At 66.6% G+C, this 55,460-nt stretch carries 58 protein-coding genes and 1 tRNA gene (1 of these 59 running past the window's edge); 25 read left to right on the top strand and 34 right to left on the bottom strand.

Annotated elements, in window-relative coordinates:
- From nrdR to K9B35_RS10315, 5 genes are all read left to right on the top strand, one after another.
- Positions 1-162, top strand: partial view of a transcriptional regulator NrdR gene (gene nrdR, locus K9B35_RS10335; protein ID WP_224921762.1) — the 3' end only. It extends 300 nt beyond the left edge of the window; the window shows 162 of its 462 coding nt (coding positions 301-462); its start codon lies beyond the left edge, outside the window; the stop codon is at positions 160-162.
- Positions 159-875: an RNA methyltransferase gene (locus K9B35_RS10330; RefSeq protein ID WP_224921761.1), complete on the top strand. Its 717-nt coding sequence runs from the start codon at positions 159-161 to the stop codon at positions 873-875. The genes nrdR and K9B35_RS10330 overlap by 4 nt, the downstream gene beginning before the upstream one ends.
- Before the next feature lie 4 nt (positions 876-879).
- Positions 880-1,164 carry a hypothetical protein gene (locus tag K9B35_RS10325; RefSeq protein WP_224921760.1) on the top strand — a complete coding sequence of 95 codons (285 nt, stop codon included), beginning with the start codon at positions 880-882 and terminating at the stop codon, positions 1,162-1,164.
- Positions 1,165-1,317: 153 nt separating this feature from the next.
- Positions 1,318-1,932, top strand: a complete 615-nt coding sequence (gene rpsD, locus K9B35_RS10320) for a 30S ribosomal protein S4 (RefSeq protein WP_224921759.1) — start codon at positions 1,318-1,320, stop codon at positions 1,930-1,932.
- Positions 1,933-2,145: 213 nt separating this feature from the next.
- Positions 2,146-2,721 (top strand): hypothetical protein, encoded by a 576-nt coding sequence (locus tag K9B35_RS10315; protein WP_224921758.1) that lies wholly within the window; start codon positions 2,146-2,148, stop codon positions 2,719-2,721.
- 46 nt (positions 2,722-2,767) lie between these two features.
- On the opposite strand, the gene K9B35_RS10310 is transcribed toward K9B35_RS10315, so the two are convergent.
- On the bottom strand, positions 2,768-4,732 hold the full coding sequence (locus K9B35_RS10310) for an alpha/beta hydrolase family protein (RefSeq protein ID WP_224921757.1): 1,965 nt from the start codon (positions 4,730-4,732) through the stop codon (positions 2,768-2,770).
- Between the two features lie 177 nt (positions 4,733-4,909).
- Here K9B35_RS10310 and K9B35_RS10305 point away from each other — a divergent pair, with 177 nt between their 5' ends.
- The 4 genes from K9B35_RS10305 to aguB are packed head-to-tail and all read left to right on the top strand — an operon-like array spanning position 4,910 to position 8,975.
- A complete protein-coding gene (locus K9B35_RS10305) occupies positions 4,910-6,568 on the top strand; it encodes a M28 family metallopeptidase (RefSeq protein ID WP_224921756.1) in 1,659 nt (552 codons plus the stop codon).
- Between the two features lie 4 nt (positions 6,569-6,572).
- The gene (locus tag K9B35_RS10300; protein ID WP_224921755.1) at positions 6,573-7,541 is read left to right on the top strand and encodes an agmatine deiminase family protein; all 969 of its coding nucleotides are present in this window, start codon (positions 6,573-6,575) and stop codon (positions 7,539-7,541) included.
- A gap of 9 nt (positions 7,542-7,550) precedes the next feature.
- Entirely contained in the window at positions 7,551-8,066 is a 516-nt protein-coding gene (locus tag K9B35_RS10295; protein WP_224921754.1) for a CbrC family protein, read from the top strand.
- 54 nt (positions 8,067-8,120) lie between these two features.
- Positions 8,121-8,975, top strand: coding sequence for an N-carbamoylputrescine amidase (aguB, locus tag K9B35_RS10290; protein WP_224921753.1), 855 nt, complete (start codon positions 8,121-8,123; stop codon positions 8,973-8,975).
- 363 nt (positions 8,976-9,338) lie between these two features.
- On the opposite strand, the gene K9B35_RS10285 is transcribed toward aguB, so the two are convergent.
- Positions 9,339-9,998, bottom strand: coding sequence for a uracil-DNA glycosylase (locus tag K9B35_RS10285; RefSeq protein ID WP_224921752.1), 660 nt, complete (start codon positions 9,996-9,998; stop codon positions 9,339-9,341).
- A gap of 22 nt (positions 9,999-10,020) precedes the next feature.
- Between K9B35_RS10285 and folK the strand changes: the two genes are divergently transcribed.
- Positions 10,021-10,488 (top strand): 2-amino-4-hydroxy-6-hydroxymethyldihydropteridine diphosphokinase, encoded by a 468-nt coding sequence (gene folK, locus K9B35_RS10280; protein ID WP_224921751.1) that lies wholly within the window; start codon positions 10,021-10,023, stop codon positions 10,486-10,488.
- A 45-nt stretch (positions 10,489-10,533) separates the two neighbouring features.
- Positions 10,534-10,609: transfer RNA gene (locus tag K9B35_RS10275), tRNA-Lys, on the top strand.
- 2 nt (positions 10,610-10,611) lie between these two features.
- On the opposite strand, the gene K9B35_RS10270 is transcribed toward K9B35_RS10275, so the two are convergent.
- The 7 genes from K9B35_RS10270 to K9B35_RS10240 form a co-directional block, all read right to left on the bottom strand.
- Positions 10,612-11,535, bottom strand: coding sequence for a hypothetical protein (locus K9B35_RS10270; protein ID WP_224921750.1), 924 nt, complete (start codon positions 11,533-11,535; stop codon positions 10,612-10,614).
- Between the two features lie 132 nt (positions 11,536-11,667).
- Complete coding sequence (locus tag K9B35_RS10265; RefSeq protein ID WP_224921749.1) at positions 11,668-12,564, bottom strand: hypothetical protein; 897 nt, start codon at positions 12,562-12,564, stop codon at positions 11,668-11,670.
- 87 nt (positions 12,565-12,651) lie between these two features.
- Positions 12,652-14,085: an NAD(P)(+) transhydrogenase (Re/Si-specific) subunit beta gene (locus K9B35_RS10260; protein WP_224921748.1), complete on the bottom strand. Its 1,434-nt coding sequence runs from the start codon at positions 14,083-14,085 to the stop codon at positions 12,652-12,654.
- Between the two features lie 4 nt (positions 14,086-14,089).
- Entirely contained in the window at positions 14,090-14,368 is a 279-nt protein-coding gene (locus tag K9B35_RS10255; RefSeq protein WP_066579070.1) for an NAD(P) transhydrogenase subunit alpha, read from the bottom strand.
- Positions 14,369-14,370: 2 nt separating this feature from the next.
- A complete protein-coding gene (locus K9B35_RS10250) occupies positions 14,371-14,694 on the bottom strand; it encodes a hypothetical protein (protein ID WP_224921747.1) in 324 nt (107 codons plus the stop codon).
- A 50-nt stretch (positions 14,695-14,744) separates the two neighbouring features.
- A complete protein-coding gene (locus tag K9B35_RS10245; protein ID WP_224921746.1) occupies positions 14,745-15,866 on the bottom strand; it encodes an NAD(P) transhydrogenase subunit alpha in 1,122 nt (373 codons plus the stop codon).
- Position 15,867: 1 nt separating this feature from the next.
- On the bottom strand, positions 15,868-15,993 hold the full coding sequence (locus tag K9B35_RS10240) for an aa3-type cytochrome c oxidase subunit IV (RefSeq protein ID WP_224921745.1): 126 nt from the start codon (positions 15,991-15,993) through the stop codon (positions 15,868-15,870).
- A 161-nt stretch (positions 15,994-16,154) separates the two neighbouring features.
- On the opposite strand from K9B35_RS10240, the gene K9B35_RS10235 reads away from it, so the two are divergent.
- Positions 16,155-17,585 (top strand): sigma-54-dependent transcriptional regulator, encoded by a 1,431-nt coding sequence (locus tag K9B35_RS10235; RefSeq protein ID WP_224921744.1) that lies wholly within the window; start codon positions 16,155-16,157, stop codon positions 17,583-17,585.
- A 4-nt stretch (positions 17,586-17,589) separates the two neighbouring features.
- On the opposite strand, the gene K9B35_RS10230 is transcribed toward K9B35_RS10235, so the two are convergent.
- Entirely contained in the window at positions 17,590-18,114 is a 525-nt protein-coding gene (locus K9B35_RS10230; protein WP_224921743.1) for a cytochrome b, read from the bottom strand.
- Between the two features lie 58 nt (positions 18,115-18,172).
- On the opposite strand from K9B35_RS10230, the gene K9B35_RS10225 reads away from it, so the two are divergent.
- Both K9B35_RS10225 and K9B35_RS10220 read left to right on the top strand, forming a co-directional pair.
- Complete coding sequence (locus tag K9B35_RS10225) at positions 18,173-18,922, top strand: SDR family NAD(P)-dependent oxidoreductase (RefSeq protein ID WP_224921742.1); 750 nt, start codon at positions 18,173-18,175, stop codon at positions 18,920-18,922.
- 38 nt (positions 18,923-18,960) lie between these two features.
- A complete protein-coding gene (locus tag K9B35_RS10220; RefSeq protein ID WP_224921741.1) occupies positions 18,961-19,503 on the top strand; it encodes a hypothetical protein in 543 nt (180 codons plus the stop codon).
- Here the strand turns inward: K9B35_RS10220 and K9B35_RS10215 are convergent.
- The gene (locus K9B35_RS10215) at positions 19,500-20,045 is read right to left on the bottom strand and encodes a DUF2306 domain-containing protein (RefSeq protein ID WP_224921740.1); all 546 of its coding nucleotides are present in this window, start codon (positions 20,043-20,045) and stop codon (positions 19,500-19,502) included. The genes K9B35_RS10220 and K9B35_RS10215 overlap by 4 nt on opposite strands.
- Before the next feature lie 163 nt (positions 20,046-20,208).
- Between K9B35_RS10215 and K9B35_RS10210 the strand changes: the two genes are divergently transcribed.
- Positions 20,209-20,991, top strand: a complete 783-nt coding sequence (locus K9B35_RS10210) for a LytTR family DNA-binding domain-containing protein (RefSeq protein WP_224921739.1) — start codon at positions 20,209-20,211, stop codon at positions 20,989-20,991.
- A gap of 6 nt (positions 20,992-20,997) precedes the next feature.
- Here the strand turns inward: K9B35_RS10210 and folP are convergent, their stop codons facing one another.
- Both folP and K9B35_RS10200 read right to left on the bottom strand, forming a co-directional pair.
- Positions 20,998-22,116 (bottom strand): dihydropteroate synthase, encoded by a 1,119-nt coding sequence (folP, locus tag K9B35_RS10205; RefSeq protein WP_224921738.1) that lies wholly within the window; start codon positions 22,114-22,116, stop codon positions 20,998-21,000.
- 96 nt (positions 22,117-22,212) lie between these two features.
- Positions 22,213-23,358 carry a site-specific DNA-methyltransferase gene (locus tag K9B35_RS10200; RefSeq protein ID WP_318245966.1) on the bottom strand — a complete coding sequence of 382 codons (1,146 nt, stop codon included), beginning with the start codon at positions 23,356-23,358 and terminating at the stop codon, positions 22,213-22,215.
- Between the two features lie 344 nt (positions 23,359-23,702).
- Between K9B35_RS10200 and K9B35_RS10195 the strand changes: the two genes are divergently transcribed.
- Positions 23,703-25,298, top strand: a complete 1,596-nt coding sequence (locus K9B35_RS10195) for an isocitrate lyase (RefSeq protein ID WP_224921737.1) — start codon at positions 23,703-23,705, stop codon at positions 25,296-25,298.
- A gap of 90 nt (positions 25,299-25,388) precedes the next feature.
- Here the strand turns inward: K9B35_RS10195 and K9B35_RS10190 are convergent, their stop codons facing one another.
- The 7 genes from K9B35_RS10190 to glmM form a co-directional block, all read right to left on the bottom strand.
- Positions 25,389-25,823: a hypothetical protein gene (locus K9B35_RS10190; protein WP_224921736.1), complete on the bottom strand. Its 435-nt coding sequence runs from the start codon at positions 25,821-25,823 to the stop codon at positions 25,389-25,391.
- Complete coding sequence (locus tag K9B35_RS10185; protein ID WP_224922228.1) at positions 25,820-26,434, bottom strand: ribonuclease HII; 615 nt, start codon at positions 26,432-26,434, stop codon at positions 25,820-25,822. Before K9B35_RS10185 ends, K9B35_RS10190 begins: the two co-directional genes overlap by 4 nt.
- Positions 26,427-27,218 carry a bifunctional hydroxymethylpyrimidine kinase/phosphomethylpyrimidine kinase gene (thiD, locus tag K9B35_RS10180; RefSeq protein ID WP_224921735.1) on the bottom strand — a complete coding sequence of 264 codons (792 nt, stop codon included), beginning with the start codon at positions 27,216-27,218 and terminating at the stop codon, positions 26,427-26,429. The genes K9B35_RS10185 and thiD overlap by 8 nt, the downstream gene beginning before the upstream one ends.
- 476 nt (positions 27,219-27,694) lie before the next feature.
- Positions 27,695-28,570: a 2-dehydropantoate 2-reductase gene (locus K9B35_RS10175; RefSeq protein WP_224921734.1), complete on the bottom strand. Its 876-nt coding sequence runs from the start codon at positions 28,568-28,570 to the stop codon at positions 27,695-27,697.
- The gene (locus tag K9B35_RS10170) at positions 28,567-28,800 is read right to left on the bottom strand and encodes a DUF1272 domain-containing protein (RefSeq protein ID WP_224921733.1); all 234 of its coding nucleotides are present in this window, start codon (positions 28,798-28,800) and stop codon (positions 28,567-28,569) included. The genes K9B35_RS10175 and K9B35_RS10170 overlap by 4 nt, the downstream gene beginning before the upstream one ends.
- 191 nt (positions 28,801-28,991) lie before the next feature.
- Positions 28,992-29,576 carry a 2OG-Fe(II) oxygenase family protein gene (locus K9B35_RS10165; RefSeq protein WP_224921732.1) on the bottom strand — a complete coding sequence of 195 codons (585 nt, stop codon included), beginning with the start codon at positions 29,574-29,576 and terminating at the stop codon, positions 28,992-28,994.
- 2 nt (positions 29,577-29,578) lie between these two features.
- The gene (glmM, locus tag K9B35_RS10160; protein WP_224921731.1) at positions 29,579-30,919 is read right to left on the bottom strand and encodes a phosphoglucosamine mutase; all 1,341 of its coding nucleotides are present in this window, start codon (positions 30,917-30,919) and stop codon (positions 29,579-29,581) included.
- Positions 30,920-31,136: 217 nt separating this feature from the next.
- Between glmM and K9B35_RS10155 the strand changes: the two genes are divergently transcribed.
- Positions 31,137-32,399: a dicarboxylate/amino acid:cation symporter gene (locus tag K9B35_RS10155; RefSeq protein ID WP_224921730.1), complete on the top strand. Its 1,263-nt coding sequence runs from the start codon at positions 31,137-31,139 to the stop codon at positions 32,397-32,399.
- A gap of 123 nt (positions 32,400-32,522) precedes the next feature.
- Here the strand turns inward: K9B35_RS10155 and gor are convergent, their stop codons facing one another.
- The 4 genes from gor to pgi form a co-directional block, all read right to left on the bottom strand.
- On the bottom strand, positions 32,523-33,869 hold the full coding sequence (gor, locus tag K9B35_RS10150; protein ID WP_224921729.1) for a glutathione-disulfide reductase: 1,347 nt from the start codon (positions 33,867-33,869) through the stop codon (positions 32,523-32,525).
- Positions 33,870-33,981: 112 nt separating this feature from the next.
- Positions 33,982-34,179, bottom strand: a complete 198-nt coding sequence (locus tag K9B35_RS10145) for a DUF4926 domain-containing protein (protein WP_224921728.1) — start codon at positions 34,177-34,179, stop codon at positions 33,982-33,984.
- A 65-nt stretch (positions 34,180-34,244) separates the two neighbouring features.
- On the bottom strand, positions 34,245-34,544 hold the full coding sequence (locus tag K9B35_RS10140; protein WP_224921727.1) for an alkylphosphonate utilization protein: 300 nt from the start codon (positions 34,542-34,544) through the stop codon (positions 34,245-34,247).
- Complete coding sequence (gene pgi, locus K9B35_RS10135) at positions 34,541-36,034, bottom strand: glucose-6-phosphate isomerase (RefSeq protein WP_224921726.1); 1,494 nt, start codon at positions 36,032-36,034, stop codon at positions 34,541-34,543. Before pgi ends, K9B35_RS10140 begins: the two co-directional genes overlap by 4 nt.
- 288 nt (positions 36,035-36,322) lie before the next feature.
- On the opposite strand from pgi, the gene lepB reads away from it, so the two are divergent.
- The 3 genes from lepB (at position 36,323) to era (ending at position 38,885) form a co-directional block, all read left to right on the top strand.
- On the top strand, positions 36,323-37,168 hold the full coding sequence (lepB, locus tag K9B35_RS10130) for a signal peptidase I (protein WP_224921725.1): 846 nt from the start codon (positions 36,323-36,325) through the stop codon (positions 37,166-37,168).
- Between the two features lie 68 nt (positions 37,169-37,236).
- On the top strand, positions 37,237-37,848 hold the full coding sequence (gene rnc, locus K9B35_RS10125) for a ribonuclease III (protein ID WP_224922227.1): 612 nt from the start codon (positions 37,237-37,239) through the stop codon (positions 37,846-37,848).
- A 140-nt stretch (positions 37,849-37,988) separates the two neighbouring features.
- The gene (gene era, locus K9B35_RS10120; RefSeq protein ID WP_412103468.1) at positions 37,989-38,885 is read left to right on the top strand and encodes a GTPase Era; all 897 of its coding nucleotides are present in this window, start codon (positions 37,989-37,991) and stop codon (positions 38,883-38,885) included.
- Here the strand turns inward: era and K9B35_RS10115 are convergent.
- From K9B35_RS10115 to K9B35_RS10105, 3 genes are all read right to left on the bottom strand, one after another.
- Positions 38,882-39,613, bottom strand: coding sequence for an NAD-dependent deacylase (locus tag K9B35_RS10115; protein WP_412103462.1), 732 nt, complete (start codon positions 39,611-39,613; stop codon positions 38,882-38,884). The two genes, era and K9B35_RS10115, sit on opposite strands and share 4 nt — an antisense overlap.
- On the bottom strand, positions 39,573-39,986 hold the full coding sequence (locus tag K9B35_RS10110; RefSeq protein ID WP_224921724.1) for a hypothetical protein: 414 nt from the start codon (positions 39,984-39,986) through the stop codon (positions 39,573-39,575). Before K9B35_RS10110 ends, K9B35_RS10115 begins: the two co-directional genes overlap by 41 nt.
- A 109-nt stretch (positions 39,987-40,095) precedes the next feature.
- Complete coding sequence (locus K9B35_RS10105; protein ID WP_224921723.1) at positions 40,096-41,094, bottom strand: ligase-associated DNA damage response exonuclease; 999 nt, start codon at positions 41,092-41,094, stop codon at positions 40,096-40,098.
- A 95-nt stretch (positions 41,095-41,189) separates the two neighbouring features.
- Between K9B35_RS10105 and K9B35_RS10100 the strand changes: the two genes are divergently transcribed.
- From K9B35_RS10100 to pdeM, 3 genes are all read left to right on the top strand, one after another.
- Positions 41,190-43,577 carry a ligase-associated DNA damage response DEXH box helicase gene (locus tag K9B35_RS10100; RefSeq protein WP_263622531.1) on the top strand — a complete coding sequence of 796 codons (2,388 nt, stop codon included), beginning with the start codon at positions 41,190-41,192 and terminating at the stop codon, positions 43,575-43,577.
- Positions 43,578-43,638: 61 nt separating this feature from the next.
- Positions 43,639-44,586 (top strand): aspartyl protease family protein, encoded by a 948-nt coding sequence (locus K9B35_RS10095; protein ID WP_224921721.1) that lies wholly within the window; start codon positions 43,639-43,641, stop codon positions 44,584-44,586.
- 30 nt (positions 44,587-44,616) lie between these two features.
- A complete protein-coding gene (gene pdeM, locus K9B35_RS10090; RefSeq protein ID WP_224921720.1) occupies positions 44,617-45,294 on the top strand; it encodes a ligase-associated DNA damage response endonuclease PdeM in 678 nt (225 codons plus the stop codon).
- A 165-nt stretch (positions 45,295-45,459) separates the two neighbouring features.
- Here pdeM and K9B35_RS10085 read toward each other — a convergent pair whose 3' ends face one another.
- The 6 genes from K9B35_RS10085 to K9B35_RS10060 all read right to left on the bottom strand — a co-directional run bounded on the left by K9B35_RS10085 (position 45,460) and on the right by K9B35_RS10060 (position 51,083).
- Positions 45,460-46,173, bottom strand: coding sequence for a head GIN domain-containing protein (locus tag K9B35_RS10085; RefSeq protein ID WP_224921719.1), 714 nt, complete (start codon positions 46,171-46,173; stop codon positions 45,460-45,462).
- Between the two features lie 39 nt (positions 46,174-46,212).
- Positions 46,213-46,941, bottom strand: a complete 729-nt coding sequence (locus K9B35_RS10080; protein WP_224921718.1) for a head GIN domain-containing protein — start codon at positions 46,939-46,941, stop codon at positions 46,213-46,215.
- 113 nt (positions 46,942-47,054) lie between these two features.
- Complete coding sequence (locus tag K9B35_RS10075; protein ID WP_224921717.1) at positions 47,055-47,588, bottom strand: CarD family transcriptional regulator; 534 nt, start codon at positions 47,586-47,588, stop codon at positions 47,055-47,057.
- A 274-nt stretch (positions 47,589-47,862) separates the two neighbouring features.
- On the bottom strand, positions 47,863-48,204 hold the full coding sequence (fdxA, locus tag K9B35_RS10070; protein WP_224921716.1) for a ferredoxin FdxA: 342 nt from the start codon (positions 48,202-48,204) through the stop codon (positions 47,863-47,865).
- A gap of 106 nt (positions 48,205-48,310) precedes the next feature.
- Positions 48,311-48,604 carry a S4 domain-containing protein gene (locus tag K9B35_RS10065; RefSeq protein ID WP_224921715.1) on the bottom strand — a complete coding sequence of 98 codons (294 nt, stop codon included), beginning with the start codon at positions 48,602-48,604 and terminating at the stop codon, positions 48,311-48,313.
- Positions 48,597-51,083 (bottom strand): helicase-related protein, encoded by a 2,487-nt coding sequence (locus K9B35_RS10060; RefSeq protein ID WP_224921714.1) that lies wholly within the window; start codon positions 51,081-51,083, stop codon positions 48,597-48,599. Before K9B35_RS10060 ends, K9B35_RS10065 begins: the two co-directional genes overlap by 8 nt.
- Before the next feature lie 255 nt (positions 51,084-51,338).
- On the opposite strand from K9B35_RS10060, the gene K9B35_RS10055 reads away from it, so the two are divergent.
- Complete coding sequence (locus K9B35_RS10055) at positions 51,339-52,820, top strand: M23 family metallopeptidase (RefSeq protein ID WP_224921713.1); 1,482 nt, start codon at positions 51,339-51,341, stop codon at positions 52,818-52,820.
- Complete coding sequence (locus K9B35_RS10050) at positions 52,817-53,503, top strand: LamG domain-containing protein (RefSeq protein WP_224921712.1); 687 nt, start codon at positions 52,817-52,819, stop codon at positions 53,501-53,503. The genes K9B35_RS10055 and K9B35_RS10050 overlap by 4 nt, the downstream gene beginning before the upstream one ends.
- Before the next feature lie 126 nt (positions 53,504-53,629).
- Here the strand turns inward: K9B35_RS10050 and K9B35_RS10045 are convergent, their stop codons facing one another.
- Positions 53,630-55,303, bottom strand: coding sequence for an ATP-binding protein (locus K9B35_RS10045; RefSeq protein WP_412103461.1), 1,674 nt, complete (start codon positions 55,301-55,303; stop codon positions 53,630-53,632).
- Between the last annotated feature and the right edge of the window lie 157 nt (positions 55,304-55,460).

The following is a 55,460-nucleotide window of genomic DNA, read 5'->3' as shown; positions in this document are numbered from 1 at the left end:
CCCGAAATCCCGTCGCAGCGGATCGGCGAGATGGTGATGGAGGGGCTCAAGCACCTCGATTCGGTCGCCTATATCCGCTTCGCCAGCGTCTATCGCGACTTCCGCGAAGCGCGCGATTTCGAGGCATTCGCCAGCAATGTGAGCGAGGTCGGGAAGCAGTGAACCCGGTCATCGTTCTGGTCCGCCCGCAGCTTGGCGAGAATATCGGCAAGGCGGCGCGCGCGATGCTCAATTTCGGGCTCACCGAAATGCGGCTGGTGACGCCGCGCGACGGCTGGCCCAACCCGTCGGCGGGGCCGGCGGCGAGCGGCGCCGACGTGGTGCTCGAACGCGCACAGGTGTTCGAGAGCGTGGCGGAGGCCGTCGCCGATTGTCCGCACGTCTATGCGACCACGGTGCGCAAGCGTGGCGTGACCAAGCCGGTCGTCAACCCGGCCGAGGCTGCGGCGGAAATCCATGCGGCTCCGGGCCGGTGCGCGATCCTGTTCGGTGCCGAGCGCTCGGGCCTCGCAACCGAAGACGTCAACCTTGCGCGCACCATCCTGACCGTGCCGATCAACCCGCAATTCGGCTCGCTCAATCTTGCTCAGGCGGTGATCCTCGTCGCGTATGAATGGTCAAAGGCGCAGGGCCTCGTCCAGCCGCCGCGCACTGAGCTGGACGTGCCGGCACCGCAGGCTGAGCTTGAGGGGCTGATCGGCCATTTCGAGCGGCTGCTCGGCGATAGCGGTTATTACTATCCGCCCGAGCGCGTCGGGGTGACGCGCCTGACGCTGCGCAACCTGCTGACCAAACCGGGCTGGACCGAGCAGGAACTGCGGACGATGCGCGGTGTGCTCTCGGCGCTTGAGGGCAAGAAGCGCAGCCGCAGCTGAAGGGTTGCAGGCGCCGCGTGGCGAGGTACAAGGCGTTGATCTGTACCAGGAGTTTGCCATGCTTGGCACTGTTGTTCTCGCGCTGTTTGCTGCCAGCCCGATCCAAGAGGTGAAGGCGCCAGCGCCCAAGCCGACCAAAGAGCCCAAAATCTGCCGGATCGACGAGGAAACCGGCAGCCGCATGGGCGTGCGCAAGATCTGCAAGACCGCCGCGCAGTGGCGTGCGCTGGAAGATCCGACCGGCATCGTCGAGGAACGCCGCGAGCGCCGCCGGCCAGACCCGGATTGACTCAGTACGGCGCTGCAGCTAAGCGCCCGCCTTCGCAATCGGCCCTGCACTCCGGTGAAGCAGCGGCCCTGTGCGCATGCACAGGCGATACCGGAAATGCGATCAGGTCAGCTTTGGCCGGGTCAACGTCGTAGCAATTGGTAGGAATTTTACATGTCGAAGCGCTCCAGCGCCAAGTACAAGCTCGATCGCCGGATGGGCGAGAATATTTGGGGTCGCCCCAAGTCGCCCGTCAACAAGCGTGAATATGGCCCCGGTCAGCACGGTCAGCGCCGCAAGGGCAAGATGTCGGACTTCGGCATCCAGCTGCGCGCCAAGCAGAAGCTCAAGGGCTACTACGGCGACGTGACCGAGAAACAGTTCAAGCGCGCCTATGAAGACGCGTCGAAGATGAAGGGCGATACCGGTCAGAACCTGATCGGCCTGCTCGAAATGCGCCTCGACATGATCGTCTATCGCGCCAAGTTCGCGCCCACGATCTTCGCCGCGCGCCAGCTGGTCAACCATGGCCACGTCAAGGTGAATGGCGAGAAGTGCAACATCGGTTCGCGCCGCATCAAGGTCGGTGAGACCGTCGAGCTGGGCAGCAAGGCCCGCGAGATGGCGCTGGTGATGGAAGCGCAGAGCCTGGCCGAGCGCGACATCCCCGATTACATCGCACCCGATGGCGCATCGAAGATCACCTTCACCCGCGTCCCGTCGCTCGACGAGGTGCCCTATCCGGTGAAGATGGAACCGAATCTGGTCGTCGAGTTCTACTCGCGCTGATCCAGTCTTCGCGACGAGACAGAAAAGGGCGGTCCTGCGGGGCCGCCCTTTTTCGTTGAGGTTGCTCGAACGATCTGCGCGGGCTTAGTCTGGTACATGGCCACCATCACCCTCTCGTCGGCGATGTCACGAAGCCTTGCGCTGTTGCCGACCATGATTCTCACGGGCTTTCTCCTTGCGCTGGTCTGCCTGGGATTTCAGCTCCTCGTGCCAATGACCCTCTTGCCTCATCTGCCGGGGGAGGCGGGGACAATCGGTCTGTGGAGCGCCGTCGCGCTCTTCATCTATCTGCACGCATTCTTCGTGATGGTGCTCACCGGTTACGGTCTGGGTACGGCGCGGGCGCGTCGCTGGCGTAGCGCGTTGTGGCTGGGCGTGCGGGGAGGAGTGGTGCTGGCGGTCGTCATCGCCGTGGCGCTTGGCGCCTATGTCCTTTCGATTCGGGTCGCACCCGGCCTCGATCGCGGGCTTCCGTGGATCACGATCCTGTGGGCGGGACTGACGGCGTCGCTCGCGCCCGCCCGCATTGCCGCATGGCTGTGGCGTGTCCGGCTCTCACTCGCGCCGCCGCTGGTGCGACTCATGCTGATGCTGCCATGGCTGCTGGTGATCTGGGGTACGGGGCTTCCTGCGCAGCGCTGCACTGGCGAATGTTGGGGCTTGATGGAGGGCGGGATCGTGATGGTCCCGCTGCTCGGGTTACACCTGTTCATCGCCAGCGTGTCGACCGCACTGCTGTCGGCGGCAGGTACCCGAACCGATCCCGTGCCGGATGCCGCGACCGGGTAGCCAAAGGGGAGGGGCGACCCGTCAAAGCCGCCCCGCCCTCCATCGACTACTTCACCGGCGCTTTCAGGAACGCGGCGGTCTTGCGCAGCATCTCTTCGCGCGCGCCGCTGTCCTCCAGATAATGGTCGAGGCCGGGATACTCGACCAGTTCGCTTCGGCCACCGGCAGACTTCATCTTGTCCTGCATCAGCCGTGCCTGGCCGATCGCGACATTCTGATCCATGTCGCCATGGAACATCAGCACGGGTGCCTTGATCTTCGCCGCGTGGCGGGCTGGCGAGCCTTCGACGACATGCGGCCCCGATCCCACGAAGCGCGAGACGACGACAAAGCTGGAATAGCCTTCATTGTCCGACTTGAGCTTTTCCAGGTCCGTCACCGGCGCGATCGCAACCACGCGCTTGAACAGGTCGGGATCGACCACCGCCGATTGCAACGCCGCATAGCCGCCATAGGACCAGCCCAGGATATTGAGTTCGGCCGGATCGGCGATGCCCTGTTTGACCAGCCAGCGCCCGGCATCGGCGACATCGCCGATTGCGACCCGCCAGTCCTGGAACCCGTTGCGCTGGAACCACGCGTCGCCATAGCCAGCCGATCCGCGGAAATTGGGCTGCAGCACGGCAAAGCCCTGGCTGGCAAAATATTGCGACAGCCAGTCAAACCCCCAATAATCGCGCGCGCCCGGGCCGCCATGCGGCAGGACGATCGCGGGAATGTTCTTTCCGCTGCTTCCCGCCGGCATCGTCAGATAGGCGGGGATCATCGTACCGTCGGCGGCGGGGTAGCTGACCGACCGCATGGTCCCCAATGCGACAGCCTCCAGTTCGGGCCGGGTCAGCATCAGCTCGGATAGCTGTTTGGTCGTGCGGTCGAACAGGAAATAGCGCCCGGGATCGGTGTCGCTGCCGGCCCACACCAGCATCCGCTTCTCATCCTCGCTCGAATCGACGATGTCCAGCATGGGCAGCTTGGGCAGCGCCCGACCCAGCATCGTGCGCAGCGTCGCCACGTCCTTGTCGAAATAATGGACATGCGTCTTGTCGGTGGAATAGCTCACGCCGACGACGCGGTTGTTGCGGCCGATCCGCACCAGACCGTCGACATCGACGTTCGGGTGCGCATAGACGAGCGTTTCGGTCCCGCTGCCGTCCAGCGCCTTGCTGAACACGGCGAGCCGCCCCTGATGGCGCTTGAAGCCATAGGCGATGTCCAGCGTCGGATCGACCGCCTGGGGCGTGAACGCCGGATCGGTCTGGTTGGTCGTGTCGATGCGGCTCAGCGCCTCCCATTGCTGCTTGTCCTTGCGGCGGAAGGAATAAAGCCGTGGCCCGATCGAATAGCCGTCGCGCTCGACGATCCGCGCGATGATGCGGACATTGCCCCGGCCGTCGGTGATGTAGCGCGCCGCGTCTTCCGCCGGGCGTTCGACATTGCGCACCTTCATCGTGGTGACATCGATCAGATCGACGCCCACGCCGCGCTTGGTCTGCGCCAGCCGCGTGCCGGTATCATATTCCGGAACATAGCCGCGCATCATCAGTACGCTGCCATCGGTCCCCGGGTTCCAGTCGATCACCGCGCCGCCAAAGCCGGTACTGCCCAGCAGTTCGCGCCCGGTGCCCGGCTGCTCGATCACCTGGACATTCTTTCCGTCCGCGTCCATCGCGACAAGGCGCGAGACGGTCATCAGCAGCGGGTTGGTGATGATCCCCCAGGTGCTGCACAACAGCCGCGTGTTACTGGCCCAGCGGCAATAGCCCACACGATCGGGCTTGCCGTCGGTCACCCCCACGCGGACCGGCGGGGCGGATCCATCGAGCTTGGCGACATAGATCGCCGATCCCCGGCCCGCATGGGGCGAGACATAGACGATGCGTGTCCCGTCGGGCGACAGGCTCACCTGCGCGATCGATTCGCGCGCGCCAAACGCCTTCGCGGCGTCGAAACCCTGTGCGGCCGCCGGTGCCGCAGCCACGGCGAGCGCGGCCCACATGATCGAAAATCGCATAATACCCCCTTGTCGACAAAGGCTATTATCGGTTCGAGTATCGGGCAAGCCACGTTGTTTCAAAAACCGACCAAGGTGGGCAGAGCGGTGGAGGGCACGCCGCACCCGCCGCTTGCCCCGCCCCCGCCCCCCTGCCAATAGTCTCCCCATCACTCGTATCCGTGGAGACGATGCCCCATGCGCCTTGCGCTGCTCGCCCTGCTGGGCCTTGCCGCCTGCTCGACCGCTTCCGACACCGCCGCGGTGCCGGACGTCGCGCTCCCCGCCATGCCGATGGACGTGATGAAGGAAGCGACGCAAACGCTCTCCTCCGACGCATTCGAGGGCCGCGCGCCGGGCACCCCGGGTGAGGCCAAGACGCTCGCCTACCTCGTCGAACAGTTCCAGAAGGCGGGGCTTCAGCCCGGCAACAACGGCAGCTGGTTCCAAGACGTCCCGCTGGTCGCAATCACCGCGCAGAATGTCTCCCCGCTGACCTTCACCGGCGGCACGCAGGCGATGCGCCTCAACTACGGCCCCGAATTCGTCGCCAGCACCTATCGCGTGACCCCGAACATCGCGGTCAAGGACAGCCCGGTCGTGTTCGTCGGCTATGGCATCAACGCGCCTGAAAAGGGCTGGAACGACTATGCCGGCGTGGACGTAAGGGGGAAGACCGTCGTCATCCTCGTCAACGACCCCGATTGGGAAACCGCCGGGCTGCAGGGCGAGTTCGGCGGTCAGGCGATAACCTATTACGGCCGCTGGACCTACAAGTACGAGGAGGCCGCGCGTCAGGGTGCCGCCGCCGCGCTGATCGTCCACGATACCCAGCCCGCCGCCTATGGTTGGAACGTCGTCCAGTCGAGCTGGACCGGCGAGCAACAGGTCGCCGACTCCGCCAACGGCCATTCCGACCAGACCGCCGCCAATGGCTGGATCCAGCTCGATAAGGCCAAGGCTTTGTTCGCCAGCGCCGGACAGGATTTCGACAAGCTCTCCGCCGCCGCCAAGGTGAAAGGCTTCAAGGCCGTGCCGCTGGGTGACGTCAAGGCATCGCTCAGCTTCGACAACAGCATACGCAAGCACGCGTCCAAGAACGTCATCGGCATCCTCCCCGGCACCAAGCGCCCTGACGAGGTCGTCCTCTACACCGCGCACTGGGACCATCTCGGCCGCTGCGAAGCCGCGCCCGATGGCGACGACATCTGCAACGGCGCGGTCGACAACGCCACCGGCACCGCCGCGCTGATCGCGATCGCCAAGGCGAATAAGGACGCCGGCGCACCCGACCGCAGCCTCGTCTTCCTCGCCGTCACCGCCGAGGAATCGGGCCTGCTCGGCTCCAAATATTATGGCGACAACCCGGTCTACCCGCTCGCCAAGACGGTGGGCGGCGTGAACATCGACGCGATGAACCTGACGCCGCCGGCCAAGAACGTCGTCGTCATGGGCATGGGCAAGTCGGCGCTCGACACCTATCTCAAGGCCGCGCTCGCCAAGCAGAACCGCATGGCCAATGCCGAACCGACCCCGGAAAAGGGCTTCTACTACCGCTCCGACCATTTCATGCTGGCGAAGCATGGCGTGCCGATGCTCTATTTCGATGCCGGCGACGATCTGGTCGAGGGTGGCCGCGATGCCGGCCGCGTCGCCGCTGCGGACTATGAGAAGAACAAATATCACGGCCCGAAGGACGAGTTCGATCCCAACTGGAACTGGGCGGGCGCGGAAAAGGATCTTCAGGTCTATTACGCCGTCGGTCGCATGCTCGCGATGACCACCGACTGGCCCAATTGGGTCGAGGGCGACGAATTCCGCGCCGCCCGCGACAAATCCCGCGCAGGAGCCAAGTAACACCGTGACGACCCCGCACCTTCCCCCCGAATGGGCGCCGCACAAGGCCGTCTGGATCGGTTTCCCCAGCCATCCCGATCTGTGGGACTCGCTTGGCGCCGCCCGGGCCGAGGTCGCCGCCTTCGCCCGCGCAGTCCATGCCGGGGGCGCGGGCGAACAGGTGCTGCTGGTCGCCGCCGATGACGAAGCCGCCGCCGCCGCATCGCTGCTGGTCGGCGATACGGCGAAGGTGGTGGTCGCCCCGTTCGGCGACATCTGGCTGCGCGACACCGGCGTGATCGTCGACAGCGCCGGGATCGGCCACGCGTTCGGCTTCAACGGCTGGGGCGGGAAATATGAGTATGATGGCGACGAGGATATCGGCCGCCGCCTCGCCGCGAAGAAGCGGATGGATACGGTCGAGCATGACTGGGTGCTTGAGGGCGGATCGATCGACTGGGACGGCACCGGCCTGGTCGTCACCACCGAACAATGCCTGCTCAACCGCAACCGCAACCCCGGCCTGTCACAGGGTGAGGCGGAGCGGCGACTGCGCGCGGATCTCGGCTTCGACCGCGTGCTGTGGCTCGGTAACGGCCTGGCGCATGATCACACCGACGGCCATGTCGACAACCTCGCCCGCTTCGTCGGCGAAAACCGGCTGGCGATCCCGGTGCCGGAGGAAAACGACCCCAACTGGCTGGTCTACGCCGACGCCAAACGCCGCGCTGAGGCGTTCGGGGTCGAGGTCGTCCCCATTCCCTCACCCGGCCGCGTCATCCATGGCGATGTGGTCGTGCCGGCGAGCTATATGAACTTCTACATCGGCAACGCCGCCGTGGTGGTGCCGGTGTACGGCCAGCCCAATGACCGCAAGGCCGTGGAGACGATCGGCGCCCTGTTCCCGGGCCGCGAGGCAGTTGGCCTGCGCGCGGACCATATCCTGACCGGCGGCGGCAGCTTCCACTGCATCAGCCAGCAGATTCCGAAGTAACCAAGCACTATGGACGCGGATCAGCCGTATTTTCGATTCAACCCGAACGCCTATCGGGAGGGGAACTATCTCGAGGCGTCAGATGACCGTTGCGACGTTTGCACCACGACATGCGGATGGAAGTACACTGGCGTAATCTATGCCACGACGACGCCGACGGTTTGCGCGCGATGCATCGCTAGCGGCGCGCTGGCGAGGTTCATGGCTGATGCGCAATACACCCTGCACGACATCGTCCTTAACGGAGCTGAAGCCTCCCTCGAAACAGAACTGCTGCAACGCACGCCCGGTGTGGCATGCTTCAATCCCTTTGAATGGCCGGTGCTGGACGGCTGGCCGTTGGCGTTTCTCGGCTATGGTCCTGACCCAGAGGTGGCGGGAAATCCCGACGTGCAAGCCGCTATAGCCGCAGCATATACAGAAATGGGCTGGGATGATGAGGAGCCAAATGCGGCTGACCCTTATGCGCTTGTGTTCAAAGAGGTCTATGGCGAGCGCTATCGTGCCGTAATCGATCTGGACTAGCTTTCCCGCGCGAATCACGTGCGCTTTCCCCACCGCGCCCCTAAATACTCCCACATGACCCAGATCACCGTCGCCGCGCTGCAGCTCGCCTTCACCACCGACACGGCGCAGAACATCGCCAACGTCACCGACCTCGTCCGCGAGGCGGCGGGGAAGGGCGCGCAGGTCGTCCTGCCCCCCGAATTGTTCGAAGGCGAATATTTTTGCCGGGTCGAGGATGAGGCGCTGTTCGCGACTGCGCGGCCACTCGCCAGCCATCCCGCCGTCACCGCGATGCAGAAGCTCGCGGCAGAGCTGCAGATTCACATCCCAACCAGCTTTTTCGAGGCCGACGGCCCGCATTTCTACAACAGCCTCGCGATGATTGGCCCCGACGGCAAGGTCGCGGGCGTCTATCGCAAGAGCCACATCCCCGACGGCCCGGGCTATGAAGAGAAATATTATTTCCGCCCCGGCAATACCGGGTTCAAGGTGTGGGACGGTCCGGCCGAAGACGCCGCGCTCGGCGTCGGCATCTGCTGGGACCAATGGTACCCCGAAACCGCGCGCACGATGATGCTGATGGGCGCGCAGCTGCTGTTCTACCCCACCGCGATCGGGTCGGAGCCCTATGACGCCGATCTCGATACCAGCCGCATGTGGCGCCGCGCGATGATCGGCCATGCCGTGTCCAATGTCGTCCCCGTCGTCGCCAGCAACCGCATCGGGACCGAGGGCGACCAGCGCTTCTACGGCCACAGCTTCATCTGCGACGAATGGGGCGACATCATCGCCGAATTCGGCGCCGAGGAAACCGGCGTCCTCACCGCGACGCTCGACCTCGACCGCGCCCGCAAGCACCGCGCCGGCATGGGCTTCTTCCGCGACCGCAGGCCAGAGCTGTACCGGCGCATGGTAGAGGACGTCTGACCAAACAATCCTCCCCCGCCAGGGGGAGGTGGCGCCGAAGGCGACGGAGGGGGAGGACGGCTGCGTCCTCAAGGCTCAAGGGCCGTGCTTCCTCCCCCTCCGTCAGCTACGCTGACACCTCCCCCTGGCGGGGGAGGATCGACCGCCCCCGAAAACCGCTTTCCTACAGACCCCGATCAGGCATATCTCGATTGTCCCTTCGACAACTCGGGGACTGTCCTCATCCCCTTCGCGAACAGCCTGACACCCCGCCATCCGGCGTCGCGCATCTGTCGCGTCGGTGTCGCGTCGCAGGCGCAAACCGGTCGCCTCGCGGTCGCCTCAGCCGAAAATCCACTCAAAAACGTCAGGTTCGTCGGACGCTCACACCGTCCCGCGCAGCTCCAGCGCCCGCTCAAACACCGCCTCGAACATCTCCGCCGTCAGTCGCCCGGTATTCTGGTTGTAGCGCGAGCAGTGATAGCTATCGATCAGCACCCGCCCGTCCGGCATGCGATGCTCCGCCAGATGGGCAAAGCGGCATTTGGGCAGCTTGCCGCCCAAAATCTTGACCGCGCTCTGATGCGCGATCTGGCCCAAGGCGATGAAGATGCGGGCATTGGGCAGCGCATCGACCTGTGCTTCGGCGAACGGGCGACAGGTCCGCGCCTCTTCCGGCGTCGGCTTGTTCTCCGGCGGCAGGCATTTGACCGAATTGACGATGATCGCGCCGCTCAGCTGCAACCCGTCATCGGCGCGGCTCTCATACTGCCCCTGCGTGCAGCCGAACTTGGCCAGCGTCGCGAACATCAGATCGCCGGCGAAATCGCCGGTAAATGGCCGCCCGGTCCGGTTCGCCCCATGCTTCCCCGGTGCCAGCCCGATGATGCCCAGCCAGCCATCCGGGTCGCCGAACGCCGGCACCGGCGCGTTCCACCAGTCGGGATACTCGGCGCGCAACTCCTGCCGCAGCGCGACCAGCCGGGGACAGCGCGGGCAATCGCGGGGTGGCTCGGTATCGGGCAACGGACTTGGCGGGATCATGCAGCCGGGATAGGCGGGGCGGGTGAACGCCTCAACCCACCATTACGTTATCGCGCTGGGATCGAACCGGCGCGGTCGCCATGGCTCGCCGCGACACGAGCTGGCGGCGGCGGTCGCGGCGATCGGCGGTGTCGTCGCGCAATCGCGGGGAATCGAAACCGCCCCGCTGGGCCCCTCGCGCCGCCGCTTCGCCAATGCCGCGATTCTGATCGAAAGCGCCGAAACCCCGCCCGAACTGCTCGCCCGTCTCAAACAGATCGAGCGCGATTTCGGCCGTCGTCGTGGTCGCCGCTGGGACGCGCGGGTGATCGATCTCGACCTGATCCTCTGGTCCGGCGGCCCATGGAGCAGCCCGGGCCTCACCGTGCCCCATCCGCTGTTCCGCCAGCGCGACTTCGTCCTGCGCCCGCTGCTGGCCATCGTCCCGGACTGGCGCGATCCGCTGACTGGACGGACAATCCGTCAACTCGCGGCCTGCCTGCCCGGTTGACCCGCAGCGGATCGCCGCCTAGGTGCAGCGCCTGACCCAGCATGGGGGCCCTTAGCTCAGTCGGTAGAGCAACTGACTTTTAATCAGTAGGTCGATGGTTCGAATCCATCAGGGCTCACCACCTCAGGCCGGCATCAGCCCCAGCCGCGCGACCGCCGTGAAATACCCCCGCATCGCTTCCGCCGCCCGCTCCGACAGCGTGATATGCGCCCGCCGCCGGTCGCCGGGATCGGCCTCGCGCTCGAACAGTCCCGCATCGTGCATCGTCCCGATCCAGCGCAGCGCAGTGGTCGGCGGGACGGAGGCTGCGATACACAGGCTGGAGACTGAAACCCGGGCACGCTCGAGCTTGGCGGCGTACAGGTCGAGCAGCATGTCCCAGGCGGGGTCGGCAAACAGCTCGGGGTGAAAATGCTGGTCCCGCAGCCGTCGGGCGCGGATCGTGGCACGGACGGTGCGCGGCGTAGGATCGGGCTCGCCGCTCGGTTCGGGACGATAGCCACGGCCGGGTTCGCGCAGCTCGCGCCGCACCGGATCGGCGGCGAAATCGGACAGGACGGCCGCGAGCCGCGCGACCTCTTCGTTGAGCAGCCGCAGACGTTCGCTCTCCCGCTCGCGCGTCGCATCGTGCAGCCGCGCACCGGGCGGGGCCGTAGCCTGGGCCAATGCTGCGGCGTAGTCGGACGCGCTCGGATTGCAGAGCAGGGTCGCGCCAGCGTCCATCAGCATCGGTGCGGCTAGGTCGAGCGCGTCGGCGTCGAGCAAGGCTACGATCCGGCAGTCGCCGCCGCGGGTCCAGTCGGAAACCCGCCCGGCGCTTGCCGCCACCCGATCCGGATCGATGCCGGTGCCGTCGATCACGATAAGCTCGGCGGCGATCAGGCTGTCGAGCGCCGCCGCGACCGCATCCGGGGCCACCGCGCCCAGCAAGCGCGCGCCGCTCGCGGCAACGGCTGCCCCATGCCGCTCCTGCACCGCTGCCGCTGCCACGACCAGAACGCGGGCGGCGTCGGCGGCAAGCTCTGCAACCGGCATGGCGTCACTCATCGCAATCCCTCCGCTTTGCGCTGCAATGCGGATGTAATCGCGGGATGGGGCGGCGCGTCAGCACAAGGCAGCTCCGATTTCAACCGGTCTGCCGCCCGTTATCTCCAGAACGGATGCGATAAAGCAAGCGCGTTAGCCGAATACGTCCTCGGCATCGTCCATTTCGTCGTCGAGCAACAGCTTCGCCGCAGTGGCGATGCTCCCGCCGCTCAGTGCTACCCATAGCCCAGCGACGATTGCGCCCCCCAGCGAAGACAGGATCATCATCGGCCCGAGCTGTCCGAAGGACCGCGTCTGCGACTCCATGGCCCGGGCGGCGGCTTCCGGATTGCCGGCGGCGGCCATCATGTCGAACATATAGCTACCCATGGTAACGAGCGAGACCGCCATATTGAGCACGGACACCAGCACCGTGATCACGAATGCAGCGCCGAACAGCGTCCAGAACCGCCCGCGGCTCAGCCGCCACGCTTCGCCCAGCGTGATCCGGCCGCGGTGGAGCGTTAGGGGGAAGGCGAGGGAGAAGCGGACGATGAAGTAGAGCATCACCGCGAACAGCGCGATCATGCCGACGATCATCACGATGACCGTGCCGCCGCTCGACTGGCTGCCCATTGCCGCACCGACGCCGAGCAGGCTGATGAGGATCATGAAGGCGACCATGAGCACGAAGCCGACGATGCCGAACAGGATCACCAGGCCCAGCAACCGCAACTCGTCCATCCCCAGCCGCAGATAGGCGAGGCCGCCCGCGTCTGGCCGCAGTACGGCGCGCATCGCGGCGGCGTAGAGTATGATGCCCACCAGACCCATGACGAAGCTGATCAGATAGACCGGGATCATCGCGCCGATTACCGCGCTCGGATCGGTGGCGACGGCGGGATTCATCGCGGCCCCGAACATCGAGCCGAATGACAGCATCAGCGCGATGTTGCCGGCGAGATAGATACCGGTCCACACCGCGACCGCCACATAGCGTTCGCGCAGCAGCCCGAATGCGCCCTCCAAAATCCGCCCGACACTCAGCATTGCTCATCCCCCCAAGATTGCAGGGGCGATGCTGTCCCGGTCGCGTCGCGATATCAAGCGATTATCAGCGACCGGGACGGAACGGGCTCAGTCGAGCGACTTGACGATTTCCTCGACCATCTTCTTGGCATCAGCGAGCAGCATCATGGTGTTGTCCTGGTAGAACACGTCATTGTCGACGCCGGCATAGCCGACACCGCCCATGCTGCGCTTGATGAACAACACCGTCTTGGCCTTGTTCACGTCGAACACCGGCATGCCATAGATGGGCGAGCTCTTGTCGGTCTTCGCCGCCGGGTTCACCACGTCGTTCGCGCCGATGATGAAGGCGACGTCGGTCTGGGCGAACTCGCTGTTGATGTCCTCCAGCTCGAATACCTCGTCATAGGGGACGTTCGCTTCGGCGAGCAGCACGTTCATATGGCCGGGCATACGCCCCGCGACCGGGTGGATCGCGTACTTCACGCGGACGCCATGCTCCTTGAGCTTGTCGCCCATTTCGCGCAGCGCGTGCTGCGCCTGCGCGACCGCCATGCCGTAGCCGGGGACGATGATGATCTGTTCGGCCTGGCTCATCAGGAAGGCGGCGTCCTCGGCGGAGCCGCGCTTCCACGGGCGATCGGTCGCTGCCGCGCCCGTCGGACCGCCGCTGTCGCCGCCAAAGCCGCCCGCGATCACGCTGATGAAGCTGCGGTTCATCGCCTTGCACATGATGTAGCTCAGGATCGCGCCCGAACTGCCGACCAGTGCGCCGGTGATGATCATCGCGGTGTTGCCGAGCGTGAAGCCCATCGCCGCCGCTGCCCAGCCCGAATAGCTGTTGAGCATCGACACAACCACCGGCATGTCCGCGCCGCCGATCGGGATGATCAGCAGGAACCCGATGACGAAGGACAGGACGAGCACGGTCCAGAACACCCAGTCAGGCGCGCGCAGCTCGACCGTCATGAACGCGATCAGGCCAAGGATCGCGGCCAGCGTGCCAAGGTTGATGATGTGGCGCCCAGGCAGCATGATCGGCGCGCCGCCCATGTTGCCGTTGAGCTTGAGGAAGGCGATGACCGAGCCGGAGAAGGTGATCGCGCCGATCGCGACGCCCAGGCCCAGCTCGATCCGGCTGACCGGCAGGATCAGGCCGGCGTCGGGTGACCCAGCGGGAAAGACGATGCCGAACGCCTCGGGGTTGAGATAAGCAGCGACGCCGACCAGCACTGCGGCAAGGCCGACGAGTGAGTGGAAGCCCGCCACCAGCTGCGGCATGTCGGTCATCTTGATCTTGCGCGCGACGACCCAGCCGAACCCGCCGCCAATGGCGATTGCGCCGATGATCTCGGGCAGTGACGCGATCTCGTGCGTGACGAGCGTCGTCACCACTGCGATCAGCATGCCGGCCATGCCGAAACGGTTGCCGCGACGGCTGGTCGCCGGCGACGACAGGCCGCGCAGTGCGACGATGAAACACACGCCCGCGATCAGATAGGCGAGCGCAACCCAGGGGTTGAGCGGTGTGGCCTCGTGCATCGGCTCAGCCCTTCTTCTTGTACATGGCGAGCATCCGCTCGGTCACGGCGAACCCGCCAAAGATGTTGACGCTGGCCAGCGCCACCGCGATCAGCCCGAGCCATTTCGCGGTCGGGCTGCCGGCAGCGGCCGACGCGATCAGCGCGCCGACGATGATCACCGACGAAATCGCATTGGTGACCGCCATCAGCGGCGTGTGCAGCGCCGGGGTCACCGACCACACGACATAATAGCCGACGAAACACGCCAGCACGAAGATCGACAGGATAGAGATGAAGTCCATGATTACCCCTTCGCACTGCTGCGTACAGCGCTTTCCAGCGCGTCATTTGCCTCTTTGAGCGAGTCGACGGCCCGGCCGCGCCAGCCAGGAGCCTGAAAATCGCAGATCTTGTCCGCCACTGCATCATCCTTGCGCCATTTCGCTGCGGCATCGGTCAGGTGCTTCGTTAATCCGCTTTCACCAGCTTTGAGCAGGATCGTGTCGGTGCGATCCAGCTCGCCGAGAACCGCGAGGTGCTCTTTGGAAAATTGAAGGATCGCGCAGCGGCGTTCGTCCAAGAGTTGCCAATAGGCTTTCGATAGCGGATCGACGGGCAGTTCGGTCACGCCACCGAAAGAGATCGACGCGGCCACGAACGCAAGCGGAGCGCTCACGCTCAACCTAGCAACCTCGGATTCACCACCTTGCCGCCCTGCGTCAGCCGGATCGCGTCGCCGATCTCTTCATCCAGCATCGGCTTGCCCGCTTCCTTGTCCCAGAAGGCCGAGAGGAAGTTATACAGGTTGCGCGCGAACAGCGCGGAGGCGTCGCTCGCCAGTCGGGACGAGACGTTGCGGTGGCCGACGATCTTGACGCCGTGCTTCTCCACGACCTCACCCGCGACCGCGCCTTCGACGTTGCCGCCGGCTTCGACCGCGAGGTCGACGATGACGCTGCCCGGACGCATCGACGCGATCTGTGCGTCGCTGATCAGCCGGGGCGCGGGGCGGCCCGGGATCAGTGCGGTGGTGATGACGATGTCCTGCTTGGCGATGTGCGACGACACGAGTTCGGCCTGAGCGGCCTTATACTCGTCGCTCATTTCGGTGGCATAGCCGCCCGAGCCTTCGCCTTCGATCCCGGCGACATTCTCGACGAAGATCGGCTTGGCGCCGAGCGACTGGATCTGCTCCTTGGTCGCGCTGCGCACGTCGGTCGCCGAGACCTGCGCGCCGAGGCGGCGGGCGGTGGCGATCGCCTGAAGCCCGGCGACGCCGACGCCCATGACGAACACCTTGGCGGCGGACACTGTGCCCGCGGCGGTCATCATCATCGGGAAGACGCGGCCATATTCGGACGCGGCGTCCAGCACTGCCTTGTACCCCGCCAGGTTCGACTGGGACGAGAGGATGTCCATCGACTGCGCACGGGTGATGCGCGGCATGAACTCCATCGCCAGCGCCTCGATCCCGAGCGCGGCATAGGCATCGACGCGCGCGCGCTCGCCGAACGGGTTCAGCCCGGCGACCAGCCACGCACCCGGCTTGATCCCGGCGAGCGTCGCGGGATCGGCACCCTGCACCCCCAGCACGATGTCGGCATCGGCCAGCACGTCGGCGCGCGAGCCGATGCTCGCACCCGCCGTTTCAAAGGAGGCATCGTTTAGGAAACCGGTGTCACCCGCTCCGCTTTCGACGGCGACAACAGCGCCTAGCGAAACGAACTTCTTGACGGTTTCCGGCGTCGCGGAGACGCGCCGCTCTCCAGCGGCGGTCTCCTTGAGGACCGCGATCTTCACGTCAGGCTGCGATCAGCCAGATGACGAACGCGGTGACGATCACACTCGCGATTGTCCCGACCTTCAACAGGCGCATGAATCCGCCATAGGTCGCTTCATGTGCCTTCATGTCGCCGCTCTGGGCCATGCGTCTTCCCCTAATAACGCTGTAATTGTCCCTGTCTTAGCCAGCGGTCGCGCGCCCCTCAACCCCTCTGCGCTTTAGTCAGGCTTAAGCCCGTCTTTACCCGACCGTCTTATGCAAGTGACCGAATTAGGGACAACCGAGACAGGTTGGGGGACTTTGAGATGACGCGCAACGGACAGCGCCAGCTGATGCTGATCGACGAGGAACCGGCGCAGCGCCGGTTGATCGCCGCGATTGCCGCGCGGCGTGGATGGCGCACGATCTTTGCCAGCGACCATGAAACGGCGGTGGCGACGTTGGGCACGCCTGACGGGATGGCGCTCGACGCGATCATCATCGATCACTGGGCGCCCGATTTCGACGCGGCATCGCTGATCGCCGAGTTGCGCGCGAACCGGCCGATGTTGCCAATCTTGCTGCTGACCGCAAATGGGTCGGTTGCGGCGGCGGTGAGTGCGATGCGCGCGGGGGCGACCGACTTCCTGGTCAAGCCGCTCGCCGCCGAACGCCTGCTCGCCGCACTCGACTGCGCGGTGGGGGCGAAGGTCGCAGGCGAGTTGCGCCCGCTGACCGAGAAAATGTCCGCGCACCTCGCCTTCGACGAGATCGTCGGGTCCGCACCGCAATTCCGCGCCGCGCTGGCGATCGCGGCGAAGGCGGCGCGGGCGCGCGTGCCGGTGCTGATCGAAGGTGAGAGCGGCGTCGGCAAGGAAGTGGTGGCTGAGGCGATCCATGCCGCGTCGCCGCGTCACAACAAGGCGGTGGTGCGCGTCAATTGCGGCGCAATCCCCGCCAACCTCGTCGAATCCGAGCTGTTCGGGCATGAAAAGGGCGCGTTCACCGGCGCGTTCGAACGCAAGATCGGCCGCTTTCAAGAGGCCGATGGTGGCACCATCTTCCTCGACGAGATCGGCGAGATGCCGCTCGAGGCGCAGGTCAAGCTGCTGCGGGTGGTCCAGTCGGGCGAGGTTCAGCCGATCGGCGCGCGCCACGCATCGCAGGTCGACGTCCGCGTGATTGCGGCGACCAACAAGACGCTGCTGACCGAGGTTGAGGAAGGGCGTTTTCGCGAGGACCTTTATTACCGCCTCAACGTCGTCCAGGTGACGATCCCGCCGCTGCGCGACCGCGCCGGTGATGTTCCTCCGCTTGCGCGCCACCTGCTTGCCCGGATCGCGGAACAGCCGGGACTGCGGCCGCTTGGTATTACCGACGACGCGCTGGCGCTGCTTGGCGGCTATGACTGGCCGGGCAATGTCCGCCAGCTGCAGAACGCGCTGTTCCGCGCCGCGGTGCTTTGCGACGGCGACGCGCTGACCCGTGCCGATTTCCCGCAGATCGCGCAGCTTGCCGGCGGACGTCCGGCGGGCAGCGCGCAGTCGCATGGCGGGGCCGCGCAAGGGGCGGGGGTGACGCTGTTCAAGCCCGACGGAAACTTGCGTGCGCTCGAAGAGATCGAAGCCGATGTCATTCGCCTCGCGATCGGCCATTATCGCGGGCGGATGACCGAGGTCGCCCGCCGGCTCGGCATCGGCCGCTCGACGCTCTACCGCAAGCTCGGCGAACTGGGGATCGACCAGAACGCGGCGTAGGGTTTCAGCGTCCCGGAAGCATCCGGCGGAGCGTGCCGTCGCGATCGACGAACTGGTGCTTGAGCGCGCCCGCGACGTGCAGGACGATGAGTGCGATCGTCAGATAGACGGCCAGCTCATGCGCCTCACCGGTCAAATCGTGGAGTTCGCCCGATTTGCCGAGCGGCAGGTCGAACCACGGGATGACGCCGAACAGGTCGCCAGTCCCGCGCCGTCCGGTCGACGCCGCCGCCCAGCCGAGCAGCGGTACTGCCAGCAACAGCACGTAGAAGGCGAAGTGGGTGGTGCGGGCCGCCATGCGCTCCCATGCGCCAAGGCTCGCCGCGAGCGCCGGCCAGCGATGGGTCAGCCGCCAGACGAGGCGCACCCCGGTCAGCAGCAGGACGAGGATGCCGATCGACTTGTGCGTTTGAAACAGGGCGGCGCTGTCCATCGTCAGGGCGATGACGATGTTGCCGGTCAGCAATCCGGCGATCAGCCAGTGGAGCAGGATTGCGACGGACGCGTATCGATCAGCGGGTTCGCGCATAAAGTCCTCCAGGTCGCGCCCGCTTCGCGTCGGGGCCCAACATCGTTATGCTACCGTGATGGCACACCGGTTTGAAGCGCGTAATATCCTCATCACCGGCGCCGCGTCCGGCATTGGTCTGGCCGTGGCGCGGTTGCTGGCGGCGGAGGGTGCCGGGCGGCTCATCCTGGTTGATCGTGATGCGGCGGCGCTGGGGGCACTGGATCTTGGGGTAGAGACGCAACGCGTCGTGGGCGATGTCGCGGATGAGCGGCTGTGGGACGGCGTCGACCTGTCCGGGCTCGATCATGCGGTGGTCAATGCCGGGATCGCGGGCGCCGGCGCCATCGCGACGCTCGACTTTGCCGAGTGGCGGCGCATCCTGTCGGTCAATCTCGATGGCGCCTTCCTGACGCTGCGCGCGGCGATGCGGGCGATGGCGGGGCGTGGGGGCAGCATCGTGCTGACCGCGTCGGCGGCGGGGATCAAGGCCGAGCCGGGCGTCGCCGCCTATGGCTGTTCCAAGGCGGCGCTGATCCACCTTGCCAAGGTCGCGGCGAAGGAGGGGGCGGGCGACGGCATCCGCGTCAACGCGATTGCCCCGGCGGGGGTCGAGACACCGGTGTGGGACGCAGTGCCGATGTTTGCGGAGCGCGTGGCGGAAATCGGGCGCGATGCCGCCTTCGCCGAACTCGCCGCAATGGCGACGCCGCTGGGTCGCTATGCCAAGGCGGAGGAAGTGGCGGAGCAGATCGCGTTTCTGCTGAGCGACCAGTCAGCGCTGATCACCGGTACGACGTTGCTCGCTGACGGTGGTTACACGCTGTGAGGCTGGCGAAGCGGGCAGTGCATCCCATATAATCGGGCATGCTGCGCTTTATCGCCTTCGTCGCCGCCTTTCTCGCCCTCGCGGCGACCGCCGTGTTGCTTGTCACCGCAGGTGCCGCAGCGCTCGGTGCATGGTTCGGCATCCGTCGGTTGCGCACGAAGCTCGACCGCTATCGGCTGCGGCGCGGGCAGGCGGCGGATCCGGGCGATCCGCTGGAGGCGGCGTGGACGCTGGCCGCCGTTGAAGCCGATTGGGCGGTGAGCCGGGTCGCAGCGGCGCGGACGAGCTGTTCGCGGCTGCTCGCGATCGCCGATGCCGATCCGCTGGCGACCGACGCGGTCGACTGGGCGAACGTCATCCGCCGCCGCGTTCCAGATCTCGTTGCCGCGTGCATGGATGAGAGCCGCGACGCGACCCCGATCGAGCGCCGCCGCAACCTCGACGACCTGATCGACAGCCTCGAAAAGATCGGGGCCGAAGCTGAGCGTCGCCGCGACCGCTTTCGCGACGGGCGGGTGAGCCCGTTCACGGTCCAGCGCACCTATGTCGATCAGCGCACGCGCCCCGGACCGCTGAACTAGCTGAACAGCCACGCCCCCATCAGGCGGTTGCCGGCAAAGGCGAAGATGCCCGGAATGATCAGCGCGCCCAGATAGAGGCCGAGCAGGTGGTTGCGGTGTTTGCGCAGCTGGCCACGGCGCGCACTGGCGACCGTCTGCCATGCTCCGATCAGCGTCAGCGGCACGAACAGGTGGATGAAGCTGAACTGCCCGTCATTGATGTGACGGATGAAGATCGCGGCCAGCGCGGTCGTTACCATCAGCGCGATCCAGATCCGGCCAAGCAACTTGTGCCGTGCGCCACCCTTGCGGGTCAGCATCAGATACAGGCCCAGCGGAACGGCCGGGATCACCGTCGCGACGTGGACGATGACCGCGAGGTGGCGGGTCGAGCTATGGTCGATGGTCATGCCCAGCGCCCACCGCGCCAGCGCGATGGCTATCGCCAGCGTCATCGCGCCCCCGCTGATCGCCACCAGCGCACGCCAGATCGGGGACAGGTCGAATCCTCCGGCATGCGGGGGGCGGCGATGGATGGTGGCATTGGTCATGGCGGCGTGCATGAAAGGCTCCGTGTGGTTGTCGGGACAGGGCCTCGCCCGACCGGGCTGGCATCGCAATCGCGGTTGCGTGAGCGGGGCGCGCCTTTCGTGGACGGTGACGCAAATGCCTGTTCACGCATCGCGAACGGGCGATAAGAGGCGTGGGGCTAGCCAAGGGGAAAAGATGTCGACGGTGCGCCAGATCCTGATCGAGCTTGCGGCGATGGTCGCGATCGGCATCGTGCTGGCGCTGATCGGCCCGTTCGGCAGTTTCGCCGCGAGTTTCGGATGGCGCCTGCTTTACTGGGTGCCGCTAATTGTCGCCGGCTATCTGATCTATCGCCCGATCGGTGCGGCGGCGACTTGGCTCGGACTGCGCCTACAGCTTCCGATCGGGCCGATGTGGGTGGTGGCGACGCTGGTCGCGACGGTGCCTATGACGGTGCTGGTCTGGGCGGCGAGCTGCTCCGGTATGTGCAGGCCTCCTGACAGTATCGACCGCGCGTTGATCTGGTACGGGCAGGTGCTTGTGATCGGCGGAGCGGTGACGCTGCTCCTGTACCTGCGCAGCCCACGCGGTGCGGTCTTGCGGTCGCAGGTGGATGAGCGTTCGCCGGAATCCCTTCCCGAACCGGCCCCCGCCGCCGTAATGCCGGGTTCGCCGTTCCTGGATCGGCTTCCGCCGCATCTGGGGACGACGCTGATCGCGCTCGAGATGGAGGATCATTATGTCCGCGCGCATACCATGCTGGGCAGCGACTTGATCCTGATGCGGATACGCGATGCGATCGCCGAGCTTGCCGGGGTGCCGGGGATGCAGGTGCATCGCAGCTGGTGGGTCGCGCAGGCGGCGGTCGCCGCGGTCGAGCGCGACGGGCGCAATGTCAGGCTGGAGCTGGCCAACGGTCTGCGCGCGCCGGTCTCGCGCGAGCGGGTGGCAGCACTGCGAGAGGCAGGCTGGATCTGATCCGCTTCAGCCCGGCTGGCCGACCAGCCCGTGGTCCTTCATGCCCCGCCAGACCCGCACCGCCTGTACGGTTTCGGCTACGTCATGGACGCGCAGTAACTGACAACCTGCTTCAGCGCCTTTGATCGCGAGCGTGACTGAGCCGCCGAGCCGCCGCTCGACCGGTGCCTCATGATCCAGCGCGCCGATCATGCGCTTGCGGCTCGCGCCCAGCATGATTGGCAGGCCAAGCCCGTGGAACAGGGTGAGGCCGTTCATCAGCGCGAGATTGTCGGCGAGCGACTTGCCAAAGCCGATGCCGGGATCGAGCAGGATGTTGCTGCGCTGGACGCCGCCTGCAACCACCGCCGCGATCCTCGCCTCCAGCCAGTCGAAAATCTCGATCAGCGGATCGCGATAGCCGCTGCCGCCATGCGGCGACTGGGCCGGGTCGGGCGAGTGCATCAGGATCACCGGGCATCCGGCGCGGGCCACGACCTCGATCGCGCGCGGATCATAGGCAAGCGCGGCGACGTCGTTGACGATATGCGCGCCAGCGGCGAGCGCGGCCTCCATCACCGATGCCTTGCGCGTGTCGATCGACACCGGGACGCCGGATTTTGCCAGCCGCTCGATGACCGGGACGACGCGCTGAATCTCGTCGCCTTCCCACACGGCTTCGGCACCCGGTCGCGTCGATTCGCCACCGACATCGACCAGCGACGCGCCCGCAACGCCCATGTCGAACCCGGACTGCGCCACTGCCGCTGGGTCGGCGCCATGTTTGCCGCCATCGGAGAAGCTGTCGGGGGTCACGTTGAGGATGCCCGCGACGAGCGGCTGGTCGAGACGCAGCGCGCGCTCGCCCGCGCGGATCACCGGGCGCGGGGCGGAGATGGCAGCGGCGAGGGTGCGAAGCCGTTCGGCTTGCGCGTCGGGCAGCTGGGTGAGCAGGCCGGGAAGCTGTTCGACGGGGAGGAGCCGTTGCGCGACACGGCGGCCGCCCTCGACCGCGATCAGCTCATAGGCGGCGAACCAGCCAAGTCCTCCGGCCAGCCGTGCCACCTGTCCGTCATAGCCGATCGGGCTATCGACCGGCGCGACGGGGCGGAGATAGAGGCGGGCGGCGGGGGGGAAGTTGGTCACCATCACTCCGTTTGCCCTGAGCCTGTCGAAGGGCTTGGTGCCACCTTTAGTGACGCCTACCGTGCTTCGACAAGCTCAGCACAAACGGATGGTCGGTTACGGCTGCGTCGCGAGCAGATAGGTCTGGCGCAGGCTGTCGATCGGCTGGAGCCGCTCGGCACCCTCATGGTGCCAGAAGGTCCAGCCATTGCAGGACGGTGCGCCCTGCAGCGTCGCGCCGACCTTGTGGATCGACCCGGCAACGCCGCAATCGGTGAGCAGCGATCCGTCGGCCTTCACCACCGCACGCCAGCGGCGCTTGGCATCGCTCAGCACCGTGCCGGGCTTGAGATAGCCGGTTTCGATCAGCGTGCCGAACGCGACGCGCGGTGCCTGACGCGGCGCCATCATCGTGGTGACGGCGCTCTCGTCGAGCGGCAGCGCCGCGGCGATGCGCTCCAGTGCCGCCTCGACATAATTGCCTTCGCGTTCGATCCCGATCCAGTGGCGGCGCAGGCGCTTGGCCACCGCGCCGGTGGTGCCGGTGCCGAAGAACGGGTCGAGGATGATGTCGCCCGGCTTGGTACAGGCGAGCATGACGCGGTAGAGCAACGCCTCGGGCTTCTGGGTCGGGTGGACCTTGGTGCCGTTCTTCTTCAGCCGCTCCTGCCCGCCGCAGATCGGGAATTCCCAGTCGCTGCGCATCTGAAGCTCGTCGTTGAGCGTCTTCATGCTGCGGTAATTGAAGGTATATTTCGACTTCTCGCCCATCGACGCCCAGATCAGCGTTTCGTGCGCGTTGGTGAAGCGCGTGCCCTTGAAATTGGGCATCGGGTTGGCCTTGCGCCAGATGATGTCGTTGAGGATCCAGAAGCCGAGGTCCTGGATCGCCGAGCCGACCTTGAAGATGTTGTGATAGCTGCCGATCACCCAGATCGTGCCGTTGGGCTTGAGCACGCGGCGTGCCTCGGCCAGCCAGGCGCGGGTGAAGGCGTCGTAGGCGGACAGCGAATCGAACTTGTCCCAATCGTCGGTGACGGCGTCGACATGGCTGCCGTCGGGGCGGTTGAGGTCGCCGCCGAGCTGGAGGTTGTAGGGCGGGTCGGCGAAGATCATGTCGACCGACGCGGCCGGAAGGGCGCGCATCGCTTCGATACAATCCTGCTGGATGATCGAATCGAGCGGGAGCACGTCGACCCAGCTGCGGGTGCGCACCTCGACCGCTGCCTGCGTCGCCTCAGCGACCTTTTCGATGACCCCCATTAACCACTCCAAACCCCGTTGAACCGGTGAAACGCCACGAACTCAGGACTCCGTCAAGCGAACATTGGTTAACGAAAAGGCTTGGGATTCCGTTAACTTGGTGGAACATTTCGGCACTTATCCACATGTTGAGTCCGGAAGTTATCCACAGGCACTAGGTTTGGGGTGTGGCGAAAAAGACTCGCCGGGGCCGATTCCGGTGAGCTGAAGGCAGTCACAAATTTACAAAACGACACACCGTTGAACGCTGGCTGACGACCAAGCGACCGGGTTGGGTGGTGATTTCATCGGTAATTGGCGGGCCAAGTGAATAGTCACACTCGCAATCCAAGCGAGGTGCCGCAATGACCTACCACGACGAGATCGCCCGGGCCGCCAAGCCCATCGACGCACAGCAGGGCCGCTGGGACGGCATCGATGCCGAATCGGTTGCGCGGATGCGGTTGCAGAACCGGTTCCGCACCGGGCTCGACATTGCGAAGTACACCGCCGGGATCATGCGCCGCGACATGGCGGCCTATGACGCCGATCCGGCGGCCTACACCCAGTCGCTCGGCTGCTGGCATGGCTTCATCGCGCAGCAGAAGATGATCGCGATCAAGAAGCATTTCGGCAGCACCAAGCGGCGCTACCTCTATCTTTCCGGCTGGATGGTCGCGGCGCTGCGCAGCGATTTCGGGCCGCTGCCCGATCAGTCGATGCACGAAAAGACCAGCGTCCCCGCGCTGATCGAGGAACTCTATACCTTCCTCAAGCAGGCCGATGCTCGGGAACTGGGGATGATGTTCCGCGATCTCGATGCGGCGCGGGATGCCGGCAATGCGGTCGAGGCGGCGCGGATCCAGAATGCGATCGACCATTACGAGACGCATGTCGTGCCGATCATCGCCGATATTGATGCGGGCTTCGGCAATGCCGAGGCGACCTATCTGCTCGCCAAGAAGATGATCGAGGCCGGGGCCTGCGCGCTCCAGATCGAGAATCAGGTCAGCGACGAGAAGCAGTGCGGGCATCAGGACGGCAAGGTCACGGTGCCGCATGAGGACTTCCTCGCGAAGGTCCGCGCCTGTCGCTATGCCTTCATGGAGCTGGGCGTCGATGACGGGATCATCGTCACGCGGACCGATTCGCTCGGCGCCGGGCTGACCAAGCAGATCGCTTACTCCAAGGAGCCGGGCGATCTGGGCGATCAGTACAACGCCTTTCTCGATTGCGAGGAGGTCACCGATCTGTCGGGCGTCAATGGCGATGTCGTCATCAACCGTGGCGGCAAGCTGATGAAGCCCAAGCGGCTGCCATCGAACCTGTTCCAGTTCCGCGAGGGGACCGGGGCGGATCGCTGCGTGCTCGATTGCATCACCAGCCTTCAACATGGCGCCGACCTGCTGTGGATCGAGACCGAAAAGCCCCATATCGAGCAGATCGCGTCGATGGTGGACCGGATCCGCGAGGTCGTTCCGAACGCCAAGCTGGTCTATAACAATTCGCCGAGCTTCAACTGGACGCTGAATTTCCGTCAGCAGGTGTTCGACGCCTGGACGGAAGCGGGCCGGGACGTGTCAGCCTATGACCGCGCCAAGCTGATGAGCGTCGACTATGACGGCACCGAGCTGGCGGACGAGGCGGATGAGAAGATCCGCACCTTCCAGAAGGATGCGGCGGCGCGGGCCGGCATCTTCCACCACCTGATCACTTTGCCGACCTATCACACGGCGGCGCTGTCGACCGACAATCTCGCCAGAGAGTATTTCGGCGAGATGGGGATGCTCGGCTACGTCAAGGGCGTGCAGCGGCAGGAGATCCGGCAGGGCATTGCCTGTGTGAAGCACCAGAACATGTCGGGCAGCGACATTGGCGATGATCACAAGGAGTATTTCGCTGGTGAAGCCGCGCTGAAGGCCGGCGGGGCGCATAACACGATGAATCAGTTCGCGGCGTAAACGCCGTCACCATTTCCTGGGGAGGAAAGGAGGCCCGTCGTCACGCTGTGGTGTGGCGGCGGGCCTTTTCCCTCATTTCAAAGAGCGTGGTCAGGCAAAGCTGATCAGGTCGCTGGCGGCATAGGGTAGGCGGATGCCGCTAATCGGCAGAATAATATAGATGGGGGCGAGGCTGGCATCGCCGCCATGTATTTGCTGCGCGGCCATCCAGTCTGAATAGGCTGTGTGAAGCTTCGTGCGGGTCGGCTCATCGAGTGCGGCAAATCGCGTTTGCAGCGCACCGAGCGCGAAATCGTGCGCGGGGCGGGCGAGATCTGCGACCCATTTTAGCTTCCCGGTCGAGTGCCATTCGCTAATCGCATCGAGTTGCCGCTCGCTCAGGACTTCTCGAAATGCGTCGGCCTTGCCCCGGCAGTCGATCACGAAAAGCGGCTCGCGGCCAAAACTGCTTCTTTGACATTCAAGCTTATCGAGTCGGGCCTCAACCTCACGCTGAGACGGAGATTTGAGATAGTTCGCGATCATGCCGGAACCCCAAAATTCAGTTCCGCCTGTGCCACCGGTGCGAAGCTGCGGCGGTGGTGGGGGGTGGGGCCTAGATTGCGCAGCGCCTCTTGGTGGACGCGGGCGGCGTAGCCCTTGTTGCTGGCCCAGCCATAGCCGGGGTGGAGGGCGTCCAATTCGGCCATGATGCAGTCGCGGCGGTGCTTGGCGACAATCGAGGCGGCGGCGATCGACAGGCAGCGGGCGTCGCCGCCGATCACGGGCTCGCTGGCATGGGGCCAGTCGGGGCAGCGGTTGCCGTCGACCAGGACATAGGCTGGCGGCAGGTCGAGCGCGGCGACGGCGCGGGTCATTGCCAGCATCGTTGCCCACAGGATGTTGAGCCGGTCGATCTCCTCGACACTGGCGATGCCGATGCCGACGCGGGCACAGCGCAGGATCGCTTCGCACAATGCGGCGCGCTTGGCGGCGGTCAGTGCCTTGGAATCGTCGATGCCGTCGGGGATGCAGGCCGGGTCGAGGATCACGGCGGCGGCGACGACCGGTCCGGCGAGCGGGCCGCGGCCGGCCTCATCCACGCCGGCGACCGGGCCGCGGACGGCGTGGCGCAACTCGAAGGTCAGGTCAGGCATCGTCATCGTCCGCGCCATCGACCACGTCGAACGGCACCATGCCGAGCGCATGGCCGACCGGGCCATGGCCTTCGCCAAGTCCCGGCGCATTGAGGATCGCGAGGCGGACAAAGCGCACGGCCTGAATGAACGCGTCGCCGATCGACAGGCCCGAGCCGAGGCCAGTGGCGAGCGCGGCGGCGAAGGTGCAGCCGGTGCCGTGCGTGTCGGGGGTGTCGATCCGCTCCGCCTCGATCTCCATCACCAGCCGGTCCTTCGGCGCATAGAGCTGATCGAGGATCGTCGGCCCCTCCTTATGCCCGCCCTTTTCGGCGAGGTGGCAGCCATAGGCGAGCACCGCCTGGCGCCCACCGAGCGCGGCGAGTTCGGGCAGGTTGGGGGTGACGACCGACGCGATCGTCATCAGCCGTTCGAACGCGGCGATGGTTTCGGGGTCGGCGAGCACCGATCCGCTGGTGGCGATCATGACGGGATCGAACACGATTGGACAGTCGAGCGCCTCGAGCCGGTCGGCGACGGCATGGGCGATCTCCGCCGAGCCGATCATGCCGATCTTCACCGCGTCACAGCCGATGTCGGAGGTCACGGCGTCGATCTGCGCCAGCACGATGTCGACCGGCACCGGGTGGATGGCGGTGACGCCGAGCGTGTTCTGCGCGGTGATCGCGGTGATCGCGGTGGTCGCATGGCCGCCGAGCATGGTGACGGTGCGGATATCGGCCTGGATTCCGGCTCCGCCGCCGGAGTCGGAGCCGGCGATGATGAGGATGCGGGGGATGCTCATGGCGCGACTGTCCGGACGATGCTGACGAAAAAGGGCGTGTGTCGGGGCGACAGGACGGGTTCGCGCCGGGTTCCGGACCGCGACGCGACACTGACGCGACACCGGGGCGACATCCGGGCGACAGATGCGCAACGGCGACGCGACAGGCTGACAACGCGCGGACAACCGGTTCGCGCCGGGGACACGACAGTTGTTGGGCAGTAGCGCGACCGAAGCGCGACGCGGGCGTCAGGCCGATGGGGTCGAGGTTGGATGGTCGCGGACATTGTGGTCAAGCCATGACACAGGCGGGGGGCTGTAGGAAAGGGTGGGTGGCTGAAACTCCCCTCCCTGAAAGGGAGGGGTTGGGGGTGGGTGCGCGCGTCTGCGCGCTCCAACAGGCGCATCCCGAGATGCGAGCGGCCAGCACGGCGTCGAGCCGCGCTGGCCGCAAACCCACCCCTAGCCCCTCCCTTTCAGGGAGGGGAACAAGAAGGTCAGTCGCGTGTCGTGCCCTTCCTCAGCACCACATCCGCCATGCGGTTGAGCGGGGTGTCGATGCCATGTTTCGCGCCCAGCCGGGCAATCACGCCATTGCGGGCGTCGGCTTCGGTCGGGCGGTTGGCGAGGCGGTCGGCGTGGATTGAGTTGATCGAGTCCGCCGGGCCGCTGCGATAGCCGTCCACCACTTGGTCGGGCAGGTCGTCGGGGAGCGTTGCGCCCTCGGCCCGGCCGACGGCGACACATTCTCGGATCAGCGCGCGCATTAGCTCGGCGGCTTCATCGTCGTGGGCGATGCCGGCGGGCTGGAGGGTGAGGGCGTTGACGGCTCCGGCGCAATTGACCGCGAGCTTGCGCCAGGCGGCGGTCAGCCAGTCGTCGGTCAGGATCGTGTCGATCGGGCTGTGCGCGAAGAGCGCGGCGAAGGCGCGTCCGGCGTCGTCGTCGGGGACGGTGAGGCTGCCGTTGCGGCGCTGAACGACATTGCCGGGGGCGCGGCGTTCGGCGGGGATGTCGACGATGACGGGCGCGATGCGCGCCGGGTCGAGGGTGGGGAAGCGGCTGTAATGCTCGACCCCGTTCTGCAGGATTGCGACATGGGTTTCGGGGCCGACCAGCCGGTCGAGCCAGAGCTGCGCGCCCGGCGCGTCATAGGTCTTGGTCACCACCAGCACCCAGTCGGCGGGCTGGGCGGTGGCGGGGTCGGTGAGAAGGTGCGGGGTGCTTTCGAGCACGCCGTCGGGGGTTTCGACCCGCAGCGTGGTGAACGGGGTGCGCGCGCAGAGGGTGACGTCATGGCCGGGCGCGGCGATCAGCCAGGCGGCGATGCTGGCGCCGACCGCGCCGGTGCCGACGACGGCGATGCGGGTCAATTGTCGTTCCCGCTGAAGCGCCGCGCAGTGCTGGCCGGATATTTCTTGAGCGCATCGCCGACGCGGGCCGGGCGGTCGAGCAGTTCGCCGCCGCAATTGGGGCAGGTCTCGTCGAGCTGATCGGCGCAGTCGGCGCAGAAGCTGCATTCGAACGAGCAGATGAACGCCCCGCCCTGATCGGCGGGAAGATCGGTGCCGCAGCGTTCGCAGTCGGGGCGCATTTCGAGCATTTGACGTCCTTGGCTTGGTTGTCGGCTTGGCTCTACCCCGTTTGTGCTGAGCTTGTCGAAGCACGATAGCTGAATTCAGCGAGGACGGGAGATCGCCCTTCGACGGGCTCAGGACAGGCCCTTCGACGGGCTCAGGACTGGCCCTTCGACAAGCTCAGGGCAAACGGAGTTGGGGAGTTCGCAGACTAAGCCTAGCCCTCGAATACATAGACGTCCCGCCCAAAGGCTGGCGGCTGGTCGGTGGGGCTGGCGTGATAGACCATGGCGATGGCGAGGCGCTCGCCGCCTTCGGGTAGCGGATCGACGCGATGTTCGATTGCGCCGGGGAAGCAGGTGAACAGGCCGGGGCGGGGGGTGAGGCGCGCGCTGCGGTCTTCGCCGTCGCGGAAGGACAGCGTTCCCGCGCCTGCGGGGATCGCAGCGTAGAAGACGCCGGTGACGATGTTGGCGTCGCGGTGCCAGTCATTGGTTGCGCCGCCGCCGCGCAGGATGTTGAGCGTGGTCGCCGAACTCAGCCGGTTGCTGGCGAACACCGGCTGGCCAAGGCTGGTGCTGGCAAAGTCGCGCAGCACGCCATGATAGAGGCGCCAGAACCAGTCGAGCCGGGCGCGCACTACATCACCCTCGACGATGGCGAAGCTCCAGCCGGGCGTGTCGATGATCGCGATGCGTTCGGGCGCATCGGCGAGCGCCGCGACCTGATCCGCCCAGCCATCGGGCAGCAGGCCCTGTGCCGCGAGGTCGAGCGTGTGGAACGGTCGCCAGTCCGGCTCCACGCTTACGCCGCCGCCTTGCGCACCGCGTCGCAGATGCGGTTCACCACCGCCTCGACCTGCGCCATGTCTTCGCCCTCTGCCATCACGCGGATCACCGGTTCGGTGCCGGAGGGGCGGATGACGAGGCGGCCGACGCCCTGTAGTTCGGCTTCGGCGGCGGCGATCACGTCCTGCACCGCGCCGTGTTCGAGCGGTTTGCCGCCGGAGAAGCGGACATTTTTGAGCAATTGCGGCAGCGGGTCGAAGCGGTGCAGCACTTCGCTGGCCGGGGCGCCGGCGCGGACGATTTCGGCGAGGATCTGCAGCGCGGCGATCAGGCCGTCGCCGGTGGTGGCATAGTCGGACAGGATGATGTGGCCGGACTGTTCGCCGCCGACATTATAGCCCGAGGCGCGCATCTTTTCGAGGACATGGCGGTCGCCGACCTTGGTGCGGACGAGGCCAAGGCCCTGTGCCGCGAGATGGCGTTCGAGGCCGAGATTGGACATCACCGTGGCGACGAGGCCGCCGCCCGCGAGCCGCCCCTGGCGCGCCCAGCCGCCGGCGATCGCCGCCATCAGCTGATCACCATCGACCACCTGACCCTGTTCGTCCGCGACGATCAGCCGGTCGGCGTCGCCGTCGAGCGCGATACCGATATGCGCGCCCGATGCGACCACCGTCTCGCACAAAGTGAGCGGCGCGGTCGAGCCGACCTGATCGTTGATATTCTTGCCATTGGGCGAGACGCCGATCGCGACGACTTCGGCGCCCAGCTCCCACAAGGCGGAAGGCGCGACCTGATAGGCGGCACCATTGGCGCAATCGACCACGATCTTGAGCCCGTCGAGGCTGAGATCGGCAGGGAAGGTTGCCTTGGCGAAGTGGATGTAGCGGCCCTTGACGTCATCGACGCGGCGGGCGCGGCCGATGTCGGAGGAGGGGGCGAGCGGGATGTCGGCGTCGATCAGCGCCTCGATCGCGGCTTCATCCTCGTCCGACAGCTTGAAGCCATCGGGGCCGAACAGCTTGATGCCATTGTCGGCGTACGGGTTATGGCTGGCCGAGATCATCACGCCGAGGTCGGCGCGCATCGAATGGGTGAGCATCGCGACGGCGGGCGTCGGCATCGGGCCGACCAGGGTTACGTCCATGCCGACGCTGGTGAAGCCCGCGACCAGCGCGCTTTCGATCATGTAACCCGACAGGCGGGTGTCCTTGCCGATCACCACGCGGTGGCGGTGATCGCCGCGCACGAAATGCTTGCCGGCCGCCATGCCGACCTTCATCGCCATCGCCGCCGTCATGTGGCCCGCATTGGTCGCGCCGCGGATTCCGTCCGTTCCGAAATATTTTCTTGCCATATCTGCCCGCTTTGCGACGTTGCCCCGGCTTGCATCGACCTTCAGTCCATGCTGGCCTGCAAGTGGCGGCTCTGCACGCTTCCGGTGCTCACGTACCTTGAGTACGCTGCGCTCCGGGTCGTACAGAACCACCACTTTCGGCTCAGCCTGAACTGAATCTCGATACAAGCCAATTCCCGTGGCGCGGTCATAGCGCCGCTTTTTCGCAAGGGCGAGCATGTCGCAAGCAACCCGTATCTTCGTTGCACTCATTCTGGCGCTGGCCATCGGGGTTATCGCTGCCGCGCTGGCGCCCGAGCGCGCGCTGGTCGCCGCCGAGTGGGTCCAGCCGATCGGTACGATGTGGCTGCACGCGTTGCAGATGACGATCGTGCCTTTGGTCGTGTCGCTGCTGATCACCGGCATCGCGGCGACGGCGGAGGCGGCGCGGGCGAGCACGCTGGCGACGCGGGCCTTCATTACCTTCATCGTGCTGTTGTGGATTTCGTCCGCGCTGGGCGGAGCGATCGCGCTGGGGCTGTTGTCGGCGTTTCCGCTGGGGGCCGATCTCGGCACGGCGTTGAGCGCGGCGTTGGGCGCTGCGCCGCCGACCGGCGAGATTCCGCCCTTCTCCGCCTTCCTCGTCGCGCTTGTGCCGTCGAACCCGATCGCCTCGGCGGTCAATGACGCGTTCCTGCCGATGATCCTGTTCACCACCGTGTTCGCCTTTGCGATCACGCGGTTGCCGGTCGAGGAGCGCGAGCGGCTGACCGGGTTTTTCCAGGCGATCGGCAATGCGATGCTGGTCGTGATCAACTGGGTGCTGTGGCTGGGGCCGATCGGCGTCGGCGCGCTCGCCTATGTCGTCGGCGCGCGGGCGGGGACGGCGGCGTTCGGGGCGCTGCTCCATTATGTCGCGATCCTGTGCACCGTCGGCGTGGTGCTGTGGCTGCTCGCCGTACCGTTCGCGTGGGGCGTGGCGAAGGTGGCGCCGGGGCGGTTCATCCGCGCGATCGTGCCGAGCCAGGTGGTCGCGGCGTCGACGCAAAGCTCGCTCGCCAGCCTGCCCGCGATGCTGCGCTCGACCGAGGCGCTGGGCGTGCCGGTGGCGCGTGCGGGGGTGGTGCTGCCGCTCGCTGTTGCGCTGTTCCGCTGGACCGGGCCGGCGATGAACTTTGCCGTCGCGATCTATGTCGCGCACTGGTTCGGGATCGAGCTGACCGCGGGGCAGATCGCCGCGGGCTGGGCGGCGGCGGCGATCACGACGATGGGCGCGGTGGGGCTGCCCGGGACGATCAGCTTTGTGTCGTCAATCGCACCGATCGCGATCGCGATGGGCGTGCCGATCGCGCCGCTGGGGCTGCTGGTGGCGGTGGAGACGATCCCCGACATCTTCCGCACGCTGGGCAATGTCGCGATGGATGTCGGCGCGACGCGGGCGATTGCCGGTGAGGGTGAGGCGGATAGCGAGGCGGATGCGTTGTTGCGCGAGGGGGCGTAACACGTGCTCGTCACCCCGGCCTTGGGCCGGGGTCCACTCCGCTTCATGCGCGGCGATGGAGCCTGAAGCTTCGCGCCTGCCTCCCGGTGGACCCCGGCACAAGGCCGGGGTGACCAGCGTTGTTTACTTCATCAAGACAAGCTCTTCCGCCATGCTCGGGTGCAGCGCCACGGTCTGGTCGAAATCGTCCTTCGTCAGGCCGGCCTTGACCGCCACTGCCGCCGCCTGAAGGATTTCGGGGGCGTCGGGGCCGATCATGTGGAGGCCCAATACCTTCCCCGAGTTCGGCTCGCAGATCATCTTGTAGAGCGCGCGTTCGTTGCGGTTCGCCAGCACATTTTTCATCGCGCGGAAGTCCGAGGTGTAGACCTTTACCGCGCCGAATTTCTGCTTGGCCTCGCTCTCGGTCATGCCGACGCCGGCGATGGGCGGGTGGCTGAACACGGCCGAGGGGATGCAGCCATAGTCCACGGTTGTCGGCTTGTTGCCGAAGACGGTGTCGGCGAATGCCTGGCCCTCGCGGATCGCGACGGGGGTGAGCTGGACGCGGTTGGTGACGTCGCCGACGGCGTAGATCGAATCGACCGACGACTTGTTGTCGGCGCCGACCACGACCGCGCCCTTGGCGTCCAGCTCGACCCCGGCTTGCGCCAGGCCCAGGCCGTCGGTGTTGGGGACGCGACCGGTGGCGAAGAGGACGCAGTCGACCTCCATATCGTCATGGTTGGTCATGCTGACCTTGAGGCTGCCATCGGCCTGCTTCTCGATCCCGCGGAATTCGGCGTGGAAACGGAAATCGATGCCCTTGGTCATCGAAATCTGGAGCAGCCGGTCGCGAATCTGTTCGTCATAGCCGCGCAGGATCACGTCGCTGCGGTTGATCAGCGTCACCTTGCTGCCGAATTCGTTGAAGATGCCGGCAAATTCATTGGCGATATAGCCCGCGCCCGCGATCAGCACCCGCTTGGGCAGCGCGTCGAGGTGGAACACTTCGTTCGAGGTGATGCCATGTTCGTGGCCGGGGCAGGCCGGGACCAGCGGGCGCGCGCCGACCGCGATCAGGATCTTGCCGGCGCTGATCGTGCGACCGCTCGCCAGCGTGACTTCGTTCGGGCCGGAGACAGTGGCGCGTTCGTGGACGATCTCGACCCCGTGGCTGTCGAGCGTGTTGGTGTAGGCGCCGTTGAGCCGGTCGACTTCGGACAGGACATTGTCGCGCAGCACTGCCCAGTCGAAGTCGCATTCGGGCACGTTCCAGCCGAAGCGGCGCGCGTCGTGCAGATCCTCGGCGAAATGCGCGCCATAGACGAGCAGCTTCTTGGGCACGCAGCCGCGGATGACGCAGGTGCCGCCGACACGATATTCCTCGGCAATCGCGACCTTCGCGCCGTGCGCGGCGGCAACGCGGGAGGCGCGGACGCCGCCGGAGCCTGCGCCGATGACGAAGAGGTCGTAGTCGTAATCGGCCATGTCGGGCTCCTGTTGGGTCGTCGGAGCGGGAGATAGGGGGCTGGGGTGGGATTGCCAACGGAGGGGGTGGTGGGGAACGGCCCTACCCCCCGGGATGCCCTGCTTTCCGCGACTAGGTTTTTGATAATTCCAACTGACCGGAAGAGATAACTGCCATCGCTCTCGTTGTTCCGTCCGGGTCGGAAAACTCCACTTCGTAGTTTCCGCTGCCGTAATCTTCGATGATGTAACCCATATCGCCGGGATTGACCTTTTCGATCAAATCCGCCGGTCCGACATAGATAACTTCGTCGTAAGTCGAGAAATTCATGGTCGTTTCCTTGAGTGGTGGCGAGCCGACCTGTGTCGCCCTCACAAATCTTGTTGGGCTATCTATTACCGTTTCCGCACAAACTCCGCCCTCAGCACCAGGCCCTTGATGCCGTCGAACTTGCAGTCGATTTCCTGCGGGTCGCCGGTGAGGCGGATCGATTTGATCAGGGTGCCGCGCTTGAGGGTTTGCCCTGCGCCTTTGACGGTCAGGTCCTTGATCAACGTGACCTGATCGCCGTCGGCGAGCAGGTTGCCGACCGAGTCGCGGACTTCGACCGCATCCTCTGCCGGAGCCGCAGCCACTTGTGAGGCGGGGACCCATTCGCCGCTCGCCTCGTCATAGACGTATTCGTCGTCGCTCATGCGAAGGCTCTCCGGATCAGGTCGTCGGTGGAGGGGTCGAAATCCTGGCCGCCGCGCTCGGCGGCCTTGGCCATTTCCTTGCCGAGCTCGACGCCGAACTGGTCGAACGGGTTGATGCCGAGCAGCGCGGCGCTGACGAAGGTGCGGTGTTCGTAGAAGGCGATCAGCGCGCCGAGCGTGCGTGGGTCGAGTTCGTCGAGCAGGAGCGTCATCGACGGGCGGTCGCCGGCATAGGCGCGGGCGGGGTCGTCATTGGCGCGGCCGGCCATCAGCGCGGCACCCTGCGCAAAGCAGTTGAGCAGGAGGGCGCGGTGATGATCCTCGGCCAGCGTGTCGCCGCCCTCGATCACCGCCAGAAATTCGAGCGGGATCAGGTGCGTGCCCTGATGCAGCAGCTGGAACACCGCATGCTGTGCGTCGGTGCCGACGCCGCCCCAGGTGATCGGCGCGGTGGCACGGCCGACCGGCTGGCCGTCGGCGGTGACCGACTTGCCGTTCGATTCCATCTCAAGCTGCTGGAGATAGCTGGGGAGGAGGCGCAGGCGCTCGTCATAGGCGAACACGCCGCGCGTCTGGGCGCCGCGATTCTGGGTGTAATAGAGGTCGGCGAAGGCGGCGAGCACGGGTGCGTTGCTGCGCAGATCGGTCAGGCGGAAATGGCGGTCCATCTCCGCCGCGCCGTCGAGCAGCTCCTCGAACGCGTCCCAGCCCAAGGCGATTGCGGTGGGGAAGCCGATCGACGACCAGAGCGAGTAACGCCCGCCGACACTCTCGCCGAACGGGAGGATGCGGGTTTCGTCGACGCCCCATTCGACCGCCTTGTCCGGCGCGGCGGTGAGCGCGATCACGCGGCCATAGGGATCCTCGACCCCATGTTCGCGCATCCAGTCGAGCGCGCTGGTGGCGTTGAGCAGGGTTTCGGTGGTGGTGAAGGTCTTTGAAGCGACCGCGATCAGCGTGGCGTGCGGGTCGAAGCTGTCGATCGCTTCCTCCAGCGCGCAGCCGTCGATGTTCGAGACGATGGCGACGTCATAGCGGTCCATGTCGCGGCCGAGCGCGTCGATCAGCAGCTCCGGGCCGAGCGCGGAGCCGCCGATGCCGATGTGCAGGACGTGGCGGATCGGACCCAGCGCTTCAGCCTCGATCGCGTCGATCAGGCCGCGCATGCGGGCGTGATAGGCGGCGGCGCGGGCGACGCTGTCTTCGCTGCCCTCACCGCGTTCGGCGGTGTGCTCGGCGGCGCGGCCCTCGGTCACGTTGACTGGCTCGCCCGCGAACAGCGCGTCGCGCTTGGCGGTGAAGTCGGCTGCCTTGGCGAGCGCGGCGAAGGCGTCGAGCGCGGCGGCGTCGAGATGCGTCTTGGAGAAATCGAAATGGATGCCCGCGACATCGGTGGTGAGCGATGCCAGCCGGTTCGCGTCGGCGGCGAACAGGTCGTTCAGCGGGGTGCGCGGCAGCGATTCGATCGCGCTCCAGTCGGGGGTCGCCATGTGCCTGTCTCCTTTTGGGTCGCGGCGCGTGTAGCGTGATGGGTGGGGGAGTGAAAGCGGGCGGCGCGCAATTCCTCCCCTGCCCCGCAGGGGAGGTGGCAGCGCGCAGCGCTGACGGAGGGGCGGCCGCGTAGACGGCCGTGGGCAGCTCGGCAAAATTCTGCCCTCTTCGGGGCAGCCCCTCCACCACCCGCTGCGCGGGCGGTCCCCCTCCCCTGAGCAAGCTCAGGGGAGGAATGGGGAACAGACTGCCTTGACGATGCCACACACCCAATTCACAGCAGCGCCATGGACGATTCCGCCACGGCGCAGACCGCCGCCCCCGCCGAGACCCTCAAGCCGCGCTCCGAGCTGCGGGATACGCTGAGCTTCCTTTTGAAGCTCGCGATCCTGGTGTTCATCGTGCGCAGTTTCGTCTTCGCGCCGTTCAGCATCCCGTCGGGGTCGATGCTGCCGCGGCTGCTGGTCGGCGACTATCTGTTCATCACCAAATGGAATTACGGGTATTCGAAGCATTCGCTGCCGTGGAGCCTGCCGCTGATTCCGGGGCGCGTGTTCGCCAAGGATCCGGCGCGCGGCGATGTGGTGGTGTTCAAGGCGCCGCCGGACGCGAAGACCGACTGGATCAAGCGCGTGATCGGCGTTCCCGGCGACACGGTGCAGATGCGCGGCGGGCAGCTGATCCTGAACGGCAAGGCGATCCCCAAGGAGCGCGTCGCCGATTTCGTGCTGCCGATGACGCCCAATGCCGATTGCGATGCGGCGATCGAGGCGACCGCGGAGGGCACGCCGGTGTGCCGGATCGCGCGCTATCGCGAGACGCTGCCCGGGGGCAAGAGCTATGACGTGCTCGACGCTGGGATGAGCCCGGGCGACGATACCGAGCTGTTCACCGTCCCGGCGGGGCATGTGTTCCTGATGGGGGACAATCGCGACAATTCGAGCGACAGCCGGTTCGAACCGGCGCTGGATACGAGCGGCGTGAACCGGGGCGGCATCCGCTTTGTCCCGATCGAGAATATTCAGGGCAAGGCGGTGGTCAGCTTCTGGTCGACCGATGGCAGCGCCAGCTGGGTTCTGCCGTGGACCTGGTTCAGCGCGGCGCGGTTCGAGCGGATCGGGGACGGCTTTTGAGTGACAGGCGCGCGGTTGAGGGATTGGCCGGCTGGCTGGCCGGGGTTCTCGCCGCGGCTCCGGGCGACATGGCGCTGTACACCCGCGCGCTGACGCATGGCAGCCAGGGTGCGGTCAATTACGAGCGGCTGGAGTTTCTGGGCGACCGGGTGCTGGGGCTGACGCTGGCCGAGTGGCTGTATGAGCGGTTTCCGGGCGAGCCGGAGGGCAAGCTGTCGCGGCGTTTCAACGCGCTGGTGACGGGGCAGATGTGCGCGCAGGTGGCGCGCGAGATCGGCGTGTCGCAGCATCTGAAGCTGGGCAAGCAGGCGCGCGACGATGGCGCGTCGGACAGCGACAATGTGCTGGGCGATGTGATGGAGGCGCTGATCGGCGCGACCTTCCTCGATCAGGGCTTCGACGCGGCGCGCGCGCTGGTGCGGCGACTGTGGGACAGCCGGATCGACGCGCAGGAATCGGCGCCCAAGCATCCCAAATCGGCGCTGCAGGAATGGGCGGCGGCGAACAACCGCCGCGCGCCGGACTATGTGCTGGTCGACCGATCGGGGCCGGGCCATGCGCCGCGCTTTCGCGTGAAGGCGGAGATCGGCAAGCTGGCGGAGGCGCACGGCGAGGGGTCGAGCAAGCAGGAAGCCGAGACCGCAGCGGCGGCGGCGTTGCTGGCGGTGCTGCAGAAATAGGCCAGAAATAGGGGTGGTCACCGCGGACTGGTTCCGGGGTCCGCCGCCTGTGCTATAACGTCAATGGATGCGCCCGCGGATGGGTGGACCCCGGCACAAGGCCGGGGTGACGATGGTTTTTGGACGGAGTGGTTTTGGATATCGAAGCACAGAAATGCGGCCTGATCGCCGTGGTCGGCGCGCCCAATGCGGGCAAGTCGACGCTGGTGAACGCACTGGTCGGGCAGAAGGTGGCGATCGTCAGCCCCAAGGCGCAGACGACGCGCGCGCGGCTGATGGGCATTGCGATTGCCGATGATACCCAGCTGTTGCTGGTCGATACGCCGGGGATTTTCGATCCGGCGCGGCGGCTGGACCGGGCGATGGTCGCCGCCGCCTGGGAAGGGTCGCAGGGCGCGGACCTGATCGCGCTGGTGGTCGACGGCAAGGGCGGGATCGGGCCGAAGGTGCGCAGCGTCGTCGCGGGGCTGAAGGACCGACGCGAGCGCAAGATCCTGATCCTCAACAAGGTCGATATCGCCGACAAGCCGCGCCTGCTGGGCCATGCCGCGAGCCTCAATGAGCTGGCGGAGTTTGAGGATACGTTCTTTGTGTCGGCGACCACCGGGGACGGCGTGGCTGAGCTGAAGGCGGAACTGGCCAAGCGCATGCCCGAGGGGCCGTGGCACTTCCCGGCGGATCAGGTGTCGGACGCGACCGACCGCATGCTGGCGTCGGAGATCACGCGCGAGCAGCTCTATCATTTGCTCCACGCCGAATTGCCCTATGCGACGGCAATCGAGACCGAGCGCTATACCGAAAAGCCCGACGGGTCGGTCGAGATCTACCAGCAGATCCTGGTTGAGCGGCCGACGCAGCGCGCGATCGTGCTGGGGCAGGGCGGGTCCAAGATCAAGGAAATTGGGTCGCGCGCGCGGGCCGAGCTGATGGAGTTGCTGGGGGTGAAGGTCCAGCTGTTCCTGCATGTGAAGGTGCGGCCGGGCTGGGAAGAGGATCGCAGCCTGTATCGCGAGATTGGGCTGGACTGGGTCGACTAGGCGAGTAGCGACTCCACCCATTCCGGCACCAGCGTTCCTGCCGGACCAAGGCGGGTTTTCGCGAACCACGCGCTGCCCTCCGATTGCTCAAGGTTGAGTTCGAGCGTGTCGGCGCCGTGGTAGCGCGCGGTGCGGACGAAGCCGGCGGCGGGATAGACCGCGCCGGAGGTGCCGATCGAGACGAACAGGTCGGCGCGGGCGATCGCGGCGTCGATCGCCTCCATATGATAGGGCATCTCCCCGAAGAACACGATGTCGGGGCGCAGCGCGGGCGCGTCGCATGACGGGCAGGACGTGCCGGGCGGGAGCGGGTCGGCCCATTCGCTCTGGATGCCGCACAGCGCGCAGAGGGCGGACTTCAGCTCGCCATGCATGTGCAGCATGCGTTTCGATCCGGCGCGCTCGTGCAGATCATCGACATTCTGGGTGACCAGCAACAATTCGCCGGGCCATTGCGCATCGAGCCGGGCGAGCGCGTGGTGCGCGGCGTTGGGTTCGACGTTCGCCAGATTCGCGCGACGTTCGTCGTAGAAGCGGTGAACGAGGTCGGGATCGTGCGCGAGCGCTTGCGGCGTGCACACATCCTCGACGCGATGCCCCTCCCACAGCCCGCCGGGACCGCGAAAGGTGGCGACGCCGGACTCGGCGGAGATGCCCGCGCCGGTGAGGATGACGATGGTGCGGACTTTAGCCACTACGCGCTGTCCGATCGCGTCGAGTGCCGACACGAATGGCGAGAGCCGGTCCAAGGAGCGGCAAGAGCGTCCAGAGCGATGTCGGAGAGCCGATCAGGCCGAACTCTCGCAGGTCGTAAATTCCCAGGATCAGCGCTCCGCCAAATGCGGTCCATGCCAGCAGCAATGCTCTGCGATGTTTCGCAGCAAATAGCGCGATTGCGAGCAGGGCGAACCCGATGATCGGCAGGGATGCGAGCTTGCGCCATGTCGGAAAGTTGATGTGCGAGATCGAGGCCGGTCCCTCCCCGATCGAAACGGCGAGCGTGTAACCACGATCGAGATACTGCCATTGCTGCACGGCCGACAGGATGAGCAGCGCTCCGATCAGGATCGAAGCAGCGAGAATCAGGGATGAGCGTTGCACAGCCGCAGAGTGCCGTCGAACTGTGCGCGGAGCAACCATCGTGTCCAGCGCTGGCAAGTTAGGTCGACAGGTTGGACAGGATGGCAGCGATCACCGCACTGGCGAGTGCTCAGTCATCCTCATCCTCATAGCCCGCCAGTTCCAGCGCGCGCGCCTTGATCTGGTGCTGGCGGCACCAGTGGACCAGTGCGTCTTCGCGGCCATGGGTGACCCAGACTTCCTTCGGCGCGATTTCGCGTAGCGTCGTGGTCAGTTCGTCCCAGTCGGCATGGTCGGAGAGGATCAGCGGGAGTTCGACATTGCGTTGGCGCGCGCGCTGGCGGACGGTCATCCAGCCGCTGGCCATCGCGGTGACGGGGTCGGGCAGGCGGCGGGACCAGCGGTCGTTGAGCGCGCCGGGCGGGGCGAGGATGATGCGGCCCTGCAGCTCCTTCTTTGCGACGCCGGTGGCGGGGCGCAGTTCGCCGAGCGCGACGCCATGGTCGATATAGAGGTCGCACAGGCGTTGCAGCGCGCCATGGATGTAGATCGGATCGTCGAAGCCCATGCCGCGCAGTTCGGCGATCACCCGCTGTGCCTTGCCCAGCGCATAGGCGCCGACCAGCACGCAGCGTTCGGGCTCGGCGCGCAATGCGGCGAGGAGCTTGTCGATCTCGTCGGTCGTCTCGGGATGGCGGAAGACCGGGAGGCCGAAGGTCGCTTCGGTCACGAACACGTCGCATTTGACCGGGCGGAAAGGTTCGCAGGTCGGGTCGGGGCGGCGTTTGTAATCGCCCGAGACGACGATGCGCTCGCCACGATGGTCGAGCACGATCTGCGCAGAGCCGAGGACATGGCCGGCGGGGACGAAGCCGATCTCGACGTCCCCGGCCTTCACCGTCTCGCCATAGGCGACCGGGTGGGCGGTCTGGGGGCCGTAGCGCGCGTCCATGATCGCGAGCGTTTCGGGGGTCGCCCATACCGCGCCATGCCCGCCGCGCGCGTGGTCGGCATGGCCGTGCGTCACGAAGGCGCGCGGCTTGGGCTGGGAGGGGTCGATCCAGAGATCGGCGGCGGGGACGTAAATCCCCTCCGGGTGCGGTTCGAGCCAGTCGCCGAGCTTTGCCATCATGCCTATATGGGTGGGATGCGGCATTGTTCCCACTTCTGTTTGGCGCCCAGTTGTTCTCACGGTGAGGGCTGGGTTTGAGCCTCCCCCCCGTCCTGTCCGACTGGTTCGCCGCGCGTGGGTGGGCGCCGCGGCGGCATCAGTTGGAGATGCTGGAGGCCGGGCGGGCGGGGAAGCACGCACTGCTGGTCGCTGCGACCGGGGCGGGGAAGACGTTGGCGGGGTTTCTGCCGACGCTGACCGAATTGATCGAGGCGCCGGGCGAGGGGCTGCACACGCTCTATATCTCGCCGTTGAAGGCGCTGGCGGTGGATGTGCAGCGCAATCTGCTGACCCCGATCGACGAGATGGGGCTGAACATCCGCGTCGAGACGCGCACCGGTGACACTTCGCATGAGAAGAAGGTGCGCCAGCGCGCGCGGCCGCCGCAGATCCTGCTGACCACGCCCGAATCGCTCAGCCTGTTGCTGTCCTATGAGGACAGTTTCGTGATGTTCGCGGGGCTCAAGACGCTGGTGGTGGATGAGGTTCATGCCTTCGCCACCGGCAAGCGCGGCGACCTGCTGGCGCTGGCGCTGGCGCGGTTGCAGACGATTGCGCCGGACATGCGGCGCGTGGCGCTGTCGGCGACGGTGGCGGACCCCGATGGCTATCGCGCCTGGCTCGCGCCGCATGGCGACATCGACAACGTCGAGTTGGTGGTGGGTGAGAAGGGGGCGGACCCCGATATCGCGATCCTGTTGCCCGAGGGGCGCGTGCCATGGTCGGGGCATAGCGGCCTGTATGCGATCCCGCAGGTGATGGCGGAGATCGAGACGCACAAGACGACGATCGTGTTCTGCAACACGCGCGGGCTGTGCGAGCTGGTGTTCCAGAATCTGTGGAAGGCCAACGACCTGCAGCTGCCGATCGGGGTGCATCACGGCAGCTTGAGCCTGGAGGCGCGGCGCAAGGCCGAGCAGGCGATGGCGGACGGCAAATTGCGCGCGTTGGTCGCGACCGCCAGCCTCGACCTCGGCGTCGATTGGGGCGATGTCGATTGCGTGATCCAGATGGGCGCGCCGAAGGGGTCTTCGCGGCTGTTGCAGCGGATCGGGCGCGCCAATCACCGGTTGGACGAATCGAGCGAGGCGGTGCTCGTGCCGGGCAATCGCTTCGAATATCTTGAGGCGCGCGCGGCGCTCGATGCGGTCGAGGCGGGCGAGCTGGACAATGACGTGTTCCGCGCCGGCGCGCTCGACGTGCTGGCGCAGCATGTGATGGGCGTGGCGTGCGCGGCGCCGTTCGATGCCGGGGCATTGCTGCGCGAGGTGCAGGGGGCGCTGCCCTATTCGGCGCTGGATGCCGAGACGTTCGATCGGGTGCTGAACTTCATCGCCGATGGCGGCTATGCGCTGCGGGCGTACGACAAGTTCAAGCGGCTGACGCGCACGCCCGATGGGCTGTGGCGGGTGACCAAGCCGGCTTTTGTTGCGCAGCATCGGTTGAACGCCGGGATCATCGTTGAGTCGCCGATGCTCGACGTGCGGTTCAAGAATGGGCGACGGCTGGGCAAGGTCGAGGAGAATTTCGGAAGCCAGCTTTCTCCCGGTGACAGTTTCTTCTTCGCGGGGATGGCGGTCGAGGTCGAGCGGGTCGAGCTGACCGACGTGATCGTGCGCGCGACCGCGAAACCGGCGCGGATCGTGTCCTATATGGGCCTGCGCCTGTCGATCAGCTCGACGCTGGCGGAGCGGGTGCGGCGGTTTCTGGCCGATCCGACCGAATGGGCGCGCTTTCCCGACGATGTGCGCGAATGGCTCGAGGTGCAGCAGCGCCGCTCGCAACTACCCGCGTCGGGGCGGTTGCTGGTCGAAACCTTCCCGCATGAGGGGCGGCACCACATGGTGGTGTACAGCTTTGAAGGGTGGAACGCGCACCAGTCGCTCGGCATGCTGGTGACGCGGCGGATGGAGGCGATGGGGCTGAAGCCGATTGGGTTCGTCGCGAACGACTATGCGCTGGCGGTGTACGGGCTGGAGCCGATCGCCGATCCGGCGGCGCTGTTCTCGCCCGATATTCTGGAGGATGAGTTCGTCGATTGGGTGCAGGGATCGGCGTTGCTCAAGCGTGCGTTCCGCGAGGTGGCGATCATCGGCGGGCTGGTCGAGCGGCAGCAGCCGGGGAAGAAGAAGACCGGGCGGCAGGTCACGTTTTCGACCGACCTGATCTATGACGTGCTGCGCAAATATGAGCCCGATCATCTGCTGCTCAAGGCGGCATGGGCCGATGCGCGGGCGCGGATGACCGATGTCGGGCGGCTCGCGCATCTGCTTGATACCGCGGCGGAGCAGATGGTGCATGTTGATCTCGATCGCGTCAGTCCGATGGCGGTGCCAGTGCTGATCATGATCGGGCGCGAGACGGTGGCGCAGGGTGCGGCGGAGGATGCGATGCTGATTGAGGCCGAGGCGCTGGCGGTCGAGGCGATGCGGGTGGATTGAGGGGGGCGCGCTTCCCTCAAGTACAATTGCTGCGCAGCATCGACAGGTATAGGATCGCGCGATGCGGTCGCTCCTGCTCATACCGCTCTTTGCAGCGTTCGGCGCCCAACCCGCGCCCGAAGAGACGCTGCCGCCGCGCCCCGCAGCCGAGGCGGGCAGCGAGACGGTGGCGCTGGGCGCGATTGAGACGCGGATGACGGTTCCGGTGTCGATCGGCGGTGCGGCGCCACAGCCATTCATCATCGATACCGGCGCCGAGCGATCGGTCGTGTCGCGCCAGCTGGCGGGGCAGTTGGGGCTGGCGGCCGGACCGCAGGTGCGGCTGACGACGATGACCGGAAGCTCCCAAGTGCAGACCGTGGTGGTCCCGTCGCTGTCGGTCGGCCCGGTGCGCGACGCGCGCGCGTTCAACGCCCCGGCGCTGGAGGCGGCGCATCTGGGTGGACACGGGCTGTTGGGGATCGAGCAGTTGCGCGGCCATATGGTCGCGATCGACTTTGTCCGGCGGGAGATGGCGGTGCGTCCGTCGCGGGGCGCCGCTCGGCCAGCGACATTCGGTCGCGACGCGGAAGAGATCGTGGTCATCGCGCGCAACCGCATGGGCCAGCTGATCGTCACCGAAGCGCAGTTCGAAGGGCATCGCGTGACCGTGGTGCTCGATACCGGGTCGCAGATCAGCATGGGCAATCTGGCGCTGCAACGGCGGCTCAAGCGGATCGCGCTGAAGGGGCCGATCGAGCTGACCAGCGTCACCGGCGAGAAGCTGACGGTCAATTATCACATTGCCGGGCAGGTTCAGATTGGCGGCGTGGTGATGCGCGGCTTGCCCGTCGCCTTTGCCGATGTGCCGCCGTTCGACCATTTCGGGCTGTCGAAGGAACCGGCGCTGATGCTGGGGATGGACGCGCTGCGCGCCTTTCGCCGGGTCGAGATCGATTTTCCGGCGCGCCGGGTGCGCTTCATGATGACGCGCAGCAGCACGCCGCCGACCGGATCGCGGATCGGTTGACGCGCCGCGTCGGGGGCGCGATAGCGGGGTATGGTTCCCTTTTCGTTCGCCTGTCATGATCTGTGCGCGCTGCCCGAGGCGGCGCTGTACTGGCCGGCGCGGCGCGCGCTGATCGTCGCCGACCTGCATTTCGAGAAAGCGAGCTGGTTTGCGCGCTGGGGGCAGCTGCTGCCGCCCTATGACAGCCTGGCGACGCTGGATGCGCTGGCGGCGTTGGTGGCGCGCACGCAGGCGCGGGAGCTGTGGTGCCTGGGTGACAGCTTCCATGACTCGGCGGGATGCGAGCGCTTGCCCGAGGCGGCGCGGGTGCGGTTGCGGGCGCTGACCGGGGCGCTGGAGTGGAATTGGATCACCGGCAACCATGACGCGGCATTGGCCGAGCAGGCGGCGATCGATCATTGCGGCGGGCGCGTCATGGTCGAGGCCGAGGTCGACGGGCTGTTGCTGCGGCATGAGGCCGAGCCGGACGAGCAGCGGCCCGAACTATCGGGGCATTTCCACCCCAAATTGCGGGTGCGGACGCGCGGGCGACAGGTGGCGCGGCGCTGCTTCGTCGCGACGCAGACCAAGCTGATCCTGCCGGCGTTCGGCGCGCTGACCGGCGGGCTAGATGTCGATCATCCGGAGATTGTGCGCGCGGTCGGGCGTGGTGCGCAGGCGCTGGTGGCGCTGGAGGACCGGTTGTTGCGCTTTCCGATTGCGGCGTGAAGCCCATTGGTTCCCCTCCCTGAAAGGGAGGGGCTAGGGGTGGGTTTAGCGCAAGCGAGGCTCGATGCCTCGATTGCCGCTGTTTTGCGAGATGGGTGAGAGTCTTTGGAGCGCGCAGACGCGCGCACCCACCCCCGACCCCTCCCTTTCAGGGAGGGGAGAGTTTTACTTCCGCCGTTCGGTCTTGCCGGTGCAACTCGCCGGGCCGGGGCCGCTAATCAGGCAAGCCGCGTTGCCGGTCACGCGCACCGTTCCGGTGCCCAGCGACGCGATCTGCGCGGTGTAGCGGGCGATGAAGCGGCTGTCCCCGGCGCTCTGTGCCTGAACAACGAGGTCGTTGACGGTCATTCCGGTAGCATCGATCGACCCGGCGCCATAGCTGCCGAAGCGCGCGGTGCGGGCGGTGCCGCCCTTGATGCGAACCGCGCCGGTACCGGTCAGCGTGACCGCGAGCTGGTCGGTTTCGAGCCGGGCGATGTTGAGCGATCCGGCGCCATTGACGCCCAGATCGATCCGCTGCCCCGCGATCCGGTCGACCTCCACCGATCCGCCGCCATTGATGTTGATGCCGCGCAGGCCGCGTGCGCCGACGGTGATCGTCAGCGGGCCGCTCGCCTCGCTCCAGCCCTCGAACGTCTGGTTGCGCGGGCCGATCACCAGCTGGCCGCCCATGTTGCGGACGCTGACCCGGTCGAGCGCGCGGCGGTCGCCGGTGATCACGGCCTTGGGCGGCTGGCCGTCGATCACCTTGACGAGGAACGGGCCATCGACGCGCAGCCGTTCAAAGCCGGTGAGCATGACGGTGTTGCTCTCTGCCGCCTGCGGAACGGGTGCCGCGCCGACAGCGAAAAGCGGGGCGAGGATCAGAAGGCTGCGCATCACGCGGGCATCGCACCGATGACCCGCGCCAAGCAAGCTTTAGCTACAGCGCGCGTCGCCCGAGCCCATCTTGCTGACCGAGCATTTCGCGCCGCCGGTCAGCTCGACATCGCCCGATCCGACCAGCGAGATGTCGGCCGCGCCGCTGACCTGTGCGCGGACATTGCCCGAGCCCGCGATAGAGATGTCGGCGGTGCCCGCCTTGAGGCCCGCGGCGCCGACATTGCCCGATCCGGCGATCGACACGTCGAGCATGCTCGCGGTGCCGCCGCCGATGTTGATGTCGCCCGATCCGGCGATCGACAGATCGGCCTTGCCGCCGGCGATGCTGGCGAGCGTCATGTTGCCCGAGCCCGCAATCGCGCCCGCGAAATCGCCCTTGGCCGCGTCGATCGCCATATCGCCCGATCCGGCGATATCGGCGCTGGCGAGCGCGGGGAGGGTGACGATGATCTTCGCACCCTTGTCGCCGCCCCAGCTCCACTCACCATCCTTGCGCCCGATGCGCAGCGTGTTGCCATCCTTGCGGATTTCGAGCCGGTCGAGCAGCGCGCTGTCACCCTCCGCCGTGACCGAGAAGGCGCCGGTGCGAACCTCGACATCGTCGGCACCGCGCAGCGACACGCCGGTGAAGTCTGCGACCTGGAAGCTGAGCGTGGCGCCCTGACCGCTCGGCTGGACGACATCGCCGCTCATGCCGCCGGCGAAGTTGCAGCCGGCCAGTGAAAGCGCGGCGGTGGCGACAAGGGCGATGCGGAAGCAGTTCATCGGGTCTCTCCCATGTGTATTGGTTTAATAATACACGCCCGACATATCGCATGCAAATGAAAAAGGCGGCCCCGCAGGACCGCCCTTGTCGTTATCGGATCGGCGTCGCGCGATTAGGCGCTCGCCTTCTCCTTGTTGTAGATCGCGGCCGAGGCGCGCAGGATCTCAAGCAGCTTTTCCAGCGCAGCCTTTTCGTCGATCTGCTCCATCGCGGCGAGCTCACGCGCGAGGCGCGAGGCGGCGGCTTCGAAGATCTGGCGTTCGGAATAGCTCTGCTCGGGCTGGTCGTCGGCGCGGAACAGGTCGCGGACCACTTCGGCGATCGACACCAGGTCGCCCGAATTGATCTTCGCTTCATATTCCTGGGCGCGGCGCGACCACATGGTGCGCTTGACCTTGGGCTTGCCCTTGAGCGTGTCGAGCGCCTCACGCAGCGTCTTGTCGCTCGACAGCTTGCGCATGCCGACGCTTTCCGCCTTGTTGGTCGGAACGCGCAGGGTCATTTTCTCTTTTTCGAAGCGGAGCACGTACAGCTCAAGCTGCATGCCCGCGATTTCCTGTTTCTGGAGCTCAATCACACGGCCCACGCCGTGCTTGGGGTATACGACATAATCGCCGACATCGAAGGACAGCGCCTTGGCAGCCATGTGCGGGAAGCCTTTCTTATGAACTCGCGCCCCTAAGGGATTGCGTCACAGGCCCGGTGCAGTTACCGGGCGGGTGAAGCCGGGTCGGGGCAAATCAAACACGGTCTCCAGTACCGAAACGCGATTCCTCGCGTCCGACGCGGTGTTTAACACAGATGCAATAAAATTACCACACCGGAATCGCGCGCGCCCGGAGTGGGCGCGCGACGGCGTGTCGCGTGGAATGAAACGCTGGCGTCTCAGCCGGTGAGGCAACCGGCCGGACCTGAAATCCTCAATCCCCCGCGCCGGGCTCGGGCGAGAAATACTTCTCGTACTTGCCCTCTTCGCCCTTGTGCGCGTCGGCGTCTTCGGGGGTCTGCCCGGCGTTGCGTGTGACGTTGGGCCATTGCGCGGAGAAGGTGTTGTTCAGTTCGAGCCAATGCTCCAGCCCGCTCTCGGTGTCGGGCAGGATCGCCTCGGCCGGGCATTCGGGCTCGCACACGCCGCAATCGATGCATTCGCTCGGGTTGATGACGAGCATATTCTCGCCCTCATAGAAGCAGTCGACCGGGCACACCTCGACGCAGTCCATATATTTGCAGCGGATGCAGGCGTCGGTGACGACATAGGTCATGGCAGGTTCGGCCCCTCATGCGCCCCAGGCGGGCGGTGTTCTTTCACCATCTGCTATGCAAGCCTCTCCACAACGTCAATCTAGACGCGCTTTCTGCGAGACATTCTCAATCTTTGTCGGACGGGGTGCCGGGGGTCAGTTCGGTGTAGCAGCCCTGAGCCTCGGCCGGTGGGCCGCGACGATGCGGCAGCGCATCGACCCGCACCACGCGCACCCGCCCGCCATGCGCCACAAAGGCGAGGATGTTGCCGGGCCGCACCGGCAGATGCGCGCGCTCGACCCGGCGGCCATCGATCCGCAAATGTCCGGATTCGGCGAGCGCGCGCGCGAAGTTGCGCGACGCGGACAGGCGCGACCACCACAGGAAGCGGTCGAGCCGCATGGCGGCGGGGTCAGTCATCGGTCAGCGCGACCAGCTTGGCAAAGGCATGGCCCATCGAGGTATCGCGCGGCGGCGGCTTGGGCTTGGCGAGTGGGGTCAGCCCCTTCCACACCCAGCGCTGCGGCTGGCCCTCACGCCCGCGCAGCCCCTGAAAGCCGAGCTGCGCCATCAGCCGGGCGAGCGTGTCGGGGGTGAGGCCCATCGAGGTGGCGAGTGCGGGATCGGGGGTGAAGGGGGTGCGCCCCTTGCGCGCGTCATGCGCGGCGCGAGCGATGCGCTCGGCAAGGTCGATGCGCACCGCCTGTTGCCCCAGCGGGCGATAGCCATGGTCGAGCGATGCTCCGGGCGCGGTGCGGTGGAGGACGCTCGCGCCCTCAGTCGCGCCATCGCCAAGGTTCAGCAGCGCGCGACGCGCAGCGGCGGCGCGGGGCTTGAGCAGGCCCGGCATGAACAGGTCGAGCGTGCCGATGACGATGCCGGCCTTGCGCAGCCGCTTGCGGTCGTCCGGGTCCAGTGCCTCGACCAGCGCCCCGGCGGCGCGGCGCGGCATCAGTCCGCCGGCCTGGACGAGCAGCCCGGCGAGTGCGCGGACGCGGCTGCCCGCAGCAGCATCGCGGCTGAGCGCGTCGAGTGTGGCGAGGTCGGGCAGGTCGGCGACGATGCGCGCGTCGAGCCAGGCGGCGATGCGTGCCAGCGCCGCATTGCGCTCACGCGGGTTCAGCACGTCGAGCGTGCGGCACAGCCGGATCGCGGGGCGCAGCGGATTGGCGGTCGCATCGAGATGCGCGACGCGCGACCCCTGCCAATGCACCTCCGCGCCGACCCGCGACAGCGCGTCGTCGGGTGCGTCGGCGAGTGCGGCGGCGCGGCGGCGCAGTTCGGGGGCGAGGCCCTTTTCGGCGGCGGCGAGCAGCATGCGCTTGTCGACGGCGCGCGCATCGGGCGAGACTTCGAAATGGAAGCCGCGCAGCTGGCCGAGCGGGTGGTCCTCGACCGTCACCTCGCCCTCGGCCCCGATCACGACGGGTAGGTGCGAGGCATCGGCGCCGATCTGGCGCAGCAGCACGGTGGTGCGCTTGTCGACGAAACGCTGGGTGAGGCTGGCGTGGAGCGCGTCGGACAGCTTTTCTTCCAGCGCGCGGGTGCGGTCGGCCCAGTGCGCGGGGTCGTCGAGCCAGTCGGCGCGGTGCGCGATATAGGCCCAGCTGCGTGCGGCGGCGATGCGCCCGGCGATGCTTTCGACATCGCCATCGACGCGGTCGAGCCGCGCGATCTCGTCGGCGAACCAGGTGTGCGGGATGTGGCCGCGCGCTTCGCTCAAGTGCCGGAACACGCGCGACACGAAGCGGGTGTGCGGATCGAGGCCGAGCTTGCGGAAATCGGGCAGGCCGCACGCCGCCCAGAGCCGCGCGACCGCGCGGGGCGAGCGCACGCGGTCGCGCACCCAATCCTCGGCGGCGAGGCGCTTGAGCACCATCAGGTCGGTCGCCTCGGGCGCGGCGCGGAGCATCATATGGTCCGGCTTGCGCTCAAGGCTGGCGATCAGTGCGTCGATGCTGGTGAGCTCGGGCTCGCCCTCGCGCCAATAGAGATGCTCGAGCGGGGGGACGCGATGCCCCTCGATCGCCGCGATCTCTTCCGGCGTGAACGCGCCGGGGCCTTCCTCGACCAATGCGCCGAAGGTGCCGTCGCGCTGGTGGCGACCGGCGCGTCCGGCGATCTGCGCCATTTCGGCGACGGTCAGGCGGCGCTGGCGGCGGCCGTCGAACTTGTTGAGGCTGGCAAAGGCGACGTGATGCACGTCGAGGTTGAGGCCCATGCCGATCGCATCGGTGGCGACGAGATAATCGACCTCGCCCGCCTGAAACATCGCGACCTGGGCGTTGCGGGTGCGGGGGGACAGCGCGCCCATCACCACCGCCGCACCACCGCGCAATCGCCGCAGCGCTTCGGCGACGGCGTAAACCTCCTCCGCGCTGAACGCCACGATGGCGGAGCGTTTGGGCAGGCGCGAGAGCTTCTTCGCGCCGGCATAGCTGAGCGTCGAAAAGCGTGGGCGGGTGACGATCTCGGCTTCGGGGACGAGCTTGCGCAGCACCGGGCGCAGGCTGTCGGATCCCAGGATCATCGTTTCGTCGCGGCCGCGCGCGCGCAGGATGCGGTCGGTGAAGACATGGCCGCGTTCGGGATCGGCACCGAGCTGCCCCTCGTCGAGCGCGACGAACGACACCTCGCGGTCGAGCGGCATCGATTCCGCTGTGCACAGGAACCAGCGTGCGCCGGGGGGAACGATGCGCTCCTCGCCAGTGACCAGAGCCACTTCCTTCGGCCCCTTGATCGCGACGAGGCGGTCATAGACTTCGCGTGCCAGCAGCCGCAGCGGGAAGCCGATGATGCCGCTCGAATGCGCCGCCATCCGCTCGATCGCGAGATGCGTCTTGCCGGTGTTGGTGGGGCCGAGCACCGCAGTGACCGGGCTGTTCGGGGAACGCATCATCGCCTGACAAGATTGCCCCGACTCGACCGCTGCGCAAGGCACAGCGCGCGGGTTTCGCTGGCGTTTTCGGTTAATAACACGCCCCGTCCCCGCACCGGCACGATTCGCCGCAAGACCAGCGCGACTCCGACCTGCTTAATTTGACTTTAGCATATACTATCCACAACCGTTCGGGCCGAGGCCGGGGGAACGGCAATTCGTTCAAACGATTGTGAGTGGGGGCAGCGCGCCTTGTTTCTGCGCAGCGATCATGGATTGGAACAATCGGGCGGCGCGGCGGCGCTGTCGTTCGGGCGCGGCGTCGATGTGCGCACGCCGGGCATGATCGAGCGTTTCCGCGAACGCTATCCCGATTTCGAGCTGATCCCGGATCTGGGGTCGCGCATCGGCAGCCGTGAATGGTTCCGTGGTGCAGCGACCTGCGCCGGGCTGTGCGCCTTTGTCTATTTGTTGTCGCCGGGGTTCGAGCGTCCGATTTTCGGTAGTGTCCCATCAGCGCAGGCGGCGAGCGCCGATCTGATGCGCGCCCAGTCGATCGCTCCGCTCGACAAGGGTGGCGTCACCGGCACGCGGCTGGCCGCCAACCGGCTGGTGTCCAGCCTCTCCGATACGCCCGAACGCCCGATCATTCAGCACAGCGTGACGCTGGGTTCGGGCAGCGGGCTGCAGGCTGCGCTGGCGCGTGCGGGCGTCGCCAATGGCGAGGCCGCAACCGCCGCCGACCTGATCGGTGGCGCGATGGCGCTGGGCGATCTGAAGTCGGGCACCCAGCTTGACCTGACGCTTGGTCGCCGGGTCGACAAATCAGCGCCGCGCCCGCTGGAGAAGCTGGCGTTCCGTGCGCGCTTCGACCTCAGCCTCGAGCTGGTGCGCACGCCCACCGGCCTTGCGCTCAACGAAATTCCGATCGCGGTCGATCATACCCCACTGCGCATTCGCGGGCGGGTGGGGGAGAGCCTGTACCGTTCGGCACGTGCCGCCGGTGCGCCGTCGCGCGCGGTTGAGGCCTATATCCGTTCGATCGCCACCCGCATGCCGATCGGCCGGGTCGGGTCGGATGCGGAGTTCGATATCATCGTCGAACAGGCACGCGCCGCGACCGGTGAAGTGCAGCTGGGCAATTTGCTGTACGCGGGCCTTAATGGCGGCGGGTCGGGCAAGGTCCAGCTGCTGCGCTGGGAAGAGGACGGCAAGGTCAGCTGGTATGACGGCGCCGGCAAGGGCGAGCGCAAGGGCACGATGGCGATGCCGGCATCGGGCCGGATCAGCTCGGGCTTTGGCCTGCGCCGCCATCCGGTGCTGCGCTTTACCCGGATGCACAAGGGGCTCGACATCGCGGCGGGCCATGGCGCGCCGATCCGCGCCGCCAATGATGGCGTGGTCGCGTTCGCCGGGCGCAATGGCGGCTATGGCAATTTCGTGCGGCTGAACCATAGCGGCGGGATGGGCACCGGCTATGGCCATATGAGCCGGATCGCGGTGCGCGGCGGCCAGCGGGTCAGCCGGGGTCAGGTGATCGGCTATGTCGGATCGACCGGCATTTCGACCGGGCCGCATCTGCACTACGAACTCTATCGCAACGGCGTTGCGATCAACCCGCGTTCGGTGTCCTTCTCGGTCGTCCAGCAACTGGGCGGCAATGACCTGCGCGCGTTCAAGTCGAAGCTGGCGCAGTTGCTGGCGGTGCCGGTCGGCGGGACGCGGGGCAAGCCAGCCAAGACCGACGACGCGGAGTGATTGCGCGCCGGACGCTGATCGCGGCGGCGGCCATCGCCGGGGTTGCGCCTGCACTTGCGAAACCCCGTGCCGAGATCTGGAAATTCGACTCGCTCAAGCGCATCGGCGGGCTGACGCCGCGCATTGAGGGTGCGCCCAAGCTGATCGACAGCCCGCTGGGCAAGGCGGTGTTGTTCGACGGGGTACGCGACCGGCTGCTGATCCCGCGCCACCCGCTCGCGGGCACGCCGCGCTTTACGTTCGAGGCGCTGTTCCGGCCCGATGGCGGGGCGTTCGAGCAGCGCTGGTTCCACCTTGAAAGCGGCGACGGTTCCGCATCGACCGCGAAGGACGGGCAGCGGATGCTATTCGAAATCCGCACCGAGGGGAGTGAGTGGTGGCTCGACACCTTCCTGCTCGGCCCCGGCTATCGCGCGCCGCTGATCGATGCCGCCAAGCGCTGGCCGGTCGGGCGCTGGCACCATGTCGCGCAAAGCTATGACGGGCGGGTCTATCGCGCGTTCGTCAACGGGGTTGAGCAGGCGCGGGCCGAGCTGGCTTTTGTATCGCAGGCGCCGGGTGTGGCGTCGGTGGGGATGCGGATGAATGCGGTGAACCCGTTCAACGGCGCGGTGCGCAGCGCGGCGTTTACGCGTGGGGTGGCACTGGAGCCTGAGCGGTACGTGCTGCAGGTTCCGCGCTGACCCAAAGCGTCACCTCCGCGAAAGCGGGGGCCCATCTCCAACATGATCGGCACAACGCCCCGGTGCGTTAGGGGGATGGTCCGGGAGATGGGCCCCCGCTTTCGCGGGGGTGAGGACGGGGCTTTTCTACCGCCCCTGCGCGCGCCAGCGGCGGATGGTGCGGTCGAGGATTTGGTCCTCCCCGCCGATGTGCCGCCACAGTTCGGAGAAGAGCGGGTCGCCCGAAGCCGGGCGCTTGTTTTCCTCGAGCGCGTCGAATGCGACGCGGACCGGGGTGGCGACGCCTTCGCCGACCATGATGCATTCGCGGTTGCGCAGCGCGGGAATCGCGTCGAGGAAGCCGCGTGCGCCTTCGGGCATCGCCGCACGCACGAACGCCTGGTCACGGTCGTTGTTGAGGCGCATCGAGATGATCGTACCGCATTGCGACAGCACGCCTTCGGCCAGATCCGACGGCCGCTGGGTAATCAGGCCGAGCGACACGCCGTACTTACGACCTTCCTTGGCGATGCGGCTGAGGATGCGGCCGACTGACGATCCGTCAGCGTTGCGCTCGTTGGGCACGTAGCGGTGCGCCTCTTCGCACACCAGCAGGATCGGGCGCTGCGCCTCGCCGCGCGACCAGATCGCATAGTCGAACACCATGCGGCTGAGCACCGCGACGACGACGCTGGTGATCTCGCTCGGCACGCCCGACACGTCGATGATCGAGATCGGCTTGCCGTCGCCGGGCAGGCGGAAGATGCGCGAAATGAAGCTCGCCATCGTGTCCGACACCAGCATGCCGCTGAACATGAAGGTGTAGCGCGGGTCTGCCTTGATCTCGTCGATCTTGCCCTTGAGGCGCAGATAGGGGGCGGTGTCGGTCGCCTTGTCCATCTTGCCCATCTCGAGCTGAAGGATCTGGGTCAGGTCCGACAGCAGATACGGGATCGGCGCATCGACGGTCAGCTTGCCGAACTCGGCGGCGAGCCGGTTCTTCTGCTTGGCCATCAGGATGCAGCGCGCGAGGATGTCGCCGTCAATCTGTCGGTCCGACCCCTGGGTGGTTAGGAACACCTCACAATGTTCCTCGAAGTTCATCAGCCAGTAGGGCATGGCGAGGTTGGACACGTCGAACAGCGCGCCATTGGTCTTGAACGCGGCGGAATATTCGCCGTGCGGGTCGATCATCACGACATGGCCCTGCGGCGCGAGCTCACAGATGCGGTGGAGGATCAGCGCGGCGGCGGTCGACTTGCCGGTACCGGTCGATCCGAGCAGCGCGAAATGCTTGCCCAGCATCGCATCGATATAGAGCGCGGCGCGGATGTCCTTGGTCGGATAGACATTGCCGACCTCGATATGTGCGCGGTCGTCGGCGGCGTAGATCTGCTTGAGGTCTGCGGTCGAGACCGGGAACACCGGGGTGCCGGGCACCGGATAGCGGGTGACGCCGCGGCGGAAGCTGTAGAGCTTGCCGGTGAGCTTTTCCTCGTCGCCCTCGCCGAGGAAATCGACCTGCGCGATCACCGTGTCGCTGCGCGTGTCGAGGCGCAGCGCGCGGACATTGGCGATCAGCCAGCTGCTGCCCGCGCGCAGCTTGATCTGGCTGCCCACCGTGCCCGCCCCCGCAACCGCCGGATCGGCGCTGGTGGCCAGCGTTTCAAGCGCCGCCATGTCGAACACGACCTCACTCGACGCGCCGCCGATCGCCGACACCGCGCCGATGCCGTGCGCCGTTGCGGCGCCGGACTGGTCGCTGGCTTCGGAGGCCGGACGGATACGGTCGAATCGCTGGCCGCCCATGTCTTCACTCATCACGCGGTGTTGCTCCCCCTGCAAAACAGGGTGTTTCTACTGAGTGGGAGTAAAGAAGTGGTTGGTGCGCCGGTTTTGTGTTCAGCTGCGCTGAACGCGGCACCGGCCCGCTCCCCCACCCGGCCACCCAACGACAGTGTATTCTATGGGTGGCCGG

It is taken from the genome of Sphingomonas sp. R647 (genome assembly GCF_020177055.1).
Classification (GTDB): Bacteria; Pseudomonadota; Alphaproteobacteria; order Sphingomonadales; family Sphingomonadaceae; genus Sphingomonas.
Note: the sequence above shows the minus strand (reverse complement) of the source record. Positions and strands in the feature narration are given on the sequence as shown.

Bases quoted from the DNA above. Each gene is read 5' to 3' on its own strand.
- rpsD (WP_224921759.1), top strand. From the start codon at position 1,318: ATGTCGAAGCGCTCCAGCGCCAAGTACAAGCTCGATCGCCGGATGGGC.
- K9B35_RS10315 (WP_224921758.1), top strand. From the start codon at position 2,146: ATGACCCTCTTGCCTCATCTGCCGGGGGAGGCGGGGACAATCGGTCTG.
- K9B35_RS10310 (WP_224921757.1), bottom strand. From the start codon at position 4,732: ATGCGATTTTCGATCATGTGGGCCGCGCTCGCCGTGGCTGCGGCACCG.
- K9B35_RS10305 (WP_224921756.1), top strand. From the start codon at position 4,910: ATGCGCCTTGCGCTGCTCGCCCTGCTGGGCCTTGCCGCCTGCTCGACC.
- K9B35_RS10295 (WP_224921754.1), top strand. From the start codon at position 7,551: ATGGACGCGGATCAGCCGTATTTTCGATTCAACCCGAACGCCTATCGG.
- aguB (WP_224921753.1), top strand. From the start codon at position 8,121: ATGACCCAGATCACCGTCGCCGCGCTGCAGCTCGCCTTCACCACCGAC.
- K9B35_RS10285 (WP_224921752.1), bottom strand. From the start codon at position 9,998: ATGATCCCGCCAAGTCCGTTGCCCGATACCGAGCCACCCCGCGATTGC.
- K9B35_RS10270 (WP_224921750.1), bottom strand. From the start codon at position 11,535: ATGAGTGACGCCATGCCGGTTGCAGAGCTTGCCGCCGACGCCGCCCGC.
- K9B35_RS10265 (WP_224921749.1), bottom strand. From the start codon at position 12,564: ATGCTGAGTGTCGGGCGGATTTTGGAGGGCGCATTCGGGCTGCTGCGC.
- K9B35_RS10260 (WP_224921748.1), bottom strand. From the start codon at position 14,085: ATGCACGAGGCCACACCGCTCAACCCCTGGGTTGCGCTCGCCTATCTG.
- K9B35_RS10255 (WP_066579070.1), bottom strand. From the start codon at position 14,368: ATGGACTTCATCTCTATCCTGTCGATCTTCGTGCTGGCGTGTTTCGTC.
- K9B35_RS10240 (WP_224921745.1), bottom strand. From the start codon at position 15,993: ATGGCCCAGAGCGGCGACATGAAGGCACATGAAGCGACCTATGGCGGA.
- K9B35_RS10235 (WP_224921744.1), top strand. From the start codon at position 16,155: ATGACGCGCAACGGACAGCGCCAGCTGATGCTGATCGACGAGGAACCG.
- K9B35_RS10230 (WP_224921743.1), bottom strand. From the start codon at position 18,114: ATGCGCGAACCCGCTGATCGATACGCGTCCGTCGCAATCCTGCTCCAC.
- K9B35_RS10225 (WP_224921742.1), top strand. From the start codon at position 18,173: ATGGCACACCGGTTTGAAGCGCGTAATATCCTCATCACCGGCGCCGCG.
- K9B35_RS10220 (WP_224921741.1), top strand. From the start codon at position 18,961: ATGCTGCGCTTTATCGCCTTCGTCGCCGCCTTTCTCGCCCTCGCGGCG.
- K9B35_RS10215 (WP_224921740.1), bottom strand. From the start codon at position 20,045: ATGCACGCCGCCATGACCAATGCCACCATCCATCGCCGCCCCCCGCAT.
- K9B35_RS10210 (WP_224921739.1), top strand. From the start codon at position 20,209: ATGTCGACGGTGCGCCAGATCCTGATCGAGCTTGCGGCGATGGTCGCG.
- K9B35_RS10200 (WP_318245966.1), bottom strand. From the start codon at position 23,358: ATGGGGGTCATCGAAAAGGTCGCTGAGGCGACGCAGGCAGCGGTCGAG.
- K9B35_RS10195 (WP_224921737.1), top strand. From the start codon at position 23,703: ATGACCTACCACGACGAGATCGCCCGGGCCGCCAAGCCCATCGACGCA.
- K9B35_RS10190 (WP_224921736.1), bottom strand. From the start codon at position 25,823: ATGATCGCGAACTATCTCAAATCTCCGTCTCAGCGTGAGGTTGAGGCC.
- K9B35_RS10185 (WP_224922228.1), bottom strand. From the start codon at position 26,434: ATGCCTGACCTGACCTTCGAGTTGCGCCACGCCGTCCGCGGCCCGGTC.
- thiD (WP_224921735.1), bottom strand. From the start codon at position 27,218: ATGAGCATCCCCCGCATCCTCATCATCGCCGGCTCCGACTCCGGCGGC.
- K9B35_RS10170 (WP_224921733.1), bottom strand. From the start codon at position 28,800: ATGCTCGAAATGCGCCCCGACTGCGAACGCTGCGGCACCGATCTTCCC.
- glmM (WP_224921731.1), bottom strand. From the start codon at position 30,919: ATGGCAAGAAAATATTTCGGAACGGACGGAATCCGCGGCGCGACCAAT.
- K9B35_RS10155 (WP_224921730.1), top strand. From the start codon at position 31,137: ATGTCGCAAGCAACCCGTATCTTCGTTGCACTCATTCTGGCGCTGGCC.
- gor (WP_224921729.1), bottom strand. From the start codon at position 33,869: ATGGCCGATTACGACTACGACCTCTTCGTCATCGGCGCAGGCTCCGGC.
- K9B35_RS10145 (WP_224921728.1), bottom strand. From the start codon at position 34,179: ATGAATTTCTCGACTTACGACGAAGTTATCTATGTCGGACCGGCGGAT.
- K9B35_RS10140 (WP_224921727.1), bottom strand. From the start codon at position 34,544: ATGAGCGACGACGAATACGTCTATGACGAGGCGAGCGGCGAATGGGTC.
- pgi (WP_224921726.1), bottom strand. From the start codon at position 36,034: ATGGCGACCCCCGACTGGAGCGCGATCGAATCGCTGCCGCGCACCCCG.
- lepB (WP_224921725.1), top strand. From the start codon at position 36,323: ATGGACGATTCCGCCACGGCGCAGACCGCCGCCCCCGCCGAGACCCTC.
- rnc (WP_224922227.1), top strand. From the start codon at position 37,237: ATGGCGCTGTACACCCGCGCGCTGACGCATGGCAGCCAGGGTGCGGTC.
- K9B35_RS10105 (WP_224921723.1), bottom strand. From the start codon at position 41,094: ATGGCAAAGCTCGGCGACTGGCTCGAACCGCACCCGGAGGGGATTTAC.
- K9B35_RS10095 (WP_224921721.1), top strand. From the start codon at position 43,639: ATGCGGTCGCTCCTGCTCATACCGCTCTTTGCAGCGTTCGGCGCCCAA.
- pdeM (WP_224921720.1), top strand. From the start codon at position 44,617: ATGGTTCCCTTTTCGTTCGCCTGTCATGATCTGTGCGCGCTGCCCGAG.
- K9B35_RS10085 (WP_224921719.1), bottom strand. From the start codon at position 46,173: ATGCGCAGCCTTCTGATCCTCGCCCCGCTTTTCGCTGTCGGCGCGGCA.
- K9B35_RS10080 (WP_224921718.1), bottom strand. From the start codon at position 46,941: ATGAACTGCTTCCGCATCGCCCTTGTCGCCACCGCCGCGCTTTCACTG.
- K9B35_RS10075 (WP_224921717.1), bottom strand. From the start codon at position 47,588: ATGGCTGCCAAGGCGCTGTCCTTCGATGTCGGCGATTATGTCGTATAC.
- fdxA (WP_224921716.1), bottom strand. From the start codon at position 48,204: ATGACCTATGTCGTCACCGACGCCTGCATCCGCTGCAAATATATGGAC.
- K9B35_RS10065 (WP_224921715.1), bottom strand. From the start codon at position 48,604: ATGACTGACCCCGCCGCCATGCGGCTCGACCGCTTCCTGTGGTGGTCG.
- K9B35_RS10060 (WP_224921714.1), bottom strand. From the start codon at position 51,083: ATGATGCGTTCCCCGAACAGCCCGGTCACTGCGGTGCTCGGCCCCACC.
- K9B35_RS10045 (WP_412103461.1), bottom strand. From the start codon at position 55,303: ATGAGTGAAGACATGGGCGGCCAGCGATTCGACCGTATCCGTCCGGCC.